The organism is Janthinobacterium sp. KBS0711 (genome assembly GCF_000988085.1).
Lineage (GTDB): Bacteria > Pseudomonadota > Gammaproteobacteria > Burkholderiales > Burkholderiaceae_D > Janthinobacterium > Janthinobacterium lividum_E.
The window spans coordinates 473522-531192 of the sequence record NZ_LBCO01000024.1 but is presented as its reverse complement, the minus strand read 5'-3'; the positions used below and the strand labels follow the sequence as shown (position 1 = coordinate 531192).

Here is a 57671-nt window from a genome sequence, read left to right as displayed (position 1 = left end):
GGCTCATCACGCGCAGCCTGCTCAAGGCGCTGGGCGCCGAACCGAAGCAGCTATGCGACGCCGTCAGCCTGCTTGCCGGTGGCGACCTGACGGGTAAACTCAGCGTCGCACCGAACGATAGCGTCAGCGTGCTGTCCGCGCTGCAGCGCATGCAGGAGTCGCTGACTTCGGTCGTGTCCTCCGTGCGCCAGGATTCCGACACGGTATCCCTCGCCGCCGAGGAAATTTCCACCGGCAATAGCGACCTGTCGCTGCGCACGGAACAACAAGCCAGTTCACTGGAAGAAACCGCTTCCTCGATGGAAGAACTCACCAGCACCGTGCGCAAGAATGCGGAAAATGCCCGCGAGGCCAATGTGCTTGCCACCACCGCTTCGGACGTCGCCAGCAAGGGCGGCGCCGTGGTGGGCCAGGTGATGGGCACCATGGAGCTGATCAGCGAATCGTCGCGCAAGATTGTCGACATCATCAGCGTCATCGACGGCATCGCCTTCCAGACCAACATCCTGGCCCTGAACGCGGCCGTGGAAGCGGCGCGTGCCGGCGAACAGGGCCGCGGCTTCGCCGTCGTCGCCACCGAAGTGCGCGGCCTGGCCCAGCGCAGCGCCAGCGCGGCCAAGGAAATCAAGGCGCTGATCGACGATTCCGTGAGCCGCGTCGATGCGGGCTCCAGGCTGGCGGCGCAGGCGGGCACGACGATGTCCGAGGTGGTCGCCAGCGTCGCCCGCGTCAGCAACATCATCGCTGAAATCACCGTGGCCAGCCAGGAACAGTCCACGGGGATCGAGCAGATCAATCAGGCGGTGACCCAGATGGACAGCGTCACGCAACAAAACGCATCGCTGGTGGAAGAAGCGGCGGCCGCGGCCGAATCCTTGCGCGACCAGGCCAGCCACCTGGTGCAAACCGTGAGCATCTTCAAGACGCACGACAGCCATGTGGCAGCATTCGCGCCAGCGCCAGCACGCGCCAGCCGCAAACCGCTGCGCCTGGTACCGGCGCCAGCCAGCAGCCCCGTCAAGCGCCAGGCCGCGCCGGTAAAACACCGTTCCGTACAAGCGGAAGCCGTGACGGCCGGCGATTGGGAAGAGTTTTAATTCAGCCAATATGGGCATGCGGCCTCGCACGCCCCGCGTCACACGCACAGGGGGATAGCCGCAGGGGGCGCCTCCCCTGTCGCGCAGCAACAACACGCCCCTCCCCAAAAAAATCCGCGGCAGCTGTTGTATTTCCAGTGTCCGCAAGCGGGTAGCACGGCAAAAAACATCGCTCTCTTTGCGTTCACGCAGGAAACCCCGTCGCCACGCCCCGCCGCTCTGCGCTCGTAGAAGCCTGCCGGCACTCCACTATGCACCCGCCAGATATTGACGACAAATACGATTTTATTCGTGTATTCAGTCGAAACGAATATGAATCGCCGTCACTGGAAAATGGCATGAATACCAAAACTTTCCGTGCTAGCATGACTTTTCGTCCAGCTGGCCAGCGCCAGCTTGCATGCCCCCAACAACCTTGACCGACAGGAGCCGTTTCATGATGACACCGCATGCCAGCACAGTACGCCACACCCTGATTGCCCTGGCAATCACTGCCGCCTTCCCCTTGCAGGCGATGGCGCAGGCACAGGACAGCATCCCGGCGCCAGCCGCCGACGCCCCTGCCGCTCCTGCGGCACAGGCCGGACCTGGCCAGCTGGAAACGGTGATCGTGACGGCACAACGGCGCGCGGAAAACATCAAGGACGTGCCCATGTCCATCGCCACCCTGAAGGGCGACAAGCTCGACACCCTGACGGCCGGCGGCGCCGACATCCGCTTTCTCAACAGCCGCTCGCCCAGCGTCTCCGTCGAATCGGACTACGGCCGCACCTTCCCCCGCTTCTACATTCGCGGCCTGGGCAATACCGACTTCGACCTGAACGCCTCGCAACCGGTGGGCCTGGTGATGGATGACGTGGTGCAGGAAAACGCCATGCTGAAAGGTTTTCCCGTGTTTGACGTCGACCAGGTCGAGGTGCTGCGCGGCCCGCAAGGCACCTTGTTCGGCCGCAACTCGCCGGCCGGCGTGATCAAGTTCGATTCTGCCAAACCCGTCTTCAAGACGGAAGGCTACCTGAGCGGCGGCTTCGGCAAGGATGGCATGAAAAACCTGGAAGGCGCCTTCAACGTGCCCGTCAGCGACACCGTGGCCCTGCGCTTTTCCGGCCAGACCCAACGCCGCGACGACCGCGTGCACAACCCGCGCCCCACCGGCACGCGTGACTTCGAAGGCTATGAAGACAGCGCCGCCCGCCTGCAGGTACTGGTCAAGCCCACGCGCGACTTCACGGCCCTGTTCAACGTGCACGCGCGCAACCTCGACGGCACGGCCACCTTGTTCCGCGCCAATATCCTCAAGCAGGGCACGAACGACCTGGTTGACGGCTTTGATTACGATAACTACCCGACCGACGGCATCAACCGCCAGCACCTGAAAACCAAGGGCGGCAGCATGCGCCTGAAATGGGACTTGCCCGGCGTCACCCTGCATTCGATCACCGGCTACGAAAAACTCGATTTCTTCAGCCGTGCCGACGTCGACGGCGGCTATGGCGCCGTGTACGCGCCGCCGATGGGCCCCGGCTTCATCCCCTTCGTCGTGGAAACGGCCGACGTGATTCCCAACCACAAGCAGATTTCGCAGGAGTTCCGCGCCGAATCGTCTGCCCGCGGCCCGCTGCAATGGATAGCCGGCCTGTTCTACTTCAAGGAAGATATCCAGATCGACAGCATCAGCTTTGACAGCCTGGCACCCGGCAATCCGCAAAACAGCGCCTACGCCACGCAAAACCAGAGCTCGAAGTCGTACGCGGCCTTCGGTTCGCTCAACTACACGGTCTCGGACGCCCTGAAACTGCGCGCCGGCCTGCGCTACACGACCGACAAGAAGGATTTTTCCGCCAAGCGCGTGGAAGCGACCACGGCCGGCCCCTTCAACCTGAACGACACCTCGCACAACGTCAGCTGGGACTTGAGCGGCACCTATGTGCTCACGCCGGAAACGAATGCCTACGCGCGCATCGCCACCGGCTACCGCGCGCCGTCGATGCAGGGGCGCCTGAACGGCCTGGCCGACCGCCCTTCGTTTGCGGGCGCCGAAAAAGCCCTGTCCGTCGAAGCAGGCATCAAGCAGGACCTGTTCGACAAACGCGCGCGCCTGAGCCTGGCCGTGTTCCAGTACCGGGTCAAGGACAAGCAGCTGACGGCCGGCAGCGGCGCCGTCAACATGAACCAGCTGATCAACGCCGACAAGGCCACTGGCCGTGGCGTGGAACTCGATTTCCAGGCTAACCTCAGCGATTCGCTCAGCATGACCCTGGGCGGCAGCTACAACCACACGGAAATCCAGGACAAGAAGCTGTTCGTGCAAAGCTGCGGCAACGCGCAAAACAACCCGGCCAGCGGCTGCACCGTCACCGACCCGCTGGGCCCGTTCAAGGGCACGGCCTACATCGACGGCAACCCGCTGCCGCGCGCGCCGGAATGGCAAACCAACTTCACCTTGAAATACAGCATTCCCTTGGCCAACGGCGAGTTCTACGCCTACACGGACTGGGCCTACCGCACCAGCTACAACTTCTTCCTGTATGAAGCGAAGGAATACAAGGCCAAGGAACTGCTCGAAGGCGGCTTGCGCGTCGGCTACAAATGGGACCGCTATGAACTCTCCGCATACGGGCGCAACATCACCAACCAGATCCAGTCGCTGGGCGCGATCGATTTCGACAACCTGACGGGCATCATCAACGAACCGCGCACATATGGGGTGCAGTTCAAGGCGACGTTCTGACGGCGCGCAGATAAAACCATGCTGTCCGGCGCAAACGGGACAGCATGGCTCAGGCACAAGATGGCGTGATGTACATCACCTGTGCTAGAATCTCGCCGCGCTGCCCGGATGGTGAAACTGGTAGACACTGGAGACTTAAAATCTCCCGCCTGTAAGGGCGTGCCGGTTCGATTCCGGCTCCGGGCACCAGCGCACATGCCATCTCCAGAGATAGTAATCACTATTTCTCTCCTCCCTGCCAGTTCCGCAAAACTGGTTTTGTTCCGCAAAAAGTCTCCAACGTACTGCAATATCGTCTCTCAGATTCTTCTGAATCGTCAGTTTCATGAGTCTGACTGCCAATTTTTTGGCTCAGCCTGAAATTGCGGAAGGCCTGCGCGGGCATTGGGAGCTCCCAATTGCCCAACTATGCGGGGTCGTCAATCATGCTCTCACATCATTCGTTCAGTTTATTCTGCATTGCGAAAGGAAGACAGTGGGATGGCAAAACGACCGATATCATCGGGATGCCTAGCTTCGCCGTCGCCGCCCGCTACGGGCTGCCTAAGTAACCCTCCATAAATTATTGTGATTTCTGACTTCCATACCCGGCTCTGCAAAGTGCAGCGACTAGCCTGCCCACTGCTAGCATTGGGCGCCTTGCATTGCATCCGGTTCTGTTTATCATAAATCTACAATACTTTTCCGAGGATTACTTAGGTGGAGTCCAGTAACAGCTACATCAGCGCCAGGAAAAATAGGCTTACAAATCACACCTGAACATACTGGATTAGCGTTTCGTCGACCAATTCGATCTCATTACCTCACAAAATTAGGCCCTTGCCCTTCAGTTATTGCCACTTCCGGCTCAAACAACGGACCACAACTACGGATTTGCATGTTGCCCTGGATCTTCCCAACAAGGATTGTGAACAGGCGATGCACAAGGCCCAAGCCTCCTTCTCAATAGTGAACAAGCCTTCGAGCGATACAAAATCGCCCATTGCCGCCTGATGATTTACGTCCCTGTATCGCTCTCGATTGGTAACCACAACCTGGCGAGTATTTGACCGCAAAAAAGTGGGGCATGGGGAAAGCCGTCTTCAAAAAATACAGGCAACGTGGCATAGTTGCCACCGGCGAAGTCGTTTTTGAATTGATTCCGCTCAATAGGATTATCCTACGCTCTGAAACGAGGAACACGCCTAGTCACTGTTGGCATGATGGCGAAGCGTGGTCGGAAGACAAGGGGCTGGTAAACATTATGGTTTTTCACAATAGCAAGCTGAGGAAAGTATGAATTTAGAAAAAGAAATGCCACCATCCGCCGATGGCAGCATTGCTCCTGCTGTAGATAGAGCATTTGTCAGAAACCTGGCTGTTAAAAACTTTGAGGCGCTACAAGCAGCCGCCATCGCGGGGAAGAATACTCATCAATTAGCCCTTGATCAAAGCGACGAAATAGAGACACTCATCAAAACTCTGCAGCCTGACGATAGACCAAAATTCTCCGCTCTCTACGAACAGGAGTTGAATGCAGCTACCCAAGCCTCGGTCGAAAAGACCATGGCGATGACTTCACAAACTGCCAATCAACTCTTAGATAACGTTACAAAAACCAATAACGTCTATAGATGGATCAGCCTTATTGCCTTTTTCATTGTCCTGATCGGCTTCATAAAGATGATGAAGAGCTAAATCGCTCCGCCACCGCGTGCATCCGCACGCGGATTTCGGCATCATGCATTGCACGAACGCCGGCCTGTCCGGCCAAGCCGTCACCCTGGCCGTGCCGGTACACAAGTAAGCGTCGCACGCACCCAGATCGACCTGGCTAGTTGCCGGCGCCCTGCGCGGTGGAAGTGCCGGACGTCAAAACCATCGCCACAGCGCGCAAGGAACATCTGGTCAGGCTGCGGGAAGCCCTGCACGCGGCCGTCGCAACCCAGCCGACTTTTATACAACACCGCCAATCGCACCACGTGCCTCGCGCTTACTCCAAGCCTTCCTGCTGATATAATACTTACAATCAAGTAACATTCCGAAATGTGCGCCTTCCGGCTCCCGCAACCGTCTGTGTACTGCTAAGCCCAGCCCATGCGCTCCCTTTTCGATCACGAGATCATCAAACAGCTGCATAGCGGTGCCCGCTCACGGGTTTATCGCGCCAAGGCCGCGGATGGCGCCGCGCTGATCGTCAAGAAACCCAATCAGCAGTTTCCCTCCTTTCAGCAACTGGCGCAATTCAAGCGCGAATATGCGATCGCGCGCCGCTGCCGTCATCCTGGCGTGGCGCATCCGCTGGCACTGCAGCTGCACGGCGGGTGCTGGACGATGGTCCTCGAAGATACTGGCGGCCAGGCGCTCGACCAGGTGTTGCGCGCGCAGGTGGCGGCGCGCAGGACGCCGTCGCTGCCTGCATTGGCGCTGGAGGACTTTTTCGACATCGCGCTGCAACTGTGCGTAGCGCTGGAAGAGGTCCATCATCAGGGCGTAATCCACAAGGACATCAATCCCTCCAACCTGGTATGGAATGGCGAGCGGCGCCTGTTGCAGCTGATCGATTTCGGCATCGCCTGTGAACTGCCGTACGAAAGCCACGGCATCGTCAATCTCCAGACACTGGAAGGCACGCTGCGCTACATGGCGCCGGAGCAGACCGGGCGCATGAACCGGAGGATCGATTGGCGCGCCGATTTCTATGCGCTCGGCGCCACCTTCTACGAACTGCTGGCCGGCCAGGCGCCGTTCGAGTCGCGCGACGAGATGGAACTCGTGCATTGCCACATTGCGCGCAGTCCCGACTGGTCGCACCCGGCGCTGGCAAACTTGCCTGGCCAACTGCTGCCGATCATCCAGCGGCTGCTGGAAAAAAATGCGGATCAACGCTACCAGAGCTTGCAGGGCTTGCGCAGCGACCTCGAAGCCTGCCGCGCGCAAAAGCCGGCGCAGGCGCTCAAGCTGTCCGACCACAACGGCCGCTTTCTCGTGCCGCAAACGCTGCACGGGCGCGAGGATGCCATCGCCGTACTGCTGGCGGCGTTTGAACGCAGCGCCGCGGGCACGTGCGAGATGCTGCTGGTGGCCGGCCATTCGGGCATCGGCAAGTCGGCCGTCGTCAACGAAGTGCAAAAGCCCATCACCGCCCGGCGCGGCTGCTTCCTGTCCGGCAAATTTGACCAGCACCAGCGCGACGTGCCGTATGCCTCGCTGATCCAGGCATTCCAGGGACTGGTGCGCCAGCTGCTCGGCCAGCCCGAGGAAACGCTGCGGCAGTGGTCCGCCAAACTGCACCAGGCCCTGGGCAGCGGCATCGGCATGCTGGTCGAGCTGATTCCCCAACTGGCGTTGATCGTCGGCCCCACGGACGCGGTGCCCGCGTCGGCGCCGGCACAGGCACAGGTGCGCCTGGACCGCCTCTTCCCCCGCTTCGTCGAAGTGTTCGCCTGCGCCGGGCATCCGCTGGTGCTGTTCCTCGACGACCTGCAATGGGCCGATGCGGCCACCTTGCGGATGATCGAACTGCTGATGGTCTCCTGCGACAAGAGCAGCTTGCTGTTCATCGGCGCATACCGCGACAACGAAGTGAGCGCCGCGCATCCGCTGATCGCGCTGCGCGACAAGCTGCTGGCCCGTGACGTACGCCTGTCGACGCTGTTACTGAGCGCATTGACCGAGCCGCAGGTGGCGCAGATGGTCTCGGCCACCGTGCGCGTGACGGCCCCCGACTGCGCGCCGCTGACCAGTATTTGCTACCGCAAGACGGCCGGCAATCCGTTTTTCCTCAACCAGTTCCTCGCTACGCTCAATGAGACGGGCCAGCTGCGCTACCGGGCCGCCGACGATTGCTGGGACTGGGACATGCCCGCGATAGAACAGGCCGGATATACCGACAACGTGGTCGAGGTACTGCTGGAAAAAATCCGCCGCCTGCCCACGGTGACGCAGCATCTGCTGCAAGTGGCCGCCTCCTGCGGCAACCGCTTCGCGCTCGACACGCTCGCGCTGGCAGTGGACCGCGCGCCCCGGAAGACGCAGCAAGATCTGTGGCCGGCGCTCAGGGCAGGCTTGATCCAGCCGCTCGACGAACGCTATAAATACGTCGACGGCGACACCGACGCAGCCAACAGCGGCGTCAGTTACCGCTTCCTGCACGACCGGGTGCAGCAGGCCGCCTACCTGATCGCCGACGACGATGCGCGCACGGCCAACCATCTTCTCATCGGCCGCTTGCTGCTGCGGCATACGGCGCCGGAGCGTCGGGACGAGACACTGTTCGAAATCGTCGAGCAGCTCAACGCCGGCCGCGCGCTGATCAACGATGCGGGCGAGCGCGTGCAACTGGCGATGCTCAATCTCCAGGCTGGCACCAAGGCACGGCGCTGCGCCGCGTTCCAGTCCACATTGGAGCACACGCGCATTGGTCTCAGCCTGCTGCCGGCGCAGGCATGGGACGCGCACGCTGACCTCTGGCTGGACCTGCAGCTGGGCGCGGCCGAAGCGGCCTACCTGTGCGGTCAGTTCGATGCCGCCGAGGCGATCTACCCGCTGGTGCGCGCCCGCACCTTGAGCCCCTTGCTGCAGGTTCGCTGCATTGCCATCCAGGCGCACCAGTATCAATTGCAGGGCCGCCTGCTCGACGCCATCGCCGTGCAACGCGATGGCCTGGCGCTGCTGCACATCGACATTCCGCACGACGTGGCGCAGATGAAGGCGCGCTTCGCCGACATCCTCGCCGACATCGGGAGGCAGCCTGGCGCGCAGGCGCCCGAGGCCTTGCTGGCGGCCGATGACATGTGCGAACCGGACGCGGTGGCCGCCATGCAGATGATGCAAGGCCTGTGGATGGCCAGCTACTACGCCGGCCAGCAGGATCTCAGCGCGCTGATGGTGGTGTCGATGACGCGGCTGTCCATACTGCGGGGGAACAGCGATTTCAGCGCCGTCGCCTATGTCGGCTACGCGATGATGGTCGCGCTGTACAGCGGCGACATCGCGCGCGGCTACGAATTCGGCGCGATGGCGATGGCGCTGGCCAGGCGCCGTGCCAACCTGCAGACGCGCACGCTCACGGGCCTGATGTTCGGCGCGCTCAGCAACCACTGGACGCAGCCGCTGCGCAGCTCCGACGCCCTGTACGAGGAGGCGTTTGGCTGGGCTCTGGAAATCGCCGATTTCGTGCAGGTCGGCGTGGTGGCGGCCGTGCGCGCCACCGACCGACTCATCCTCGGCGACTACCTGCCGCACCTGATGCACGACATCGAGCACGACCTGGCGCTGATGCGCGCCAACGGCCAGCAGGCGATGGCCGATTGCTGCGTCGCCGCCGCGGTCCAGCCCATCAAATGCCTGATGGGCCTCCTGCCCCGCCACGACAGCTACGATGATGGGGCCTTCAGCGAGGTGCGCTTCCTCGATCAATATGGCGACTCGCACCTGTACCGTGCCTACTTCTTGCAGGGGAAGATCCGCAACGCCTACCTGTTCGACGGCGCCGACGCCGAGCCGCTGGCCGGCCAGCTCGGCATCGTCACCCAGATCATGCGCGGCCAGGCCAAGGTTGCCGAGTGCAGTTTCTACGCCGCGCTGATCCTGATCCGCGCCTTGCGGCGCCATCCTGCGCGCCCCGATGCGGGCGATCTGCTGACCGTGATTGGCACACTGCAGGCGAGCCTCGCCAAGTGGGCCAAACAAGGCTCGGACAATAGCGGCGCCAAACACCTGCTGGTGCTGGCCGAGATGGCGCGCTACCGGGAAGACCTGCAACTGGCCACGCGCCATTACCAGCAGGCGATCGACGCGGCCGGCCTGGCCGGCTACGTCAACATGCAAGCGCTGGGCAATGAGCTGTGCGGCGAATGCTGGTTCGACCAGGGACATGCGCGCGTGGCCGGCGTCTTTATCCAGGACGCCATCGCGCATTACGGCCAGTGGGGTGCGCAGGGCAAGGTGGCGCAGCTGCAGGCACGCCACGGCGTACTGCTGTCAAGGATGGAAGGCCGCAACACGCAACGGCATTCTGTCTCCCACACGCACGGCAGTTCCGCGCTCGACCTGGTGTCGCTGCTGAAGGCGTCGCAGATCCTGTCGAACGAGGTGGGCCTGCGCAAGGTGCTGACGCGCCTCATTGCCATCGTGTGCGAAAACGCCGGCGCGCAGGTGGCGCGCCTGCTGCTGCTGTCAGAAGGCAGCTACCAGCTGGAGGCCAATATCGATGGCGATGGCGTCACTGTCCTGCAATCGCGCCAGCTCGACCTGAACGCCGCCAGCGACCCGCAGTTCCCGCTGTCGCTGCTGCGCTACGTCGTGCGCACCGGTGCCGAGGTGATCGAAGATTGCATCACGGGCGCCTCGCGCTTTGCCGCCGACCCGTACGTGCAGTTGCACCTGCCGCGCGCCGTCATGTGCCTGCCGATACGGCACGGCGGCCAGATCGGCGGCATCCTGTACTTCGAGAACCGGCTTGCAGAAGCCTCGTTTACGGAAGAACGCGTGGCGTTCCTGCGCATGCTCGGCGCACAGGCGATGATCTCGATCTCCAGCGCCAGGCTGCATGACAGCCTGGAACGGCGCGTTGCCGAACGCACGGAGCAGCTGGAAGACGCCAACCGCAAGCTGGCGACCTTGTCCATCACCGATGGCCTGACCGGCCTGGCGAACCGGCGCCATTTCGACGACGTGCTGCGCGCCGAATGTGCGCGTGCCACGCGCGTCGGCCAGCCGCTTGCTGTCATCATGCTCGATGTCGACTACTTCAAGCGCTTCAACGACCGGCATGGCCACCAGGCCGGCGACGCCTGCCTGACCCGGGTCGCGCAGGCGCTGGCGGCCGGCATGCGGCGCGCGGGAGACCTGACGGCGCGCTACGGCGGCGAAGAGTTTTCGATCGTGCTGCCGAACACCGGCGCGGATGAAGCGCGCCAGACCGGCGAAGCGCTGCGGCGCGCCATCGCAGATCTGGGCATCTTCCATGAAAGTGCGGATACGCAGCAGGTGACGATCAGCGTCGGCATCGCGGTCCAGTCGGCGCCGGGCGCAGCTGATCCGGACACCCTGCTGCGCCTGGCCGATGCCGCGCTGTACCTGGCCAAGGATGCAGGGCGCAATTGCGTGGTGCTGAGAATTCTGCCGCCTGGCTAATCAGCGTTCACGGCGCGGGGCGGGGCGGCTCCTCAATCGCTGCCATGACTGTTCTCGCGCGCCTGCTCCTGCGCCTTTTCCTGCGACGCCAATCCGTTGAAGAACAGATTGAGCAGCACGGCGACGATGGCGGCCAGCAGGATGCCGCTGTGCAGCAATGGCGACAAGGCTTTCGGCATGTGCTGCGCGTATTGCTCGGCCACCAGCGGCAGCATGCCGAAGCCGATAGCCAGGGCCACGATGAACAGGTTGTTGCGGTTGCTCTTGTAGTCGACCCCGGCCAGGATGCGGATGCCCGTGGCGGCGACCATGCCGAACATCACCAGCCCTGCCCCGCCCAGCACGAACGCCGGCACGGCTTCAGCCGTCTGCGCGATCTTCGGGATCACGCCCATGACGAGCAGGATAATGCCGGCCGCCACGCAGACCCAGCGGCTGCGTACGCCCGTCACGCCCACCAGGCCCACGTTCTGCGAGAACGAGGTGTATGGAAAAGTATTGAAAATGCCGCCGATCAGGGTACCGAGGCCATCGACACGCAAGCCGCGGCTGATGTCGGCCTGCGTGATGCGCTTGCCCGTCATTTCACCCAAGGCCAGGAACATGCCCAGTGATTCAATCATGACGACGATCATCACCAGACTCATGGTAACGATGGCAACCACGTCAAAAGTCGGCATGCCGAACTGGAATGGCGTGACGACGGCAAAAGCCTTGGCGCTGGCCACCTTGGCGAAATCGGCCTTGCCCAGCGCAAACGACAGGGCTGTGCCGGCGATGATGCCGATCAATACCGCGATATTCGACAGGAAACCGCGGCCATACTTGGCCACCAGCAAGATGACTGCCAGCACGAAGAAGGCGATGCCCATGTTGTCCAGCGCGCCATAGCCGGGGTTGGCGATCATGGGCACGGGACCGGCCGGCGCGGGCAGGCCGGCCGCCGTGGCGGCAGCGGCCATCTTGAGGAAAGCAGGATCGGCAATCTGCGCCATGGCCGGCGGCCCGCCCATGGCCCAGTTCACGCCCACGCGCATCAGCGACACGCCGATGACGGCAATGATGCTGCCCGTGACGACGGGCGGAAACAGCGCCAGCAGGCGGCTGATGAAGGGAGCGATCAGCATGGAAACGACGCCGGCGCCGATCACGGCGCCAAAGATGCCGGTGATGCCCAGGGCCGGGTTGTTCGCCATGGCCAGCATGGGACTGACGGCGGCAAAGGTGACGCCCATCATGACGGGCAGGCGGATGCCGAAATGCTTGCCTATCCCCAGGGACTGGATCAGGGTCACGAGGCCGCAGCAAAACAGGTCGGCACTGATCAGCGCCGCCACCTGCTCGGGCGGCAACTTGAGGGCGCGTCCGACGATCAACGGTACGGCGATGGCGCCCGCATACATGACGAGCACGTGCTGCAAGCCCAAGGTAAACAGTTTGCCAGCCGGCAGGATTTCATCGACAGGCGATGGCGCGGCAGGCGTCGTACCGGGCACGCTGCGATGGATGGATTTCAAACGGGGAGAGGCCATTTACGCTCCACTTCCTGGGTGACCGCGGCCAGGATGGGCGCAGGTGAAAGGGAAAAGCAAGACAGAAACGGGACAACAGGAACACACTAGCGGCCGATGATGCATGCGAAGCTCCTGGGATGGATGACCAAGGTAGCCATGCACGCATCGTGCCAGGTGGATGGTATACAGGAATTGTGCCGAAAATCGCTGGAGATCGGCCAATCTGGCGGTGGGTGCACCGTTTTCTTGCGTCCCGCCCCTGCGCATGCACCAGAAGGCGGCGTTGGCAGGCCGCTGGTGACTGCTGCTTAGCCGCCGGTGCAGGCATCGAGCAATATTTCCAGCTGGCGTACATGTGCGGCACGCAATTGCTCGCGCGCCAGCAAGGCTTGCACTTGCTCGAAGATGCCGTGGGCTGGCACGGCCGGCAAGACGGGCGCGGCAGGACGCTTGGCGATGCACGGCGCACTCACCGGCCAAGCTTCCACCTGCGATGCCGGCGCCCATGCCGCACAGCCGGTCAACAAGCTCGCCAGCAATAAGGTGGCTAAACTGCTGGCGAGGCCGCCTGCATGCCTTTCAGCACGTTCACGCGGCAGCCTCATGGCATTTCGCTGGCGATCAGCGCCTCGGCGGCACGGCAAGCATCACCTTCGGGCTGCAACGCCAGGATGCGCGCCGCAGCCGCTTGCGCATCTGCCTGTCCAGCCTGCGCGGTGGCCAGCGCCTGCCGTACCCGCGCCGACCGGCGCGCGTCCTCCTCTCGCATCGCATTCAGGGCCTGGTTCTGGCGCTGCAACACGGCTTGCAGCGCCAGCACTTGCGCCGCGCACGCGGCACGGCCCGTTTCGCGGCCCCAGCGCTGGGCGCAAAACACGGCTGCCCCCAGCAACAGCAGCATGGCCACCATGCTCAATGACGGCTTCATGCCAGCACCTTGCGCGCTGCCTGGTACAAGGCCAGGCGCTCGGCCAGGCCGTTCACGCCGCCGTTGATGCGGCGCGTCACCCGTTCCTGGTCGCCCGCGTCCGCCAGGCGATTCAAGCCGCGCGATTGCCAGAACCAGCCCGCCGAGCGGCACGCGCAAGTCGTTTGCTCCAGCAGTTGCGGCGCCGCCAGTAAATCCAGGCCTAGCCCCACGCCGCACGCCGCATAGTTGGTGCGCCCCGTCACCTGGAGCAAGCCGCGCCCCTTGAAGCGCACGCCATCGCCGGCGATGACATTGCCCAAGTCCGCGCGTCCTTCATAGGCCGCACCGCTGGCCAGCTCGCGCACATAGCGCAATTGTCCCGATTCGTGGCCCACCTGCGCCAGGAACGCCGCCTGGCGCAGCGGCGTATCGATGCTGAACTCGGCCATCGCCGCATTCAAGGGCGCCAGGAACAGCGTAGCGCGGCGGCCTGCCAGCGGCATGATCTGCATCAATTGGGCGCCTGTCACAGCATGCCCCGCACATCCTTGACGGCAGCGGCCGCATCGGCCGCCAGCTCGCCGATATCCTTGCCGCGCCGCTTGTCGAACCAGCGCACGCAAGCACCCAGCACCCACCAGGCGGGCAAACCGGCCGCCACCATTACCGGTGCGGCGATGAACAAAAACCCCGTGGACGGGTCGCTGCCATACAGGCCCGCCACCGTTTTCGCGCTGTCGAACAGGCTGGGCCACCACGACAGCACGGCGGCCACGAGCACGGGACCGAGAAAGGTGGAAATGATGATGCTGGAACAAAAACGAATAAATGCCTCCTTGGTGGACTGGGGCCACATGAACATGAAGCCCAGCGACGTGGCGGCGGCGCCGGCCAGCACGGGCACGCCAAACAGTTTGATCAATGCGCCGCCGGCGGCGGTGGTTTCGAGGGCCATGGTTGCCTTTCAGATGGTGGAAATGAAAAAACCCGCCGAAGCGGGTTTGGGTGTGGCAAGCACAATCTTTATGCCACCTTCACGATTACACGAGCACGGCCATCGTCTTCGACGGCGATGACCTTGCCGACTGCACGCGTGTATTGCTGGAACGTCATGTCCGTCTCATTGATGGCAATGCCCGCAATGCCTGCACCATCCTGCACCGGTACGATGAACTGGCCGGGAACTGCCCCCTGGATATTGCATGGCACCTGGCCGGCGAAGGCGATGCGGTCGACCGTCTGGCGCAGCGCTTCGAGTGCCGCATCGAAGGCAAGTCCGGGAGCCTGCCGAACAGCCCACTCTTCATCGGTATCGCCTGCCAGCGGCACCTCGCGGTACACGGCCGCCTTCGCAGGAATCGCTGGCGTGAGCAGGGTCAGGCCGTCGTAGATTGCTTCGACAGCCGGTTGCGCCTCGCTGGCAAGCATCGATTCGACGCGGTCAAGCGCACGCGTCACGGATGCCGGACGCTGACCAAGCTGCTGCGACCACTTGTCGCCGCCCACCATGCACGGATCGGTGGATTTCACGGCAAACGAGATGGCGTCAGCCCAGCGATCGGTGAGCTTGCCATCTGCGCCGATGCCGATCACCTGACCTGCCGCGACGACGCCACACGCCGGGGCCTTGAACATGTACTCGGCATAGTCGGCGCCACTGGCGTTGATCGTGCCGGCAGCATTAATGCTGCGGCCAGTCAAGGAGGTCTGTGTCACGCGCATGACGCATTCCGAACCGTTGCCGTAACCGGTAGCGCCCACGTTAAAAATTGCCGAGTTGACGATTTCCAGATTACGCGTTCCCTCGACCTGATTGGGATTCTGGATGACGCTGTAATACGTGTCATCATATTCTTCCGGCGTGCCGATGCGCACGTATTTCGGTATCGTCACATAGCCGTTTCCACGAACGATCAGCAAGCCTGGCGACAATTGTCCGCCTGGCGAGGTATCGAGCGCCCTTAAATAGAGGGAAAAGCCGTCCTTGACATAGCTACCTCCACGCCCAGCACGTGTAGCAAAAATGAATGCCCCTTCAAACGCCTTGCCCGCTATGCCCGTCACGCCAAGAGACATGGCTGGGTTAATTCTGTCCAGCGTGTTTCCTGTATTGTTTACAGGCGCATACAAACTGGTGTTCGTCAGACCGTCTACACTGCGCGCGTAGATGCTGTGGGTACTATAGATCTGGTATGTGTTGGCCAACGGGCCGCTCATCACGCCGCCTGTCAACGGTAAGGCGTTGTACGGTCCCGCCGCAAACGCCCGATCCATGTCATTCAACTTCTCGTTGACGTTGGGCATACCGTCATAAAATTTATCAGCCATTTAGATTCCTTCAATTTGTAGTGGTGCAGAATACGTTTCAAAGTACGGCGTGGTTACCGCGTCGCTATTGCTGGCCTTGCCATACAGCATGTAGTCCTGTTCCAGCAGCGGATCCGGGTTTTCCGGAAACAAACTGAACAGCATCGCCTTGCCCTTGCCGTTCTCGCGCAGGATGCGCATGAAGCGCGCACGGTCCATCGGTGTCAGGTGTGCCAGGTTAATGCTCAGCTTGTCGCTGGTCGTACCCAGCACGGTTTTCAGGTTGCCTGCACCCGTGCGGTAATTTTCACTGCTATCCTGCGTCTGCACCTGGGCGCCATACTCGGCGTTATATTGCGGTGACCAGTAGTTGCCGACCACCAGACGCGAGATCTCCAGGTAGCCTTCAGGGCTCTGCGGCGCAGACACGTCGATCACTATCTGGCGCACGCGCACAGGGGCGAACCATGTCACGCCGTCGGAGCCGCCGCCGCGCGGCCAGGTGTTCACGCCGCCCCACTGATAGGCGTTCCAGCCGAGCGGCAGCACGCCCCAGGGATAGGAACCATGCACAGCAGCCGGGCACGGGAAGATGCTGCCGGTGTCGAGTACCGGCACGGCGTCGCCCGGCTGGGCATAACCGCGCACACGCATGCGCGCGCTGCTGGTCATGTTGGTGAAGATCAGCGCCACGCAGGCGATGGGCTCCTGTGTCGGCCAGGTAGCGCTGATGGTCTGTGCAGTGCCGCTGGCGCGCAACACGGCATTCTTGCTATCGCGCTGCAGGTTGGCCGGACCCAGTTCGCCGGTTTGGCTCGATGCAGTCAGCACCGCGCGGTCAGCCGCGTTGTCATAGATGATGCGAAGATTGCTCATGGCAACAGTGCCCCTTTCAGGATGAGGTAAGTGGTTGGTGAAATAAACCCAGTGATAACGCCGATAGGCTCGGTACTGGATGTGCGGCGCCACATGCCCCAATAAACTCGGTGCGCCAGAGATTGGTGCCAGCGCTGGGCTCGTATGACGGGCCGGAGGTTGGGCAACCCATCACGACAGTCCGGATCAGCAGCTGGACCGTCATGACGGCCCTATTGGCTGCACCAGATGCGAGCGGGAACAGTGGGGCAGGATGGCTGAAGTCGCAGGCAAGAGCGCCATTGGCGTTGTAGAACGCAGCACGGATGCCACCGTCGTATAGCGTCGAAACGAAGACGTAGGCCCGCACTGCCAGGGACAACTGCACGGAATCGAACTGACTCGCGTCGCGCGACGAGCCGTAGTAGCAGATCACCTGCCACTACCCTGCTGCCACCTCGGCTGATGAAATGATGCCGATGTTGCTATCGAGTGGCATATTCAATGCCCATGTCACCGGACATCATGCGCAATCCGATACTTGAAATACCCCCAACGGCTAATTTGCTACACGGCCTTGACCATCACGTAGGCCCTGCCATCGGACTCGATCGATATCACGCGGCCGACGGCGTGCAGGTACTGCTTCATGCTGAGATCGTCCTCGTGCACGGCGATGCCCTTGATGCCAGCACCGTCCTGCACCGGCACGATGTAATCGCCCGGCTGGGCGCCCAGCACGTTGACCGGTACGCGGCCGGCGATGGCGATGCGGTCGACCTTTTGGCGCTCGGCTTCCAGGGCGGCGTCGAAGGCAGTCATGGCTTCGGCGTCCAGTTTTGTCGCCACCCTGTAAGCGGCCACGGCTGCGGCGTACTCCTCATGCTTGGCTGCCCATTCACTGTCCGTATCACCCGGCTGTGTCACTACGTCCGCGTATTGCATTGGCTGAGTGCCAGCGACTGGCTGCTGCGTGATCACATCCGCACGACGTTGCGGCTCTGACGGTTCCGCACCGGCAATGGGTTCAGGGCGCGCTCCCACTGCCAGCGCCCAAGTATCGCCGCCAACAAAGGACGGCGCAGTAGACTTGATCGCAAACAGAATGGCGGAGGTCCACTGGTCTGTAATTTCGTTGTTGTCGGTAATGCCAATTACCTGACCGGGTGCAATATCGCTACAGCCAGCACACTTGTGCACATACTCGGCATAGTCATTCCCCATGGTATTGACGGTGCCGGCGATATTGGCGCCCCGCGCAGTATTGCTATTTTTCCCAACGTATAAAACAGCGGGTGAGGCGGCCCATCCCCCTGTGCCATCAGAAGCGTTAACGCCGACGCACGGAGCAGAAAACCCCTCACGGCCAACATACAAAATCTCTGTGCCCATCGCGGTATAACGGCTAATGCTATGACGGAGGATTGATGTATCGGTACTGCCTGCTTTGAGAACCGGCATATATAACCGCCCATTGCCATAGGTAGCCATTAAATTTCCCGTCCAGGAATTGGAGTTATTGTCCCAAGCCCTGAGTGTTAATTTATAACCTTCCTTGTTGACGCTTCCATTGCCGCCGCCAACCATAAATCCAAACTGCCCGGGGTAAGCGAAACCGGGAATGCCGCCGAATCCCAAACGCAAACCCTCTTGCTCGTCCGTCTGGTTTTGCCTGGTTTGCCCTCTGGCTAAAAATGAATTCCCATAATCGAAGGTTGCCGCAGCGCCGACGCCGATGATATCGGTAAATAAGATACCGCGATTCGTGCCTTCATTACCGGTCATGGCCTGCCAGCGTGGGGCAATATAGCCCGGGCCACCTGGAATTTGCGCCGTATCAAAAACAATGATTCCTTCTGGCTGCGACGTAGTTTCGATGGGAGCTTGTATCGTCGCTGCGTCCATCCCCACTAAGTCAAAGGAGAGCGTGGAATAACAACCGGCCTGGAAATAGGCATAGACATCATATTTCCCGTCAGCACGTTTGTAGACAATGAAGCGTGACTGAGATGTACGCGCACCCTCCATATGCCAGTCGACATAAAATCCGCCTCGCACCCCTATCAGAATGGTCACCGGCGTAGTGGAAACAGCTCCCCAATTCTCATTGAGAATCCCCTTGATGAGCAAATTATCATGACCACCCAAGTTTTCCTCACGCAAGGTGGCAATCAAGAACCACTTTGGCGTTGGCGCCCCTTGTGCAAGGTAACTGTAGCCATATTTGGCAGTGGGGCCAGAGCAAAGCCTGGCGTTCATTTGGATTGGCATGTTCGGATCGATCCATGCCGGGTGCATATAGCCACTTGGGCCAGCAAGCGGCGACCGTCCCACGGCTGGCGCATACGACGCCACCACGGCGCCCCGTCCAGCCAGCTCATTCAAGCGCTGGATCGTATCCTTCTGGCCATAGTAAAAAAAGTCACCCATTACAATTCCTCGATTTCAATATTGGTGGCATACGCCTGAAAAGATGGTGTGGTGATGGCTGCCAGATTGGCAAGGCGCCCATACACCTGGTGCGTTTGCTCCAGCTCGACGTCGTCGCTGTCCGGATACAGGCTGATGAAAAGCGGGCGCGACAGGCCATTGCCGCGCACGATGCGCCACAACTCGGCCCGGTCCAACGGCGTCATGTGATCAAGCGCCAGCGACAGCTTGCGGTACATCACGCCCCGCTCGACCTTCTGTTCGCCAGCGCCATTGCGATACTGGCTGCTGGTATCGAGCGGCGTGATACCGGCGCCATATGAAGCGTTCTGCTCGGGGCTCCAATATGCCCCCGCCACCAGGCGCGCAGCCTCGATATAACCGGCAGGATTGTCAGGGTCGGCCAGGTCAATCACCAGTTTCCTGATGCTGCGCACCTGGAACCAGGCGCGGGCGTAGGTACCGCCGCCGTAACTGTAGGCATTCAAGCCCAGCGGCAATGCACCCCAATCCCACATGCCCAGCCGCGCATACTCGCAGGCTGGCATGACGCCAGTGTCGAATGCAGGCGCAGCACTGCCGGGCTCGATGTAGCCGCGTACGCGGATGGTTGCCCCTGGGGTCAGATTGCAAAACGGCAGGGCCACGCCGCCAACGATTTCCGGTGTCGGCCACGTTGCAGTGATGCTCAGCGCTGCGCCGATTGAGCGCAAGACAAGAGACTTTCCCTCGCGCTGCAGATTGGCAGGCCCCAACGTACCGGCCTGACTCGAAGCGCTCATGATCGCGCGATCGGCGGCGTTATCGTAAATGATGCGCAAGTTGCTCATGCGTCGCCCTGGACTGGCCAAACAATGGCATCAAGCGCTTCGAAGGATGTCGCAGCTGCGATCTGCTGGCGCAGGTGACTGCCGATAGCGAACGCTTCGGCTACATGCGCTCCCAGCGCGGCGCCGACGGCGATCATGCCGGACGCATCGAGCGTCAAATAGGTGTTATCCGACAAAGTCCAGTCGATGCTGTATGGCTGGCCGGCAGCCTGCGCCATCAAGGCCAGCTGCACGGCACCGATGATACGATCCTTGTCTGTCTGGTACATGACGCCACCGCATGCAAAATCCGCAGTCTCGGCAAGCGCACGCGCCTGCTTGATGCGCGCCCATGCCCGGGTCCGTGCCGTGTCGAGCGTGCCGCTGCGGTCCGCAACAATACTGCCGCCGACAAACGGACTGGCCGGGTCGGTGGTCAGCCAACGTTCAGCAAGGCTGCCCAGGTCGCCCTGTACTTGAAGCAATGGCATCTGTAGCGGCGTGTTCCAGGCCAAGCCGGAACCGGCCAGATAAGCTGCCTCGCAGGCATAGCTATGGACGGAAAGCTGGGCGGCATCAAACGGCGCATTGATTTCGATTCGTTTGAGCAAGTGAAAGCCGACCGCCACGCCGTTCGGCGTGGTGAAGTGTTTAAGAATCATCCGTTTTCCTAGTCGTAAAGAGATGCGTTCATGATGGGCATGCTCAGATCGGAGGCATTTCCGGAATGCGAGCTTGCATCCCGGTCATAGGCGGCACCGTTGAAATAGTAAGCGGCGACATTGGCCATGCAGGTGGAAAAAGTCGCCCCATTTCTACGCACTCCGCCCCGATCCTCGTAAAACTGGGTATTGCCCGACCCGGGATATTCCGGAGCATCGCCTACAGATACGTCGCTGATATGGTAGGTATCTGGAAGCAGGATGGCGGCATTGGATGCGGCAGGAATGACGTAATTACTTATTTGATAGCCGTAGGATATGGATAAAAATGACTCTATCTTCAGAGACAGATTGCCACTATCAAATATCAGCTTTCCCGTGCCATCCCATGAGCGCATGCCATAAGTATTGGCCGATGCAATGGCGCGGCCAATGGCAAAGCAATAGCCCACTGGCATGGTCGGCAGCACCCTGCCGTTGCGCCGGTAGATATTCATGCCCGGCACGCTTCCGTTGACCGGGGTGACCACGGACGACGTGGGATAAAACCAGATATCCTCTCCATTAGCATCCGGATAGCGCCAAAAAGTCATGATGTCCCGGCCGCCCGAATCAGGTAACCCGTTGACCTGATGAGAATTCGTATAGTAAGGAGTTATTCCTGTATTCCCGCTGTTAAACAGTCCGGAAATATAAGGTGAGGGATTCAAGGTCACCTTGCCAATAAACTCCGGCACCATGAATTCCTCATCAATGACCCGGCTTCCTTTTTCCGTATTAAAAAGTATTCCGCTCGTCATGATGCGAATACCAGCAAAATCAGATCGCCGCCATATGCATCCTTATATTCAAACGAAAAAGTAATCGTCGGGTTGCCATGCCCATCCTGGCCTACCACCCAGGCATATACGCCCCCCATTACCTGAAATACGCGCAAGGACATGCCGCGCAATCCGTAGTACACACGCATCGCAGGCTGATCGGGGCCTTGACGCCACGTCTCCACGTAGATGCCACCTGCGCCGTCGGGGGTAATCATGGCCGTACCATTGGATTTATAAGTCGTAATGCCGATGCTCATCGTGTCAGATCTCCTATCTGTACGCGCAACATGTTGTTGGCGTCGTACACCTTGATCACGTTGTCCCATATTTCCGTACGGGCACCTGAGGTGGCGGTGCGCAAGGTACCGATAACAGCCGACATGGCCGACAAAGAGGAAATGCTGGCTGTATTGATCAGCGCCAGGTCGATAGCCGCGCCTTGGATATACGTACCAATGCTGGCCCTGCTCATCTGCCCGCCAATATTGACGCCAAAGGTGGCGCCCGCTGTCGCATTCGAAGGGGGCTTGGCACCGATCACTTTGCTGTAATCAATGCCGCTGGCGCCTGTCGCAAGAATAACGCTATCATTCGCGCCATAGATCGTGACCGCCTTCATCACGGCCTGGCCTGCCGCATTGACGGACCAGTTTCCTGCCAAGTCACTGATGGTGCCAGTCACGAGCAACTTCCCTGTTTTAGTATTGACCGCTTCCAGGCTGTCGACACTCAAGGCCTTGGCCGCCACCGACCCATCCACGAGCAAGTTGCCGTTCAGCACCGTACCCAGCACCATCCAGGCGCCATCGACGTAATACTTCGTCACCGCATGCGTCGCGTCATACAAGGTCACCACGTCGCGGTTGATCGGCACGCCATAGCCGGCACGTTCCAGTTCGTACACAGCCGAGGCATCCGACCAGGCCGAATAGCCGGGCGCGGTCACCGTGACGGTGCCGCGCTGGCCGGTGGCGCCATCGGCGGCCAGGCGTGCTGCTGCCGCCCATTCGCCCGGGGCGATGTCGTCGGTCGCCGTGCGCGACGCGGCCGTGGCGCCGGATGTGAACAGATAGGCGCCGCCAGACGCCGGCACCTGGGTCGACCAGCCATTGTTCAGGCCCGTCAACGCACCCGTGGCAAAGGTGAATGTGCATGCCGCACTCGGTAATGCCGGCGCGATGTTGGTGGCGCCGCGCTGGTAGATGCGCACGGGCGCCACATTCACGCCGTCCAAGCCGTTCGTGCCGCTGGTGCCATCCTTGGCCAACTGCACCGCCCCCGCCCACTCATTGGCGGCAATATTGTCCGTCGCATTGCGCGAACTGGCGGCTGCCACGCGCACGTACAGCGGCGCCGTGCCGGCCGGGATGTTCTTCGACCAGCCATTGGCCAGGTCATTGCCGGCCGACGTCGTGATGGCGGCCGTGGAAAAGGTAAAAATCACATCGCCCGGCGAATCAGCTGGGACAGCGGCAGCGCGCTTGTAGGCAAAGGCCTGGCCCGTGTTCAAGCCGGCCAGGCCCGTCTCGCCGGCGACGCCGTCGAAGACCTTGCTGACCATGTAATTGGCAAGGTAATCGACGCCAAATTCACGGATGCTTGCCTGCACCAATGCCGTATCGGTAGTCATGCTGGCAAAATCGACCGTGGCCACGTTGCCGTTGACCCGCAAGGTCGTGCCGGCGGATACGGAAAACACAATATCGCCCACCACATTGACTGGCTTGGCGGTGATGACGATCGAGCCAGGCGCGCCGGCACCGGCACTGTTGACGCGAAAAACGGGCGTACTGGCGGACATCAGGATCGCCTTGCCATCGGCCGTCGTGCTGAAGCGCTCCGCCGTCGCCTGCAGCAGCGTATCGCGTGCCCCCATAATCGCGCTCATACCAGTACCCCCACCGTCACTCTGCCCGTCAGCCAGAAACGCGACAGCATCACCACCACGCCCGGCACGCCGTCCTGCAAGCCAAAGCGTTCAGCGCGCAGTCGTACGGGCTGCCCCAGTTCCAGCATCATCATCTCGGGTTCTCCGTCAAATTCGTAAATGGTGCGCGGCACCTTGTTCAAGGCCAGGCGCCGCAGCGCTTCCGCGCGGGCATCGGCCCGCGTCTTGAGGCATGTATCGATCTGCACCGGGTCGTCGGACAGGCGATAGCGTGCACGTACCTCCTCATCGACCACGGTTTCGGTCAGCCACTCGGTGGCATACAAATCCGCATGCGCGGGCGGGATGCTGGTCGTCAGGCCAGCCTGCAGCGTGTAGTTCCGGTCGAAGCCGATCTTCACGGCAGCCGCCACCGTCAGGCGCTGCGCCGGACGCAGCGAGCGTTCGCGCATCTGCTCCGGGCCGATCGCCAGCGGCACGCCGGCGGCAGGCAGCGCGATCTGCACCAGGCGCAATTGGCCGGTACGCGACATGATCGCCTGGGCGCCCACGCTGGCCGCCAGTTGCTGGATGGCCTGCGCCTGGTTCGTGCGGTCGGCAACATACAGCCCCACCGGCTGCGGGTGGGCCGCATCGAAGGCGGCCAGGTTGTCGAGGTCCATGTCAGCAAGGGTGAAACGGTCGGCTGCCTTGCCGTAGGCAGTAGCGATGCGCCGCACCAACGCGGCAATGCGCGGCGCATAACCGCCGCCTTTATCGCCCTGCACGCTGACCGTGATCGTGGTGGAAAATGGATCGGTGGTCAGGTTGAATCGGCCCGCCTGGTCATTCAAGGCGACCGCGATCGGCTTGCCATTGGTACGCACTTCGAACGTCGATTCGACAGCGCCGAGAAAACCATATTCCAAGGTGGCCGGATTGGTCAGCAAGGGCGCCACGTTATGGCACTCGCCGAACGGAATCGGCAGGATGGCGTCCTTGTTCGGCGTCGTGCCTCCCAGCTTGGCTTCGGAGATCGGCGTATTGAGGCGTTGCAGCTTGTCGCGCAGGACCAGGTTGACCGACTCGCGCCCGGCACTGGCTACGTCGGCGATTATGCCGTCGAAGACCAGCTGGAAGTCGGCACGCGGCCAGGAGGGATCGCCCGCCCAGGCCTTGATCGGCCGGTTCATCCACACGTCTCCCAGCCAGCCATCCAGAGCGCCATCGGCGTTATCGAGTTCGATATCGCCGCCCGACAGTCCCGCCTCGCCGGACAGGCTGACCTGTTCCGTGAAGGCCAGGCCGCCCTTGGCCAGCGGCTGGTATGCGGTATTCGCCGGTACCTCAAGCGGCCCGGTGACGTAGGGCCGCGAAGCGATATACCGCGTCACCTCGCTGCCGCCCACGTTCACCTGCGCCTCGATCAGCACCATGCGGATGGCCGAGGCGCTTTGCAGCCATTCCTGAAATTGCGCATCGGTCATGCGTATTCTCCTTTCACTGCATTGGCCCAGGCGGATGCCCGGGACGATTTGTCCACGCCATCGACCACCGTCCTGGCGGCGTTGGCGTTCGATTCAAAGGTGGCCTGGATGGTGGCACCCGTTTGCGCCCGCTGGTCGGCGCGCAAGCCTTCCAGCTCCACGCGCATGGCCTGGTTGTCTTCGCGCAGGCCGCGGATTTCGGCCACCAGCACCTCGGAGCCGACGTTCGCAGCCGACGAGTAGCGCACAGGGTCGAAGACGGCCGCTGTAACCGGGGAAGTCATCGCGGCCAGCGCGGCGACCACGGGAGGATTACCGAGCTGCACGCCCAGATCCGCCGCACCACCCATCGCAGCCCGCAGACCGGCAATGGCTTGCGTCACCGTCAGCACGCTGTCGTTGATTTTGATCAAGCCCGACACCTGGGCATTGAGCGCATCGAGGCTGGCCTGCTGCACGTCGACCTGCGCGGCCGCCCATTTCAACGCTTCCTTGTTCGCTTCCACCACGCGGGCATAGTCGGCCGCATAGCGGGCGTCGGAAGCGTTGACCACTTGCGAGGCCGTCAAAAATGCCTGTTCCGCGGCAGACAGCCCCGATTGCGCCGTCGTGTCGCCCGCATTCGCAGCCGCCAGGGTTTTCTCGAACTGTGCCCGCGCTTCGGCGTACTTCTGCTCCGGCGTCAGCGTCGATTGGGCGCCCAAAGCCATGCTGGAATTGAGCCCATTCAAGGTCGTCACCCACGATTTCGACTTCTCCAGCGCCGACTTGGCCGCCACGGATTCCGTCTCGTAGGCTTTGGCCAGCGCATCCTTCGCGCTGGTCACCGCCTTGACGGCCTGGATCTGGTCGAACAATCCGCGATTGACATCGGCGACGCCAGCGCGCTGGGCAGCCAGCAACTGCGCTTCGCTTTGCGTCAACTGGTTCAACTGTTGTTGCAGATCTTTGCGTTCGCTGGCGATGTCGCTGGCAGTCTTGTTCACTTCAGCCAGCTCGCCCGTGGTGCCGGCCAGGTCGGCCGCATAGTCGGCCGCCTTCTTGAACGGTTCGGCGATGGCAAGCAGCTGTACATACATGTTCTGGCCGGCGACCGTGTTCAAGTCCTGTGCCAGCACCAGCGCCTTGAATTGCTCGCTCGTCGTCACGCCGGACTGTCCCATCGCCGCCATGGCGCTGCGCACCGACTTGGTGACCGGGTCCATCTGCTCGGCCTCGTTCAGGAAATTCTGCACGAAGAAGCTGGTGCCACTGGTCAGGGTATCGAGGTCGCCCGCCGCCTGAATCAGGCTTTCGCTCAGCGCCACGGCGGAAAGGCCGGAGCTGTTGAAAGACTTGCCCAGCACGGCCAGCACGTCCGACACCTGCATGTAGTTGTTGGCCACACGCGCCAAGGTTTCCAGGTAGCCCTCACCCACGGCCTGGTATTTTTCCAGACCGCCCACGCCGAACTTCGCCATGTCGTCGCCCAGCTTGGAAAATGCCGCTTCCAGGGCCTTTTGCACTTCCTCGCCCTTCAAATCCTTCAGGCTGATCTTGCCAAGGCTGACGACAAAGGTATTCAAGCGCGCCGTGAAGGCGTCACCACCGACACCCAGCAAATCGGCCGCGGACACAATGCTCGTGCGCAGCCCCAGTACGATTTTTGTAAACTGATCGTTCGTCTCTGTCCCCAGAGCCGAAAGGTTCGTGGACTTCTTGTCGCTGGAAAACCAGCCGCCGGACTTCTTGATATCGACATAGGAATTCACGTTGAAACCGGATTTCTCCAGCGCGCCCAGGCTCGAAGAATTGGTCACGATGCCGATATCCTGCACCGTGGTCTTGCCGCCAAAGATGCTGCTGATGACATTGCCGATAACGCCGCCGCTGGAACTGCCTTTGGTGCCCAGCGCGGACGTCAGGATGCCCGAGCGCACAAGCAAACTGCCCAGGCCACCGATGCCCGAGACGATCTGCTTGAGCGAGACCACCATCGACGAGGAATACGCCAGGCCCAGGCCGGAGTTTTTCTCCATGATTTCCAGGCTGTTGGCGATCGACGCCGATTTCGCGGATGAATCACCGAGCACCGTGCCGGTGCCATTGGCGGCTTGGCGATCCTTGGCAGTCGTGTCGACGCCGCCACCGCCGCCGCTGAAGGCACCGCCCAGCACGGCGGCAATCGCCGCTGCTGCCGCCGCGTAGCCCCACGGTCCCATGGAACTCATGAAAGACATGAACACGCCGGGCACCTTGGCCGCATTCTGTGCGGTCTGGCCAGCCATCACCGCCCCCGTCTCTGTGGCCTGCCCGACGACCACGCCTGCGGCGGACGAGCCAGATACAAACAGGCTGGTGGCCAGTTTTTGCAATTGACCTGCCATTTCCACCGCACGAAACGCTTTTTCGGCCCCTTCCATCAACTTGTAACCCGTGCTGTTTTCCTTGAAGAAGCCCTTGGCCGCACCAGCCATGTCACGATAACCCTTGATCTGTGCCTTCGCGCCATCCTCGCGGGCCTTCGCTTCCGCAGCCTCTTTTTTGGGTTTGTCTTCTCCAGCGTCCGTGAGTCCTTCACTCAGGGTACGTTGAATGTCACGCTGGGCCTTCTGATAATCGGCAAAGGCCGTGCCCAACTTGCCGACCGCAGCTCCCGCCTTACCGAAAGCCTTTTCCAGCGCGTCACCCATGGCCTTGGCGCCATCGACAGTGTCTTTCCACGTTTTTTCATCCGCCGCCTTGGCATCGGCGCGGTTCTTGGTCTCCTTTGCCTTGGCCTCCTCGTCGCGCTTCTTCGCAGCCGCTTCCTTCTCCTGGCGCGCCGTTTCCTCCAGTTGCGCCAAGTCGGCATTGACTTGCTGTTGTACGCGCAGCTGTGCCGCGCCTGCTTCGGCGATCTTGTTGTCCCTTTCCTGCTGGCCTTGCGCCGTCTTCGCCTGAAAACCTTTTAATACGTCAGCTTGCTGCTGGTAAGCCGCCACCTCGGCAGCGCCACGCGCGCTAATGGCCATGCGACGGTTCGCAAAAAACTCATCCTCGCTCAAGGCGCCGCCTTTGCGGCGTGCTTCATCGAGCTTGGCCTGCTGGTCATAACCCTCGGTCTTGATGCGCAATGCGCTTTGAATCGCCTGCAACTCACCTGCCAGCACGGCATCGCGGGGGTCGGAACCTGCCGCTGGAGGGGCGGCAGTCCTGGCAGAAGCAGCGCCCTTGGCAGGCCCCGCAAACGAGGCTCGCACATTCTGCCGCAGCTCTTTCTCCTTTTCGGCAGAAAAGGGAACACCGCCGGCCCTGGCATTGGCCAGGGTTTCCTCAAATTTCTTGATTTCCGCTGTTTCGCGCTGCGCCTTGGTGACATAACGCTTCTGCATCTCGTCCAGGTCCTTGACCGCCTGCTTGCCATCGGCATTGCGTTTCGATTCGGCCTGGTCGGCCTTCGCCTTTGCCTCCAGCTGCGTCTGCTTGTTCATCGCCACTGCCAAGGCCTTGGCCTGCTCCTGCTCAAACTGTTCCATCTGGGCACCGGTCAGGCGCGCCGCCGGGTGCGTGCCGGGAACCAGCTGGCCAGTGCGGCGCACGTCGGCCGTGCGTTTTTTTATTTTTTCAATTTCATCCTCCGGTGTTTCTTCGCGTCCAATGGAACGCATGCCATCCATGAAGCTGGACCAGAGATTCTTGCTACCCTGCAGCAAGGTACCGATCATGCTGAGCTTTTCAGCCCGTTTTTGCAGGCCTGCATTGATCAAGTCACTCGCTATGACCATGGCCTCTTGCGTCTTGCCTTCCTTTTCCAGGGCGGAGATGTGCGCGTACTGGGCGCCCGTCAGGATGTTGTAACTTTTATCGTGCGTATCGACCCAGTTGGTGACGCCATCGGCCATCGTCGCAAAGTCGGCCGCCACAGCGCCAGCCGACTGGCCATTCATTTGCGCCATGGTGACGGCGGCCGCACCCACGGAATTAAGCGCTTCGCTGGTGAAGTGGCCAGTTTCCACCAGGGTCTGCAAGACCACGCGGGTATCGCCCAGGCCGCCCTGGCTGGCATCAGAAACCGACGCCACCATGGTGTTGAACTGGCCTTCCGTGATACCGGCGGCATTGCCGGTCAATTCCAGGGCACGGGAAAACTTGTCCGATTCCAGCTGGCCCTGCACGAAGGCATCGGCCACGAACGCCGCAACGTCGGCCGCCATCTTCAGCGCCAGTAACGGCCCCGCGCCCAGGCGCTTCATGGCCAGTTCCGTCAAGCCGGTGGCATTGGCCATCTCGCCCAGGCCGTCCTTGATTTGTCCGATGTCGGCGTTCAAGCTGCCTTCGCCAATCTTGGCCGAGGCTTTGGCAAAGCCATCAACCGCGGTCATACCCTTGAACATGGCGTCCGCAGCGGCGCTGCTTTCGTCGCCTAGTACTTTGGACGCGTCTGCCGCCGCGCGTGCCGCTTCGGCCTGCGCGCGTACCCGTGGTTCGAAGTTGCGAAACTTGCCGCTGGCTTCCTCGGCTTGATCGCCTGTCTGTTTACTGGCGGTAGCCAAGTCATTCACCGCCTGCGTCCCCGCCTTTATCTCTGCCGCATTAACGGCAATCTTTAACTCAGTTATCTCTGGCATGGTTGGCCCATAAAAAAGGCCGCGCATGGCGGCCGGGTTGGAAAATGCGGGTCAGCCCGCCGCGTTCTGGTGCGACAGGAACAGCGCGTCGAGCTGGTCGAGCAGCTGGTGCTCGAACGGCTCGATGACGATGGCGTGGCGCGCCTGCCAGGCGAGGATTTCCGTGCTGGCGATGGGGTTGACGGCCATGCCGTTCTGCCGCTTGCGGTTCAATTGCGCGAACCATTCCCACACGTGGGCCAGCTCAAACGGCATCGGCGGCGTCGCCTCTTCGGGCGGCGCGCGGTACAGCGGATGGCGCTGGGCGGCATCGATATGCTCGCCCTTGGCGTGGCCATCGGCCGCGCGCGCGCCGCGCTCGAACTGATGCCCGGCGTAGCGCAGCAGGCTGGCCGTCAGAGTTTCAAAAAATTCGACTCGTTTTCCAGCGCGGTGGTGACCTTTTCCTGCCAGGTCGGGTATTTTTCAAAGGCCGCTTCCAGCAGCGCCGGATCGAGCGGCACGGGTGCGCCGTTGCTGGTGAAGCCGTACCAGCCAGTGACCACGGCCAGCGCCAGGCGTTTCTGGTTGCCGTCGATGGCTTGCACCAGCAGTTCCGCACCTTCATCGGTGGAGGCGTCGATAGCCGTCTTGCGGCGTGCCGATTTTTTATAACCTTCGGCGCGCACGGCGTTGTTGGCGACGCGGTATTGCTCGCTGTTCTTGCCGACGATGGTCAGGCCAGCCACCGCTTCGCCATCCGCGTCGAAGATGACGGGCACGTCGAACGTGACGGAAGTGGCCGCCGCGTGGATATTGCCGATGTCGAAACCTGCCTGGATTTTTTGCGCGTTGTTCATGTGTGCTGCTTTCTGAATGAAGTAGAAAAATTAAAAAGGCCGCCATCACGGCGGCCCCGGTGCAGGCGCTAGCTTCTTACAGCGCGCTGTCCTGGATGGTCAGGGTGGTCGCTTCGTGCTGCGCATCGGCGCCCTTGTAGCGCAGGACGTCGAAGGCGCAGGTGACGATCTTGTTTTTCTCGCCGTCGTCGATCTTGGCCGAGGTGATCTTGATGCGGCCCATGGCCAGGGCCAGCACGTCGGCGGTCGGCGCCGTGCCCGACGCCATGGCGTAGGCCAGCGGGATTTCCGTCTCGGACTTGAAGTAGTCGAGGTAGGTGGCGTCCTGCAGCAGCACTGTGAACTGGCCCGAGCCCATCACCTTGCCGCGCGAGGCGGCCGTGGCGTACTTCGAGCCGATCACCGGGTCGACCTTGACCTGGCCGTCGAGCGAGACGGACATGCCGGTGCAGATCTGCGACGGGATGCCGTTTACGGACAGCATCGCCGTGGCGCCCGAAAACTTGCCGGTACCCGGCGCGGCCAGCGGCGTGGCGAAATGTGGCACGGCCGTGGTCGGGCCTTCCGACTTGCCCATCAGGGTGAAGTCCAGGCTGGTGATGCCGTTCGGCTGCACGGCGATATCCATCTTGCTGACCAGCTGGTCGACGAAACTGCGGTGTACGCCGATTTTCGGGTCCTGCACTTCGGCCGTGAACCAGTCGGTGGTATGGCCGCTCAACGGGGTGAAGCTGCGCTTGCCCACCGCCGCCACGCCGACCGAGTCGCCGGCCGCCTTGACGATCATGGCCGAACCGTCCATGAACTGGCCATTCAGGTTGGTGGCCGTCACCGACGTGACGAAGAAGTTCTTCGCGTTGTTGGCGGCGGCCGGCGCCGTCATGCCGGTGACGCGCACCACGCTGCCGGCGCGGAAGCCTTCACTCAGCCAGGAACCGGCGCTGCGCGTCAGGCCGGAGGCGGCAGCGGCGATGGTGGTTTGCGCGGCAGCCACGCCGCCTGCCGTGAAGTCGCGGCGCAGCAGCGCAGCCATCAGCGGCGCATACGTGCCGCACGCCGCTTCGGCCTTGATGGCGCCCGTGGTGCGGAAGTTGCCCAGGCGGGTATCGCCCTGCTGCTGGCTGGCGTCGATTTCGGCGCTTGCGTATTTGTCCGCTTCCGTGTCGAAGGTGGCCGTCACGCGGGGATAAATCTGGCCGCCGCCGGCGGCGGCCTTGCTGCCTTCGGCGCTTTGTTTGCTGATAACGATCAAGCTGTCGATGCCGTTTGCTGTCAGTGCCATAGTTGTAAAACCTTTCGTGGGATAAAAAAAGACCGCCAGGGGCGGTCTTGGGGAAGGAACTGCAAATAATCAGGAAGACAAATGAAAAAGCCCGCACGCGGTGAGGCGGCGGGCTGGCGTCCGGATGGCGCGGTGCCATGCCGGATGGAAGGTGGGCGAAGGGACCATGAAGGCCGTTCGCTGCGCTGATATCCCCTATCGGTGTCGCGCCGAAAGCGCGTCTATTACGAGTGGAGAAGCATGTGGTCTTGCTGTACTGCGGTATTGCCGGTGTTTCTGTTGCTGCGTGATCGAGACTCTATTGTAGGGGCGTTTTTTTCAGTGCCGGGCATATTGCAAAAAAAATTTCAGTGACCGAGGCGGCGCATGGCGCGGGCGCCGTGCGACTGGAAGATGCCTTCCAGTTCGCTGACCATGTCCTTGATGCGTTCGAGCTCGAAGCCGCCGGAGCAGCTGATGGCAGCTTCGCCTGCGCCGTGGCACGTCTTGCAAACGACAGGCGCGCCGGCTTGCATGGCAGCGACGACGCCCGTGCCGTGGCAGACCTTGCATTTGCTGTCGAGCCAATGCGCGAGTGACGCTTCGGCCACGCGGCGGTACAAGGTATTGGCCGCCTGCGCATCCCAGGCCGTCTGCGCCTTGACCCAGCGCCGCGCGCGGCCCTTCTGCGTCACGGCCGCCGTCCAGGCGCGCAGCAGCTGCGCCAGGTTGCCCGCATTGCCTTCGAACAGGCGGCTGACGGTGCCGTCCGCATACTTGACGCGGCACAGCAAGGCGCCCATGTCGCCCGCCAGCGCGGCGGCCGCGATCACGTCCAGGTCGTGGTGGACGGCATCGTCGCGCAGGTTCTGCGACGACAGCGATGCGATGAATTTTTCTGCAAATCCCATGATTTCTCCTCGTTCCTCGTTGATACTAATCGTTGTTACTTGCCGGGCCAAACAGCGCCGCCACCAGCGGATCGCGGCGCGCCGCACCGCGTGGCCAGCTGGCCGTGCGGCGCACCTGCGGCGGCAGTTCGGCCCAGCCGTCGACCTCGTCGTCCTGCTCGCCCAAGGCGTACAGGGCGGGCCGCTGGCGTCCCGGCTCCGTGCAATGGGGCTGCGCCAGGTGGATCTGCCCCATGCCGCACATGTGGCGCAAATAGCGGCTCATGGTGCCCGCATCGAGTCCCAGCAAGGCGGACAACTGCGCCGCGCTCGCCTGGCCCTGCTCGCGGATATACTGCCCGATGCGGGCGATATGCAGCTGCGACTTCTTGCTGCGTCCCTGTAACTGGCGCCCCTGCCGTGGCGCCGTCCTGCTTTCAACCAGTTGACTGCTGTTCAACATCTGCCTGACCTCCCGTGGTGTCGCCAACCGGCAGACGCTGTAGTGCGTTTGCGACAGGCAACAAGTGGACTTTATCAATCGCTAATGTTAAAGTCAAGCATTTGGTAATTTATCAAACGGTAAATTTCGGGTTTAATGTGGAGATGAATATGTATCAATACAGACGCGACCGCCTGCTGGCCCTGATCCGCGAGCACTACGACAACACGCGCAAGAAAATTTCCGACGTCAGCGGCTGGAGCGAGGCGCGCATCTCGCAAATCCTCTCGCCCACCTACCGCGAAGGGCGCGCCTTCAGCGAAAAGATCGCGCGCAAGCTGGAAGCGGACCTGCAGCTGGACAGCATGTATTTCGACCAGGGCGCGGCGCCCGACCAGGCGGCCATGGCCGCGCGCGCGCTGGCCGGCGCACAGCCCGTGGTCGTGGAAGATGGCGAGGATGAGCGCTTCTACCCGATCCGCAAGGTGAAACTGCGGCTGTCGGCCGGCATCACGGGCTTTGCCATCGAACCGGAAACCCACGACGGCAGCACCATCAGCGTGCCGCGCAGCTGGGTCGAGCGCAATGGCTACCACCCTGAAAAACTGGTGGCGATCAAGGTCAAGGGCGAGAGCATGGAGCCGGCGCTGTACGAGGACGACGTGGTGATCATCAATACGGCCGACAACCGGCCGGCTGACGGCATCGTGTTTGCCATCAATTACGAAGGCGAACCGGTGGTCAAGCGCATGGCGCGCGATATCGGCGAATGGTGGCTGACGTCGGACAACCCGGACCAGCGCAAATACCACCGCAAGCTGTGCCGCGGTAATGAATGCCTGATCGTGGGCAGGGTCGTGCGCAAGGAAAGCGACCGGATTTGAAAGCGAAGTTTATCGATCGATAAACTTCGCTCGCAGCATGGCGCTACGCCAGCGCCGCCTGAATCTGCTGCAGCGATGCCGGATCGTCCATCGACGTCAGGTCGCCCGGGCTGCGTCCTTCGCAGATGGCCTGGATGGAACGGCGCAGCAGCTTGCCCGAGCGCGTCTTCGGCAGCTGCGCCACGAACAGCACGCGTGCGGGCCGCGCCACGGCGCCCAGCTGGCGGTCGACGACGGCCATCACTTCGCGTTCCAGCACCGCTTTCGCTTCCACGCTGTCGAAGCCTTGCGGGTCCTTCAGGATCACGAAAGCCATCGCCACCTGGCCTTTGAGCTTGTCTTCCACGCCCACCACGGCCACTTCCGATACGTTCGGATGACTGGTGATGCTTTCCTCGATTTCTCGCGTGCCCAGGCGATGGCCGGCCACGTTGATCACGTCGTCCGTGCGGCCCAGGATGAAGTAATAACCGTCCGCATCGCGCACGCCCCAGTCGAACGTGGAATACACTTGCCGGTCGCTGAAGGTGGACCAGTAGGTATCGATGAAGCGCGCATCGTCGCCGTACACCGTCTGCATGCAGCCCGGTGGCAGCGGGCCTTCCAGCACCAGCACGCCCTTCTCGTTCGCGCCGCACTCCTCGCCCGTCGCTTCGTTGAGCAGCTTGACCTGGTAGCCGTACATGGCCAGGCCCGGGCTGCCCAGGCGCGTCGGCGTGTCGGCCACGCCTTTCGCCACCGAGAGGATAGGCCAGCCCGTCTCCGTCTGCCAGTAATTGTCGATGATGTCCACCTTCAGTTCATCGGCGATCCACTGCGACGTGGTTTCATCGAGCGGCTCGCCCGCCAGGTACAGCGCCTTCAGCGAGGACAGGTCGTATTTGCGCATCAGTTCCACCGGGTGCTTGCGCAGCACGCGGATGGCCGTCGGCGCCGAGAACATGCGCGTGACCTTGTATTTTTCGACGATGCTCCACCAGATGCCCGCATCGGGGCAGATGGGCAAACCCTCGTACAGGATGGTGGCCATGCCGGCGATCAGCGGGCCATACACGATGTAGGAATGGCCCACCACCCAGCCGATATCCGAGGTGGCAAAGAAGGTTTCGCCGGGCTTGCCGCAAAACGTGTACTGCATCGACGACGCCAGCGCCACCGCATAGCCGCCCACGTCGCGCTGCACGCCCTTCGGTTTCCCCGTCGTGCCCGAGGTGTACAGCACATACGACGGTTCGTTCGATTCGAGCCAGGCAACGGGCACCTGCGCGTCCATGTGCTGTTCGCGCAGAGCCGCGTAATCGACGTCGCGGCCCGCCGTCAGTTCCATCGGCACGAGATGGCGGTCGACCAGCAGCACCTGTTGCGGCTTGTGCGCGGCGATGCGGATGGCTTCGTCGAGCAGCGGCTTGTAGGCAACTGCCTTGCCATTGCGCGAACCGGCATCGGCGGAAAATACCAACTTGGGCCGTGCATCGTCGATGCGGCTGGCCAGGCTGTTGGCGGCAAAACCGCCGAAGACCACGGAATGCACGGCGCCGATGCGCGCGCAAGCGAGCATGGCAAACGCCGCCTCGGCGATCATCGGCATGTAGATCAATACGCGGTCGCCCTTGACCACGCCCAGCGCCAGCAAGATGGCGGCGCAGCGCTCCACTTCGCGCTGCAGCTCGCGAAAGCTGTAGCTGCGCTCCGTGTTCGTTTCCGTGGAAATGGCGATCAGCGCGGCGGCATCGCCCTGGCTGTCGACCCAGCGGTCGACGGCGTTGTGGCACAAATTGGTGGTGCCGCCGACGAACCATTTGGCAAACGGCGGGCGGGAATAATCGAGCACTTGCGAAAACGGCGTATGCCAATCGATCTTTTCCGCTTCTTCGCGCCAAAAAGCATCAGGCGTGTCAATCGAGCGTTGATAAAATGCTGCGAAATTCATGTCTCCTCCGGTATGCGTGCAATCCGTATCGGGCTTGGGCGAACTGGCCTGGCCGCTGCTTTATGTGCACCACCTGTGTGCCATCTTGCTGCGTATTTCTTATTAAAACGCGTCGCCGGGAACGCGCACCGTTCCTTCCATCAGCACGCGCGCGCTGCGGCTCATGATGGCCTTGGTGACGCTCCAGACGCCATCGGCCAGCACCGCTTCCGCGCCCACCGTCAGGGTGCCGGACGGGTGGCCGAAACGCACCGAGTTGCGGGGACCGCCGCCGGCCGCCAGGTTGACCCGGGTGCCGGAAATGGCCGCCGCCGTGCCGATGGCGACAGCGGCCGTGCCCATCATGGCGTGGTGCAGCTTGCCCATGGACAGGGCGCGCACCAGCAGGTCGATATCGCCCGCTTCCACCGTTTTCCCGCTGGACGAAACGTAGCTGGCCGGCCTGGCGACAAATGCCACCTTCGGCGTGTGCTGGCGCTTCGCCGCTTCATCGAGGTGGGAAATCAAACCCATGCGCAGCGCGCCATGCGCGCGGATGGTCTCGAAGCGGGCCAGCGCGGCCGGATCGCCATTGATGGCGTCCTGCAGCTCCGTGCCCGTGTAGCCGATGGCGTCCGCGTCGACAAAAATCGTCGGGATGCCGGCGTTGATCATCGTGACTTTCAACACGCCGATGCCGGGCACGTCGAGGTCATCGACGAGGTTACCGGTAGGGAACATCGCGCCACCGCCCCCCTCTTCCTCCGCGGCCGGGTCGAGAAATTCCAGCTTCACTTCGGCGGCCGGGAAGGTCACGCCATCGAGTTCGAAGTCGCCCGTTTCCTGTACTTCGCCATTTGTCATGGGGACGTGGGCGATGATGGTCTTGCCGATATTGGCTTGCCAGATGCGCACCGTGGCGATGCCGTTTGCCGGCACGCGGGCGGCGTCCACCAGCCCGCTGGCAATGGCGAACGAGCCGACGGCGGCCGACAGGTTGCCGCAGTTGCCGCTCCAGTCGACAAACGGCTTGTCGATGGAAACCTGGCCGAACAGGTAATCGACGTCGTGTTCCGGCTTCGTGCTTTTCGCCAGGATCACCGTCTTGCTGGTGCTCGACGTGGCGCCGCCCATGCCGTCGATCTGCTTGCCGTAGGGGTCGGGGCTGCCGATCACGCGCAGCAGCAGCGCATCGCGCGCCGCACCGGGCACTTGCGCGCTGGCGGGCAAATCCTGCAGACGGAAGAACACGCCCTTGCTGGTGCCGCCGCGCATGTAGGTGGCGGGGATTTTGATTTGGGGGGTGTGGGTCATGTCACTCCTGAAAAGTGGTAGGTCGGATTAGCGGGGCATCGCCACGCGTAATCCGACACATTGTTGGCGGGTTTTTCACACATAACGTCGGATTACGCTGCGCTAATCCGACCTACCCGTCAGGCTGCCTTGGACGACTCGAGGAAATCCTGCGCAAACCGTTGCAGCACGCCGCCGGCCTCATAGATCGACACCTCTTCCGCCGTATCGAGGCGGCAGGTGACGGACACTTCGACCGTTTCGCCGTTCTTGCGGTGGATGACGAGAGTCAGAGTGGAGCGCGGCGTGCGCTCGCCGACGACGTCATAGGTTTCGCTGCCGTCCAGGCCCAGGGTCTTGCGGTTCACGCCAGCCAGGAACTCCAGCGGCAAGACGCCCATGCCCACCAGGTTGGTGCGGTGGATGCGCTCGAAGCCTTCGGCCACGATGGCTTCCACGCCGGCCAGGCGCACGCCCTTGGCGGCCCAGTCGCGCGAGGAACCCTGGCCATAGTCGGCGCCGGCGATGATGATCAATGGCTGCTTGCGCTCCATGTACACCTCGATGGCTTCCCACATGCGCGAGATGGTGCCTTCCGGTTCAATGCGCGTGAGCGAACCCGCCTTCACTTTACCGTCCTCGATGACCATCTCGTTTTTCAGGGTCGGGTTGGCAAACGTGGCGCGCTGCGCCGTCAAATGGTCGCCCCGGTGCGTGGCGTAGGAATTGAAGTCTTCCTCGGGCAAGCCCATTTTTGCCAGGTATTCGCCTGCCGCGCTATCGAGCATGATGGCGTTCGATGGCGACAGATGGTCGGTCGTGATGTTGTCGCCCAGCACAGCCAGCGGACGCATGCCTTTCAATGGGCGCGCGCCAGCGAGCGCGCCTTCCCAGTATGGTGGACGGCGGATATACGTCGTCTGCGGACGCCAGTCGTACAGGGGGCTGACCTTGATGCCGTCGTCCGCCTGCGCGGCAAACATCGGAATGTACACCTTGCGGAACTGCTCCGGCTTGACGCTGGACGCGACGATGGCGTCGATTTCCTCGTCCGATGGCCAGATATCCTTGAGCAAAATCGGCTTGCCGTCCGCATCAATCCCCAGCACATCCTTCTCGATATCGAAGCGGATGGTGCCGGCAATCGCATACGCCACCACCAGCGGCGGCGAGGCGAGGAAAGCCTGTTTCGCGTACGGGTGGATGCGGCCATCGAAGTTGCGGTTGCCCGACAAAACGGCCGTGGCGTATAGGTCGCGCGACACCACTTCATCCTGGATCACGGGGTCGAGCGCGCCCGACATGCCATTGCACGAGGTGCAGGCGAACGCCACGACGCCAAAGCCCAATGTTTCGAGCTCCGGCATCAGGCCCGCCTCCTGCAGATACAGTTCCACGGTCTTCGAGCCTGGCGCCAGCGACGATTTCACCCAAGGTTTACGCGTGAGGCCCAGGCGGTTCGCATTGCGCGCGATCAGCCCGGCCGCGATCATGTTGCGCGGATTGTTCGTATTGGTGCAGCTGGTAATGGCCGCGATGATGACGGCGCCGTCCGGCATCTTGCCCGGCTCGTTTTCCACCACGCCGGAAATGCCGCGCGCGGCCAGTTCCGACGTCGGCACTCTGTTGTGCGGGTTCGACGGCCCGGCGATATTGCGCACGACGGACGACAGGTCGAAGCTCAGGACGCGCTCGTACTGGGCGTCGACCAGGCTGTCGGCCCACAGGCCGGTCTCTTTGGCGTACAGCTCCACCAGTTTTACCAGTTCGTCGTCGCGGCCCGTCAGTTTCAGATACTTGATGGTTTGCGCGTCGATGTAGAACATCGCGGCCGTGGCGCCAAATTCCGGCGCCATGTTGGAAATCGTGGCGCGGTCGCCCAGGGTCAGGTGCGAGGCGCCTTCACCAAAAAATTCCAGGTAGGACGAGACGACCTTCTGCTTGCGCAAAAACTCCGTCAGCGCCAGCACGGTGTCCGTGGCCGTGATGCCCGGCTGCGGTTTACCCGTCAGCTTGACGCCGATGATGTCGGGCAAACGCATCCACGAGGCACGGCCCAGCATCACGCTTTCCGCTTCCAGGCCGCCTACGCCGATGGCGATCACGCCCAGCGCGTCAACCATCGGCGTATGCGAATCCGTGCCGACCAGGGTGTCGGGATAGGCCACGCCGTCCTGCACCTGGATCACGGGCGACATGCGCTCGAGGTTGATCTGATGCAGGATGCCATTGCCCGGCGGGATCACGTCGACGTTTTTAAACGCCTTCTTGGTCCAGTCGATGAAGTCGAAACGGTCTTCGTTGCGGCGGTCTTCGATGGCGCGGTTCTTGGCGAAGGCGTCGGGATCGAAACCGCCGCATTCGACGGCCAGCGAATGGTCGACTACCAGCTGCGTGGGCACCACGGGGTTGACCAGGGCCGGGTCGCCGCCCTGGGCCGCGATGGCGTCGCGCAAGCCGGCCAGGTCGACCAGGGCCGTCTGGCCCAGGATGTCATGGCAGACGACGCGCGCGGGGAACCACGGGAAATCGAGGTCGCGGCGGCGTTCAATGAACTGGCTCAGCGAGGCGTTCAGGGTGGCCGGGTCGCAGCGGCGCACGAGGTTTTCGGCCAGCACGCGCGAGGTGTAGGGCAAGGTGGCGTAGGCGCCTGGCTGGATCGCATCGACGGCGGCACGCGTGTCGAAGTAGTCTAGCTGGGTGCCCGGCAAGCGCTTGCGGTGCAGGGTATTCATCGGCGTAGTCATTGCAGTGCTCATTATTTGCGGTCCTTGATCGGCACGAATTCCAGGTCTTCCGGGCCGACATAGTTGGCGCTCGGGCGGATGATCTTGTTGTCGATGCGCTGTTCGATGATGTGGGCGGCCCAGCCCGAGGTGCGCGAGATGACGAACAGCGGCGTAAACATCGCCGTCGGCACGCCCATCATGTGGTAGGACACGGCCGAGAACCAGTCCAGATTCGGGAACATGTTCTTGATTTCCCACATGACCGATTCCAGGCGCTCTGCGATGTCGAACATTTTCGTGGAACCGGCTTCCAGCGACAGATTGCGCGCCACTTCCTTGATGACCACGTTGCGCGGATCGGAAATCGTGTAGACGGGGTGGCCGAAGCCGATCACTACTTCCTTGTTGGCCACGCGCTCGCGGATGTCCGCTTCCGCTTCGTCGGGGTTGTCGTAGCGTTTCTGGATCTCCAGCGCCACTTCATTCGCGCCGCCGTGTTTCGGGCCGCGCAGCGCGCCGATGGCGCCCGTGATGGCCGAGTGGATGTCCGACCCCGTGCCGGCGATCACGCGGCTGGTGAAGGTCGAGGCATTGAATTCGTGTTCCGCGTACAGGATCAGCGACGTATGCATGGCTTTTTCCCACGACGCCGACGGTTTTTCGCCATGCAGCAGGTGCAGGAAGTGGCCGCCGATCGAGTCGTCGTCCGTTTCCACTTCGATGCGCTTGCCGTTATGGCTGTAGTGGTACCAGTACAGCAGCATGGAGCCGAACGACGCCATCAGGCGGTCGGCGATGTCGCGCGCGCCCGGCGCATTATGGTCGTCTTTTTCCGGCAGGGTGCAGCCCAGCACGGACACGCCCGTGCGCATCACGTCCATCGGGTGGGCGGCGGCCGGCAGCGCTTCCAGCGCCAGTTTCACGGCCGACGGCAAGCCGCGCAAGGATTTCAACTTGGCCTTGTAGCCTTTCAATTCCGCGGAAGTGGGCAGCTTGCCGTGCACCAGCAGGTAGGCGATTTCCTCGAACTCGCAGCTGTCGGCCACGTCCAGGATGTCATAGCCGCGGTAGTGCAAATCGTTGCCGGTCTTGCCGACCGAGCACAGCGCCGTGTTGCCGGCGGTGACGCCGGACAGGGCGACGGATTTTTTAGGCTTGAAAGTGGCGGCTTGCGGTGCGGTCATTGTGTTCTCCAAAAATTGACTAGTCTCGGTTGCATCACTGCGGGGCCGGCATGCGGCCCCTGCTTCTGTTTATTTCTTTTGCGCGGCGAACAGCGCGTCAAGTTTCTGTTCAAAGTCGTGGTAATTAATCGATTCATACAGCTCCATGCGCGTCTGCATGGTGTCGAGCACATTCTTTTGCGTGCCGTCGCGGCGCAGCGCCTGGTACACGTTTTCCGCCGCCTTGTTCATGGCGCGGAAGGCCGACAACGGGTACAGCGCCAGGCCCACGTGGGCGCTGCGCAATTCGTCCAGGGTGAACAGCGGCGTGGAACCGAATTCCGTGATGTTGGCCAAAATCGGCACATTGACGGCCTTGGCGAAGGTAGCGTACATATCCAGGTCCGTGATGGCTTCCGGGAAGATCATGTCGGCGCCCGCCTCGACGCAGGCGATGGCGCGCTCGAGCGCCGATTCCAGGCCATCGACGGCCAGCGCATCGGTGCGCGCCATGATGACGAAGTTCGGGTCCGTGCGCGCATCGACGGCCGCCTTGATGCGGTCGACCATCTCTTCCTTGCTCACGATTTCCTTGCCCGGACGGTGGCCGCAGCGCTTGGCGCCCACCTGGTCTTCGATGTGCAGGCCGGCCGCGCCGAACTTGATCATCGATTTCACCGTGCGCGCCACGTTGAAGGCGGATGCACCGAAGCCCGTGTCGGCGTCGACCAGCAGCGGCAGGTCGCACACGTCGGTGATGCGGCGGATGTCGGTCAGCACGTCGTCCAGGCTGGAAATGCCCAGGTCGGGCAAGCCCAGCGAGCCGGCCGCGACACCGCCGCCGGACAGGTAGATGGCCTTGTAACCGGCGCGCTTGGCCAGCAAGGCGTGGTTGGCGTTGATGGCGCCGACGACTTGCAATGGGGATTCTTCCTGGACGGCCTTGCGGAATGCGGCACCTGCGGAGTATTGAGTCATGTGTTCACCTTATGGGTTTCGGATGGTCCCGAATGTTTCACGGAGTGGCTATGAGCATCGGCATTGCAAATGCCGTGCCAGGACCCTTCAGGCTGTGCGAAAACCGTCAGATGCAGAGTGAAAAGGCAGGCAAACGGCCACGAGGCCACGCACCGTGCGCTGTGGTGCAGCGGAACAGCGATGTCACGTTTGACGTCAAAAACGTTTCACCATTGTTTCATATAATTCATTTTGAAACATTGAATGAAACATGCAACACACAGGAAGGCAGCCGAGATGAAAGCCAAGGTTGGCAAGACGCGCAATAAAAACAGCCGGCGGGCGCCGGCTGAGCTGAGTTATGCAACTGATACAACTGATGCTGCAAGGGCAAACTAGGCCAGCCGCACCAGCGGATTGGCGATGATGTTGTCGATCTGGCGCACGGCTTCTTCGCAGGCGGCGGCAATGGCGCCCTCCTCGTCGTCGCGCACGAACTGCATGGTCGAGCCTTCGAACACTTCCAGGCCTTCCGCCGTGGCGCGTTCGATGTCGCAGCTGGCCGACCATTTGCCGTCGGTGGTGGGCACGGCCAGGGGAACGATTTCCCAGCCTTTATAGTGAATTTTAGAACTGCTATTCATGGGGTGCCTCCTTGGTGACTGACTCAATACTGGAAATCGTAGCATGAAGCGAGACTGGCAGCGACGTGTTTCACGCGCCGGCCGCAGCCAGGCGCACTTTCGGGCTAAACGATTTACGCTGGCTCAAGGGCGCAACAGATTATCCACTTCCGTCCTGGCCACTTCCAGGCCCGCCGTGCAAGCCGTCTCGGGCGCCGCGTAGCCGCCCAGGGTGCGGCTGCGCGTGATCGCCTGTGCGTCCGGCTCGCCTTCGCGCTGCAGACGGTAGGTAAAATCCCATAAGTCGTCGTTATCCTTTTGCGGGGTCACGGAAATCGTAAAACCGCGGTACTGTTCGCTGCGTGCAGTGATATCGTTCATGAATTCCTCCTTGGAAGAATGAGGTTAGCACGCGGCAAGACACAGGGTGCGCACGGTAGTCGCGCGCCTGGCTCGTTCGCTTATCTGTTTTTCGCATGTTAAATGTTAATTTTCAACATTTTTTGAACGAACTCTGGCGATATAATGTTATTCCCTGCCCGTCCACTGCCGCCGTGATGACCCCACAAATCCAAGCTTTCTTCGACCCCGCCACCGCCACCGTCACCTATGTCGTGTATGAGGCCGATGGCCGCGACTGCGCCATCATCGATTCCGTACTCGACTACGATCCGAAGGCGGCCCGCACTTCGACCGCTTCGGCCGACAAGGTGATCGCCTTCGTGCGCGAACACGGCTTGCAATGCCGCTGGCTGCTGGAAACCCACGCGCACGCCGACCACCTGTCCGCCGCGCCCTATTTGCAGCAGCAGCTGGGCGGCGACGTGGCCATCGGCGCCGCCATCCAGACGGTGCAGCAGGCGTTCGCGGCCGTCTACCACCAGGATGGCGCCAGGGCCGACGGCTCGCAGTTCGACCAGCTGTTCGCGCCCGACCAGGTATTTCATATCGGCAAGCTGGAAGTGCGCGCCCTGCACGTGCCCGGCCACACGCCGGCCGACCTGGCGTACCAGATCGGCGACGCCGTATTTGTCGGCGACACCCTGTTCATGCCGGACGTGGGCTCGGCCCGCTGCGATTTTCCCGGCGGCTCCGCCGCCCTGCTGTACCGCTCCGCGCAGCGCTTGCTGTCGCTGCCGCCGCAGACGCGGCTGTTCATGTGCCACGACTACCCGCCCAACGGCCGCGAGGCGCGCTGGGAAGTGACGGTGGCAGAACAGCGCGCCAGAAATATCCACCTGCGCGACGGCATCACGGAAGCACAATTCGTGGCCATGCGCACCAGCCGCGACGCCACCCTCGACATGCCGACCCTGATCCTGCCCGCCATCCAGGTCAACATCAACGCGGGCAAGCTGCCCGAGCCGGAAGACAACGGCGTGCGCTACCTCAAAATACCGCTCAATGCGATCTAGCCTGGCGATGTAGTTTCTTTCAGTTCACATGGCGTCAGACGCAACAGCACAATGCACATGCGGCGTCTTCCGCCATGCCATATCCCTCAGTACCATGTGGTGACCCTATTCGAGGATCCGCCACGCCATGCATACACCGTCAACATCCGCACCACCCGAGCAGCAGGCCATCACGCGACCCGTGCGCGGCGCGCTTGCCAGCCTGTCGCTGGCCATGCTGCTGCCAGCGCTGGGCACCAGCATCGCCAACGCGGGCTTGCCCGACATGGCCAGGGCTCTGCATGCACCGTTCCAGGACGTGCAATGGATCGTGCTGGCCTACCTGCTGGCCATCACGGCCCTGATCGTCAGCGTGGGCCGCCTCGGCGACATGGTCGGCCGGCGCCGCCTGCTGCTGGCCGGCATCGCACTGTTTGCCGTCGCCTCCATCCTGTGCGCGCTGGCGCCCACCTTGTGGCTGCTGGTCGCCGCGCGCGCCCTGCAGGGCCTGGGCGCTTCCGTCATGATGGCGCTGACCATGGCCTTTGTCGGCAGCACCGTGCCCAAGGCCAGGACGGGCAGCGCCATGGGGCTGCTCGGCACCATGTCCGCCGTCGGCACCACGCTGGGCCCCGCGCTGGGCGGCCTGCTGATCGCGCGCTTCGGCTGGCAAGCCATTTTCCTCGTCAACGTGCCGCTGGCCGGCGTGGCACTGCTGCTGGCCTGGCGCTACCTGCCGGCGGACCAGCGCGGCGCCAATGCCAAACGGCCTGTGTTCGACCACCGCGGCACCGTGCTGCTGGCGCTGACCCTGGTCGCCTATGCGCTGGCCATGACGCTGGGCCGCGGCGATTTCGGCGCGCGCAACGTGGGGCTGCTGCTGGCCGCCTGCGTGGGCGCCATCCTGTTCGTCCGCGTTGAACTGAAGGCGCCGGCGCCGCTGATACGCTTGGCCATGCTGCGCGCGCCCGTGCTCGGCGCGGGCCTGGCGACCAGCATGCTGGTCTCGACGGTCATGATGTCCACCCTGGTGGTCGGTCCCTTCTATCTGGCGCGCGGCCTGGGCCTGGGCACGGCCGCCACCGGCATGGTGCTGGCGGCCGGGCCGCTGGTGGCGGCGTTCTGCGGCGTGCCATCCGGCTGGCTGGTGGACCGCTATGGCCCGCAGCGCATGGGCGGCGCGGGCCTGTGCGGCGCGGCCGTCGCCTGCCTGGCGCTGGCCCTCTTGCCCGCCAGCCTGGGCATTCCCGGCTACGTCGCCCCGATCATGCTGCTGACGGCCAGCTACGCGCTGTTCCAGGCAGCCAACAATACGGCCGTGATGGTCGATATCGCTCCCGAGCAGCGCGGCGTCATCTCCGGCATGCTCAATCTGTCGCGCAATCTGGGGCTCGTCACGGGCGCCTCCGTGATGGGCGCCGTCTTCGCTGCCGGCGCCAGCGATATCGCCAGCGCCCGGCCAGCCGCCATGATCGTCGGCATGCACGCCACCTTTGGCGTGGCCAGCGCACTGATACTCGCCGCGCTGGCGATTTTCGTGCTCGGCCGCGCCATGAACAAGGCTGGAAAGCCCGCATGATGCCGCGGCGGCATCAACCCCCGTTGATCTGGCCCGCGCAGGCGTCGACCACGCAGCCGCGCAGCCAGCGGTGGGCGGGGTCGGCATCCATGCGCGGATGCCACATCAGCGAGACAGTCAGCTCGGGCATGCGCAGCGGCAGCGCAAAGGTGAACATGCCGGCGCGCAGATTGCCCGTATGCCGTTCCGGCACGGTGGCGATCAGGTCGGAGCCGGCGGCCAGCGCCAACGCAGCCGTAAAGCCGCCGACGATGCTGGCGATCGTGCGCTGCAATCCCAGCGCGGCCAGCGCGTCGTCCATCAGCCCCGTATCCTGGTCGCGCCGCGCCACCAGCACGTGCTGACCGGCCGCATAGCGCTCGGCGCTGATCTCGCCTTGCGCCAGCGGATGGCCGCTGCGCACGACGCCCACGAAACGGTCGCCGAACAGCCTGCGCGTGCGCACTTCCGGGCTGGTGAGACTGCCGATGACGCCCGTTTCCAGGTCGATGCTGCCCTCGCGCAGCTGCACGCTTTCGCGGTCGGGCTTTTGCACGAAACGCAGACGCACGCCAGGCGCCTGCGCGCCGATATGCGCGAGCAGCGCAGGACCGAAATTTTCCACGAAGCCGTCGCTCGAACGCAGCGTGAACGTTTGCGCCAGCTGGCGCGGGTCCAATGCCTGCGCCGGTCCCAGCACGGCCAGCACCTCGCCCAACAGGGGCCCCACTCGTTCGCGCAACTCCAGCGCGCGCGGCGTGGGCACCAGCTCACGCCCGGCGCGCACCAGCAGCGGATCGCCCGTCGTCTCGCGCAGCCGCGCCAGGGCGCGGCTCATGGCCGATGGACTCAAACGCAAGCGCCGCGCCGCGCGCGTGACGCTGCCTTCGGCCAGCAGGACATCGAGCGTGATCAACAGGTTCAGGTCGGGTAGCGACATTGGCGCTTACTCGCCCTGCTCCGGCGCGCGGCCGATCTCGCCGTCGATATTGGCCAGGAACCAGGCCAGCGACGACATCAGCGCCACGTTGCGCTTGAGGTTTTCCGGGTCGACCTTGTCCAGGGTGTCGGCCGGCGTATGGTGGTAGTGGAAGTAGCTGTGGCTGTCGACCAGCGGCTCGAAGCTGGGCACACCGCCCGTTTCCAGGCGGTGCAAATCGCCCGTGCCCAGCGCGTCGCGGCGCGTGAACGCGTGCGCGCCCATCGGCTGCAGGGCGGCCAGCAAAGGCGTAAACAGTTTTTCCGCCTTCGCTCCCACGCTGGCCTTGATGCCGAACGGGCGGCCCGCGCCGCTATCCATCTCGATGGCCGCATATTGCTTGCCGAGCGCCTGCTTGTGGGCTTCGAAATAGGCCTGGCCGCCACGCCCGCCGTTTTCCTCGTTCATCCAGGCGATCACGCGGATGGTGCGGCGCGGGCGGTAATCAAGCTTTTTCAGGGTTTCCACCACGCCCATGGCCGCCACCACGCCGGCGCCGTCGTCGTGCGCGCCCGTCGCCAGGTCCCAGGAATCGAGGTGGCCCGAGACCACCACCACTTCGTCGGCCTTGTCCGTGCCCGGCCAGTCGGCGATCACATTGTAGCTGTCCGCTTCCGGCAGGGTTTGCGGCGTCAGGGTCAGGTGCATTTTCAAGGGGCCGCGCGCGGCCAGGCGAGCGATCAGCAAGGCGTCTTCCACGGTGACGGCGGCGGCCGGTATGCGTTTATTCTCATCGAGACCCGTGGCGCCCGCATGCGGGATGCGGAAGTTCGCGCCGCCAACCGAGCGCACCAGCGCGGCGGCGGCGCCCAGGTCGGCCGCCGCCTTCGGCCCGAGGAAACGCGAGCGCGAACCCTGGCCATAGGTGACGCCCGCCAAGCCACGCTCGGCCATCTCCTGGTCGAACGGTGTGTCGATCAGCACGATGGCTCCCTTCACTTCCGGCGCGCGCGCCTTGAGTTCTTCCAGACTCTTGACGATGATCACGGGCGCCGTCAGGCCGGCGGCCGGCGTCGCGCCCGAGCCGCCCAGGGCTGTGAGCACCACACGCTGCGACACGCCCTGCGGACGGCCGGCATAGTCGACGATTTCCGCCGTTTCCACGCCGCGCACCCAATGCGGCACTTTCACGGGCTGCAGGGTGACCTTGGCGCCCAGCTGGCGCATGGTGTCGGCCACCTGCTGCACGGCGGCGGCCGCGCCAGCGGAACCGGACAGGCGCGGGCCGATCAGATCCGTCATGTCGGCCAGGCGGGCGTAGGCCCAGTCGCTTTGCAGCGCCGTGTCGCGCACCTGCGCCAGCGCTTGCGGCGTATTGCCCGGCGCGGCAGCAAAGGCGCCGGCGCTGACGATGCAGCCAAGGGCAAGGGATAAAGCGGAACGGCGCAGTGGCGCGCCAGCCAGGATGCTATGCATGTATTCAAATCCAGTCAACGAGGTCGAAGCGGGTACGCCGTGGCCATGGGCAAGGCGCGACTTTTTCTACGATAGCGTATTTATTCTGTCATTGCAGCAACTTTTACGGGATCGATTGCCTGTTTCCCCCGGAGTCGATTACCATCAAGATCGTGATCGCTACCGGAAACCGACATGCTCAAGGGAACCCTCTGTACCGTCCGGCATTTGCAGGCCGCCGACCTGAATACCTATATCTCCCTCGTCAACGACCTGCCATCGCGCGGCGAGTTTTTCTCGATGCAATTCAAGTCGCCCGAAGCCATGCGGCGCGACTTCCTGCAATCGGGCTTCGTCACCGAGGACAGCGAATTGTTCCTCATCGAAGATCACTCACAGCACATCATCGGCACGATCACGCACTTCAAGAGCCGCACGCCAGCCTCGCGCGAAATCGGCTACCGCCTGTTCGACCGGCAGCGGGACGGGCGCGGCTACATCAGCGAAGCGACGCGCCTGGTGGTCGACTACCTGTTCAGCGCCTATCCGTATCACCGGCTGGAGCTGCTGATGGACCCGCTGAACATCGGCTCCGAGCGCATCGCGCAAAAGAACGGCTTTACCCAGGAAGGCTTGATACGCCAGGCCTTTTTTATCAATGGCGTGATGCGCGATGCCAAAATGTACAGCTTGCTACGCCCCGAATGGCAGGCGCGCCGGCGCTGACTTGTTACGGCCGGGGCAGGATTGTAATAAGTTGTATTAGACGTGGAACAAGCTTGCGGCAGCAGATATAGTCCATTTCATGCAGATCATTGTGATCTCGCCGGAATGGAAGGAAATGCCATGTTGAACAAGAAACTCCTGGGTGCGGTAATGGTAGCGGCAGTGGCTGTGTCTTCGGCCGCAGTTGCCGGTGACCGCGACTTCAATACCGTTGCAGGCGCCGTTGTCGGAGCGGCCATTGGCAACAGCACCGGCGGGCGCAATGGCGCGATCGTCGGTGGCGTGCTGGGCGCCGCCGTCGGCAACAGCATCAGCACGAATGACCGCTATTACGACCGTGGCGGCTATCGCGGCGGCTACCGCGAAACTTATTACGCGCCTGCGCCGCAACCGGTGTACTACGCCCCGGCGCCGCAGCCCGTGTATTACGCGCCGCCACCGCGCTACTACGGCCCGCCGGCTGTCGTCTACGTGCAACCGGGCCGCGGCTACTACCGTGATTATGACCGTCGCGACTACTATGACCGTGGCCACGGTCATGGCCACGGTCACGGCTGGGGCCATCGCCGTTAAGCACCGCCCTGCACTGCACCATGAAAAACCTGCGCCAGCCTGCTGCCGCAGGTTTTTTTGCGAAATAGGCAAGGTATCGCTCCCGCATGATTTCGGCTAAGCTGTGTCCTATGATCAACATTGCTGGCCGCCTGGACCGCAACAACCGATGCATTTAATCAAAGACGGGCTCGACTTCGGCCCCTGGCTCGACGCCGCCGCCGGCACCAGCGTGGGCGCCGGCCCCATGCCGCGCCGCGAGAACCAGGACAATTTCCTGCTGATCGATGCCAGCGGCCACGCCGTCTGCCTGTCGCAGCAGGCGCCATTCCACTGCCAGGTGCCTGGCTGGCCGCGCGGCCATGTGCGCGCCGCCGTGCTCGACGGCATGGGCGGCCACGGCCATGGACGCGAAGCGGCGGAAGCAGCCGTGCAAGGCTTGCTGGCCATGCCCGCCTGCCTCGACACGGCCAGCCTGGCAGCCAGGCTCGACCAGTTGCACACGCGCTTGCAAGACAGTTTCGCGGGGGCCGAGCCAGCCCAGGCGCGACCGCCCGGCACCACCCTGACCTTGCTGGAAGTGCCGCCCGGCGAAGCGCCGCTGCTGTATCACGTGGGCGATTCGCGCCTGTATGAAATTGCCAACGGGGTGGCCAGCATCCTCACCGTCGACCACGTGCCGGCCACCGTGTACGCCATGCGCGGCGCGCTCGACGAGACGCGCTGGCGGGCCGCCGTGCATGGCGAACATCATCCGCAAATCTCGCAGGCCTTTATTTTAGGCAACGCCATCAGCGACAGCTTGCAGCTCGACAAGCCCCTGCGCGGCCTCGATGCGGCCACCTTGCCGCCCTTCCTCGCGCACCTGGGCGACCGCCGCGTGCTGCGCGTGCGGCCCGGCGCCCACTATCTGCTGGCCAGCGACGGCTTCTGGGCGTGCGACGATCCGCTCGCCCTCACGGCCCGCTGGCCCGCCCTGTGCGCCGGCAAGACTGCGGCGCAGGCCGTCAGCGCCGTGTTCGACGACTTCCTCTACCAGCCGCCAAAAGGCTTGCATAGCGACAACATTACCATGCTGGCGCTGCGCTTCGATGCGGAGTTCACCGTCCCAGGCGGCTAGCGGCCAGGTAGCCGGCCGTTGCCGACATGGCCGACAGCACGGCGCCCCAGGCCATGTCGATCGCCGTCAAGGCCAGCGGCCAGTCGCGCAAGGTCGCATAGTTACTCAAATCATAAGTGCCATAGGCGAGCAGCCCGAGCAGCGCACCCAGCGCCGCCGCCGTGCGCCCGCGGCGCGCCCGCAAGCCGGGCAAGATGGCGAACACCACCAGCCCCGCCACGTACAGCAGGTAAAACAGCACGGCCGGCGCCCAGCGTGGCGTGTCCGCCAGCAACGGCCCCAGCGCCGCGGCGTACACGGGTTTCATCAGCACAGCCAGCCACAGGGCGTCGATGACGAGAAATACGCACAGGGTGGCGCCATAGGCAATGGCAAGCTGGAGCGGGCGTTGCACGGGCATGGTCATCTTTCGGCGTCAGGCGGCATGTGGGGGATAACAGTTGCGCCAGCATAATGCAAAACCCCGCCACGCTCACGACGGCCGGTATAAATCGAACCATGCCCACTCGCTGGTGGTGCCGGGCGAATACCTGGAAGTCATCGTCAGCAAACGGCGCGGCTGAACGCAGCCGCATATCGATAGCAAAATAACATATCCAGAAAGATATAAAATGTTTTTTTGAGCAATAGTTTCCGTAACATGTATGGCAAGATGTGACCAAGGGCATGAATTTGGGCAAAAAGAGCGCATTCCGGTGTCGCGAAAGTTGCCAAGCAGGCGCAAAAGCGCGTAAGCTCTCATGTATAACAGAGGGCAGAATGTCCCCGCTCGATTCGAGTCAGAATGTCATGAAAAAATGCAGCAACCCGGAGCACCCGCACTGTACGTTCTGGGTCTTGCCTGGGGAAACAGTCTGCGCGGGCAACCACCCGCAAGCAACGACTGCCTCCAGCAGCTACGACCTGTTGACCGCACTGCGCAGCGCCCGTTCCGAGCCATCGGCAACGGCGCTTCCGCACGCCCCTGCACATGATTCTGATATGCGCGATGCTGTTATTCGTGATGCCGTTATTCGCGATGCCGCCATTCAAACGGTAAGCCGCTCTGTACCCGCCTCCGCCGCCACCCCGGCCTTCACGCCAGCGCCCGTTGCGCCGCCAACGGTACCGCCCGCTTACCAGCCCGTGCAAGCCCACCTGCACATCAGCGGCTTCGATCCGCGCGCGGCAGGCGGACGGCAAACCCTGAAGATGGAGTTGCGCGGCATGAGCGCCGCCTGCGCGCCGCAGCTGACCTTGCGCCTGCGCTCGGACCTGATCCCCCGCGGGCACGTGCAGCATGATTTCGTGCGCACCACGCGCGGCGACTGGCGTCCCGTGTTTGTCGAGTTTTCCTCGCGCAACAAGGAACACGGGCAATACCAGATCGAAGTGGAAGTGCACAGCCACGTCGATGGCGCCGTGGCGCAGAAATGGGTGTGCACGTTTGTCATCCTCGTGCCGCGCCGCGACGCCACCCTGACGGAAATCCACCAGATCTTCCTCAGCACGCACAAGAACGTGCGCGTGATGGCCGACGACGCTTCGATCGCCCGCGTGACGGGCGGCGACGGCTGCAACCTCGACGTCACGGCGCGCAATGCCGGCATCGCCCACGTGGATCTGTCTGCGCCGCAAGGCAAGATCGACATGGGATTTACCACGATTGCCTGGGACGAGGAGTTGATCGAAGTCGACCTGCCCGCCGCCAGCCACTGCCATCCGCACCCAAGCCAGGCCGCCTGTCTCGTCAATGCGGCGCCGGAAGCGGGCGAACAGCGCCAGATCCGCCTGTTCGCGCTGGAGGAATGCATGCTGGGCCGCTTCGAACTGGTGGACCCGGAAGCCGATGTCTTGCTCAGCCATTTCAGCCCCGACGGCCAGGACAACAATGGCTTGACGCGCCGCCTGTCGGGCCGCCACGCCATCATCCGGCGCAGCCAGCAAGGTTTTGAAATCGAGGACGTGTCGCGCTATGGCCTGCTGCTCGACGGCGTGTGGCCAGGCAAGCACAAGCCCGTGCCCCTGCGCCTGGGCATGCGCATCGAATTGTCTGCCAGCATCAAGGGCATCGTCGTGCTCAGCGTCACGGCCCTGCTCGCGCATGGCGTGATCCTGCACCGCATCGATCACGGCGCCCGCGCCGAATGCTTTTATTTACTGCTGCCCGACACCCAGCCCACGCCGGCAAGCCACCTTGCCACGCCGCAAGCCAGCTGCCTTCCCGTACTCTTCCACCGCAACGGCGGTTTCTGGCACCTGGACACGGCCAGCGGCAAGGAAACCGCACTGGCCCCCGCCACCGCGCTCGACAAGCTCAGCGGCTTCGCGCGGCACAACCGCTTCGCCAGCGAACCGTATCCGGAATGCTGGATCATCCGCACCGAAGGCGCGGCGCTGTGCGACAGCACAACCATGCAAACTGCCTGATACAGCACCTCCTGACACCTGACCGCTAGCGCGGTACCAGCACCAGGAAAATCAGCGACAAGCCAATAATGAACACCGCTTCAAGCGAAAACACGAGGGCGGGAATCTGCAATTCGCGCGGGATTTTCATGATGACACCTCTTCAAAACGTCAAACTGCTTTCAGCATAGCGCGCCCTGCGCCAATTACATTATCAGTCGCACAACATAATTGACCCACCGGCATGCGTTGCCGAGTCCGCTGGCCACGCCCTCCCGACACACAATTTAACAAATTATCAGCAGATATTCTGCAAATAGCACCCCTCTACGCCCTTGCATACTGTATATTCATCCAGTTAATATCCCCTGCATTTCACACAACGCCACGCATGGCGTTTTACATTTTCTATGGCTTCCAACAAAGCGCATCATGCGACCGGTTGGGCTGCCGGCGTGATCGCCGCGGCCCTGGTCGCGCACGCTGGCGCCGGTGGTCCCTACCAAGTGCTGAGCCTGCTCGCCTTTGTCATGGGCGCGCTGGGCGGCACGGCGCCGGACTGGCTGGAAGTGGCCTGGTGGGCGCGCACGCACAAGCTGTGGATCACGCACCGCACATGGACGCACTGGGGCCTGGCCTGGATCGCCCTGCTCGTCTACACGTATCTGCAATTGCCGCACCACCTGTGGGCGCCGCCCCTGTTCGGCTTTGCCGCCGGCGGCATCATGCATCTGCTGGCGGACTGGCCCAATCCGCTGGGCGTGCCGTGGATTTTCCGCCGCCACTCGCTGCGCTGGTGGAAAAGCGGGCGCCACGACATCATTGTCATCATCGCGGCCTGGCTGGCCGCCACCATCGTGGCCGACCACGTGTTTTTTGACGGCATCCACTGGCAGCGAAGCGTGCTGGCGCTGGACAGCCTGCTGCACTGGTCCGCCACTGCCCTGCAGCAAGCCTGGGCGGATCTGCAACAGTGGCAGGAGCGCTGGCGCCTCGGTGGCTGACGCCGATTGACGGAGGCCGCATGGCAATGTGATAATGAGTATCATTCTCAAACAGCCCAGCCAGCCGGCACCCCCGCGTTCCGTCAGCCCAGCTCTTCCCTTGCCTGGAGAACGCAGTGATTACCGTCAGTCCCACCCATGCCAATCACCTGAGCACCCTGTACAGCGAGCATCACGGCTGGCTGTATGGCTGGCTGCGCGGCAAGCTGGGCAACCGCGCCGAGGCGGCCGACCTGGCACAGGACACGTTCCTGCGCCTGCTGGGCAAGCGCGAGGTGACGCCGCTGGCGCCCCTGCGCGAACCGCGCGGCTACCTGGCGACCATCGCGCGCGGCTTGCTGATCGACCGCTACCGCCGCCAGGCGCTGGAACACGCCTACCTGGAAGCGCTGGCGCAGCAAGCCGAACCGGCGTCAATCTGCGCCGAAACGCATGCCATCATCATCGAAACCCTGCTGGCCATCGATCGCCTGCTCGACCGCCTGGGCGCACGCACGCGGGCCATCTTCCTGCTGGCGCAGATCGAAGAGCTCAGCTATGTGGAGATCAGCCGGCGCCTGGGCGTATCCTTGCCCACCGTGAAAAAACACCTGGTGCGCGCCTACACGGAATGCCTGATGCTGGCGGCCGCATGATGTTCGGCACATCGTCGTCCAATCCTATCGCCCGCAGCATCCTGGCCGCCGCCGCCCACTGGCACGTGGAACTCCGGTGCGGCAGCGCCGATCCGGCCGCCCTGCAGGCATGGCGCGACGCCAGCGCCGAACATGAACGGGCCTGGGACCTGCTGCAACGCATGGACGGCCAGCTGGGCGCGATACCGGCAGCGCTGGCGATTCCTGCCCTGCGGGCGGCGCAGCAGCGCCGGCGCGCCGCCGCGAAAGTGCTGGCCCTGCTGGTGGCGGCCGGCGGCGGCATCGCGCTGGGCCAGGCGGGCCTGCAATCCGCCCCATGGCAAGCCCTGACGGCGTCCTTGCGCACGGCGCCGGGCCAGCGCCGCCACGTAACCCTGGCCGATGGCGGGCGCATGGAAATGAATACGGATAGCGCCGTGGATGTCGCTTACAGCGCCACGCACCGCCGCATCCGCCTGCACCATGGCGAAATCATGATCACGACGGCGTCCGATGCCCGCCCCTTCCTCGTCGACACGCCGCACGGCGTGATCCGCGCGCTCGGTACGCGCTTCGGCGTGCGCTGCGATGCCGACGGCAGCACGGTCAGCGTCTTCGAACACGCCGTGGAAGTGCGCTGCGCTGCGCGTCCGGACGCCGTGCGCCGCCTGGAAGCGGGACAGCAGCTGCGTTTCAGCGACACTGGCGCGGATGACGTGCTGGCCATGCCGGCGCACCAGGACAGCTGGCTGCGCGGCATGCTGGTGGCAGCCGACTGGCCCCTGCAAAAACTGGTCACGGAACTGGCGCGCTACCGGCGCGGGCGCCTCGCGTGCGACGCGTCCGTGGCGCGGCGCCCCGTCACGGGCACGTATCGGCTCGACGATATCGACGCCGTGCTGGAAAGCCTGTGCGCCTCGCACGGGCTGCAAGTGACGTACTTCACGCGCTACTGGGCCACGGTGTCGGCCCGGCCTGCATAATTATTTTCAGTTTTTTTGCGCCAGGGGTTGGTGTTTCGCTGCGCTGCTTCGGCTTCCTAGTTAAGTAGTCAATTAAGTAGCCAATCACGTAGCCGATTCATACGCCAATTCTTATCCCTTAGAGCAGAAAGACCGAGCATGCAGCTGACCACCCCCGTCCTCCATCCCGCCGCGCGCGCCATCCGCCTGGCCGTCATCGCCATGGCTTGCGCCGCCCCCGCCGCCTTTGTCGCCGCACCCGCGCTGGCGCAAGGCCAGGCCGCCACTGCCCCGCAAGCCTACGCCGTACCGGCCGGTCCGCTGGCCACCGCCTTGAATGACTTTGCCGTCGCCGCCGGCGTCAGCCTGTCGACCGACCCGGCACAGACGCGGGGATTACGCTCGCCCGGCGTGCGCGGCAGCTTTGGCGTAGCCCAGGGCTTTGCCCAGGTGCTGGCCGGCAGCGGCCTGGAAGCCGTGCAACTGCCGAACGGCGCCTACGTGCTGCGCCAGGCGGCGCCATCGTCCGCAGCGGCGGCCGGCGTGGAAAAGACCATGGCGCCCGTGACGGTCAGCGCCAGCATGGAGCGCGACCCCGTCAGTGAGCACAGCAACTCGTATGCGGCGCGCGCCGTCACCGTCGGCAAGGGCGTGCAAACCCTGCGCGAGATTCCGCTATCCGTCAGCGTCGTCACGCGCCAGAAAATGGACGACCAGAACCTCAACACCATCGACGCCGTGCTGGCCAATACCACCGGCATCACCATGTACGACAGCCCCATGGGCGGGCGTTATGTGTATTCGCGCGGCTTCATGGTCGACACTTACCAGTTCGACGGCGTGAACCGCGCCATGTACTACCCGCAGGCGAACAGCTTTACCAGCAATACGGCCGTGCTGGATCGGGTGGAAATCGTGCGCGGCGCCACGGGCCTGCTGCAGGGCACGGGTTCGCCGGGCGCCGCCATCAACATGGTGCGCAAGCGCCCGCTGGCGGAAAAGCAGGTACAGTTGGCGCTGAGCGCCGGCCGCTGGAACGACGTGCGCGGCGAAGTCGACGTCACCGGTCCGCTGAACGAGTCGGGCAGCATCCGCGGCCGCGCCGTCGCCGCGCACGAGCAGCGCGATTATTTCTATGACGTGGCCGACAGCCGCACCGACGTGCTGTATGGCGTGCTGGAATTCGACCTGGCGCCGGGCAGCAAGCTGACGACGGGCGCCAGCTACGAAAAGCTGCATTCGACGCCCTTCTTTTCCGGCATGGCCCGCTACCGCGATGGCAGTGATCCGAAGCTGCCGCGCGAAACCTTCCTCGGCGCCGACTGGAACCGCTGGAACAGCAAGCAGACGGCCGTCTTCGCCGAATTCGAGCACCGCTTCGACGCCGATTGGCTGTTCAAGGCCAGCGCCAACTACACGCGCGAGCGGCATGACGTGAAATACATGTTCAGTCAGGGCGCGATCAATCCCGCCACCATGGCCGGCATGATGATGTATGGCGGCGTGTTCGACTACGGCAGCACCAACAAGGGCCTCGACCTGTCGCTCGACGGCAAATTCAACGCCTTCGGCCGCCGCCACGGCTTCAGCGCCGGCATCAACACGAACCGCCTGGAAAGCGACAGCGATTTCAGCCTGGCCTTGCTGCAGCAGCCGAACAATCCGCTGCGACCGAATCACGGCGTGGCCGAACCGAGCGACGCCTGGTTCCGCGAAAACAGCTACCGGGGCGATCCCAGCTTGACGAAAATGACGCAGACGGGCGCCTATGGGGTGGCCCGCTTCAGCGTCAGCGATCCGCTCACCGTGGTGGCGGGCGCGCGCGTATCGAACTACAAATGGAGCAGCGTGTACCGCGACACGGGCGAGGTGTACATCGATCCCTACCGCGAAAACGGCGTCGTCACGCCGTATGGCGGCGTGATCTATGCGTTTGACAAGCGCTGGTCCGGCTACGCCAGCGTTTCCGACATCTTCCAGCCGCAAAACCAGCGCACGGCCGAAGGCGCCCTGCTCGACCCGCTCAAGGGCCGCAACCTGGAATTGGGCGTGAAAGGTGAACTCTTCGACGGCAAGGTGAACACCTCGCTGGCGCTGTTCCGCATCGAGCAGCGCAACCGCGCCGAACTCGACCTGGTCAATACCTGCTCCAGCGGCACGGAATGCTATTTCTCGGCGGGCAAGGTGCGCAGCGAAGGCGTCGATGCGGAAATCAGCGGCGAAGTGGCGCCGGGCTGGCAGCTGTTCGCCGGCTACACACTGAACAATTTTAAATATCTGGAGCAGACGTCGAATGCGGGCGTGATGTTCGCCAGCACCTACTCGCCGCGCCACATGCTGCGCGCGTGGAGCGACTACCGCCTGCCCGGCGCCCTGCAAAAGTGGAGCGTGGGCGGCGGCGTGAACTTCCAGACGGAGAGTTCGCGCGTGACGCAGAACATCACGGTGGCGCAAGGCGCGTATGCCTTGTGGAGCGCGCGCGGCGCCTACCAGATCGACCGCAACTGGACGGCGTCGCTGTCCGTGACGAACTTGCTCGACAAGCGCTACTACCAGACGGTGGGTGCGCCGGCCTGGGGCAATTTCTATGGCGAGCCGCGCAAGGCGCAACTGACCTTGCGCGCGCGGTTCTAATCCAGCTTATGCCGAAGGACGCAATGGCGCCTTCGGCAGCGGAATGAATTCCGTCTCGCCAGGCACGCTCCCCATGCGCTGGGCGGTCCAGTCGTCGGCCGCCTGCGACAATCGCTCCTTGCTCGACGAGACGAAGTTCCAGAACAGGAAACGG

At 63.0% G+C, this 57671-nt stretch carries 48 protein-coding genes and 1 tRNA gene (1 of these 49 cut by a window edge); 18 read left to right on the top strand and 31 right to left on the bottom strand.

Features of this window, described 5'->3' with window-relative positions:
- From VM94_RS14995 to VM94_RS14970, 5 genes are all read left to right on the top strand, one after another.
- Window positions 1-1097, top strand: the 3' portion of a protein-coding gene (locus VM94_RS14995; protein ID WP_046684148.1) for a methyl-accepting chemotaxis protein. 628 nt of this gene lie to the left of the window's left edge; 1097 of the gene's 1725 nt are visible here — the last part of the coding sequence; the start codon falls outside the window, past its left edge; the stop codon is at window positions 1095-1097.
- A 436-nt stretch (window positions 1098-1533) separates the two neighbouring features.
- Window positions 1534-3828, top strand: coding sequence for a TonB-dependent receptor (locus VM94_RS14990; RefSeq protein WP_409929583.1), 2295 nt, complete (start codon window positions 1534-1536; stop codon window positions 3826-3828).
- Window positions 3829-3930: 102 nt separating this feature from the next.
- Window positions 3931-4017 (top strand) — tRNA-Leu (locus VM94_RS14985).
- A gap of 1086 nt (window positions 4018-5103) precedes the next feature.
- A complete protein-coding gene (locus tag VM94_RS14975) occupies window positions 5104-5505 on the top strand; it encodes a hypothetical protein (RefSeq protein WP_138829129.1) in 402 nt (133 codons plus the stop codon).
- Window positions 5506-5904: 399 nt separating this feature from the next.
- Complete coding sequence (locus VM94_RS14970) at window positions 5905-10947, top strand: diguanylate cyclase domain-containing protein (protein WP_046684144.1); 5043 nt, start codon at window positions 5905-5907, stop codon at window positions 10945-10947.
- Between the two features lie 32 nt (window positions 10948-10979).
- Here the strand turns inward: VM94_RS14970 and VM94_RS14965 are convergent, their stop codons facing one another.
- The 20 genes from VM94_RS14965 to VM94_RS14870 all read right to left on the bottom strand — a co-directional run bounded on the left by VM94_RS14965 (window position 10980) and on the right by VM94_RS14870 (window position 32654).
- Entirely contained in the window at window positions 10980-12479 is a 1500-nt protein-coding gene (locus VM94_RS14965) for a nucleobase:cation symporter-2 family protein (protein ID WP_235432919.1), read from the bottom strand.
- Between the two features lie 290 nt (window positions 12480-12769).
- Entirely contained in the window at window positions 12770-12934 is a 165-nt protein-coding gene (locus VM94_RS14960; protein ID WP_160309297.1) for a hypothetical protein, read from the bottom strand.
- Between the two features lie 128 nt (window positions 12935-13062).
- The gene (locus VM94_RS14955) at window positions 13063-13389 is read right to left on the bottom strand and encodes a hypothetical protein (RefSeq protein WP_046684142.1); all 327 of its coding nucleotides are present in this window, start codon (window positions 13387-13389) and stop codon (window positions 13063-13065) included.
- A complete protein-coding gene (locus VM94_RS14950) occupies window positions 13386-13883 on the bottom strand; it encodes a glycoside hydrolase family 19 protein (protein WP_046684622.1) in 498 nt (165 codons plus the stop codon). Before VM94_RS14950 ends, VM94_RS14955 begins: the two co-directional genes overlap by 4 nt.
- A gap of 14 nt (window positions 13884-13897) precedes the next feature.
- The gene (locus VM94_RS14945; protein ID WP_046684141.1) at window positions 13898-14326 is read right to left on the bottom strand and encodes a hypothetical protein; all 429 of its coding nucleotides are present in this window, start codon (window positions 14324-14326) and stop codon (window positions 13898-13900) included.
- A 68-nt stretch (window positions 14327-14394) separates the two neighbouring features.
- Window positions 14395-15699, bottom strand: coding sequence for a hypothetical protein (locus VM94_RS14940; protein ID WP_138829130.1), 1305 nt, complete (start codon window positions 15697-15699; stop codon window positions 14395-14397).
- On the bottom strand, window positions 15700-16554 hold the full coding sequence (locus VM94_RS14935; RefSeq protein ID WP_046684139.1) for a hypothetical protein: 855 nt from the start codon (window positions 16552-16554) through the stop codon (window positions 15700-15702). It abuts the gene before it with no gap.
- A 546-nt stretch (window positions 16555-17100) separates the two neighbouring features.
- The gene (locus VM94_RS14930) at window positions 17101-18963 is read right to left on the bottom strand and encodes a hypothetical protein (protein ID WP_046684138.1); all 1863 of its coding nucleotides are present in this window, start codon (window positions 18961-18963) and stop codon (window positions 17101-17103) included.
- Window positions 18963-19676: a hypothetical protein gene (locus VM94_RS14925; protein WP_138829131.1), complete on the bottom strand. Its 714-nt coding sequence runs from the start codon at window positions 19674-19676 to the stop codon at window positions 18963-18965. Before VM94_RS14925 ends, VM94_RS14930 begins: the two co-directional genes overlap by 1 nt.
- Before the next feature lie 113 nt (window positions 19677-19789).
- Window positions 19790-20434 carry a DUF4376 domain-containing protein gene (locus VM94_RS14920; protein WP_046684136.1) on the bottom strand — a complete coding sequence of 215 codons (645 nt, stop codon included), beginning with the start codon at window positions 20432-20434 and terminating at the stop codon, window positions 19790-19792.
- A gap of 8 nt (window positions 20435-20442) precedes the next feature.
- Window positions 20443-21234 carry a hypothetical protein gene (locus VM94_RS14915; RefSeq protein WP_046684135.1) on the bottom strand — a complete coding sequence of 264 codons (792 nt, stop codon included), beginning with the start codon at window positions 21232-21234 and terminating at the stop codon, window positions 20443-20445.
- Window positions 21231-21515 (bottom strand): hypothetical protein, encoded by a 285-nt coding sequence (locus tag VM94_RS14910; RefSeq protein ID WP_046684134.1) that lies wholly within the window; start codon window positions 21513-21515, stop codon window positions 21231-21233. The genes VM94_RS14915 and VM94_RS14910 overlap by 4 nt, the downstream gene beginning before the upstream one ends.
- Entirely contained in the window at window positions 21512-23134 is a 1623-nt protein-coding gene (locus VM94_RS14905) for a hypothetical protein (RefSeq protein ID WP_046684133.1), read from the bottom strand. Before VM94_RS14905 ends, VM94_RS14910 begins: the two co-directional genes overlap by 4 nt.
- 8 nt (window positions 23135-23142) lie before the next feature.
- A complete protein-coding gene (locus tag VM94_RS14900) occupies window positions 23143-24612 on the bottom strand; it encodes a hypothetical protein (protein WP_046684132.1) in 1470 nt (489 codons plus the stop codon).
- Window positions 24609-29126 (bottom strand): phage tail length tape measure family protein, encoded by a 4518-nt coding sequence (locus VM94_RS14895; RefSeq protein WP_160309296.1) that lies wholly within the window; start codon window positions 29124-29126, stop codon window positions 24609-24611. Before VM94_RS14895 ends, VM94_RS14900 begins: the two co-directional genes overlap by 4 nt.
- Window positions 29127-29252: 126 nt before the next feature.
- Complete coding sequence (locus tag VM94_RS14890; RefSeq protein ID WP_442905227.1) at window positions 29253-29492, bottom strand: phage tail assembly chaperone; 240 nt, start codon at window positions 29490-29492, stop codon at window positions 29253-29255.
- A 104-nt stretch (window positions 29493-29596) separates the two neighbouring features.
- Window positions 29597-30040, bottom strand: coding sequence for a hypothetical protein (locus VM94_RS14885; protein ID WP_046684130.1), 444 nt, complete (start codon window positions 30038-30040; stop codon window positions 29597-29599).
- A gap of 76 nt (window positions 30041-30116) precedes the next feature.
- Window positions 30117-31322 carry a phage tail tube protein gene (locus VM94_RS14880; RefSeq protein ID WP_046684129.1) on the bottom strand — a complete coding sequence of 402 codons (1206 nt, stop codon included), beginning with the start codon at window positions 31320-31322 and terminating at the stop codon, window positions 30117-30119.
- Between the two features lie 347 nt (window positions 31323-31669).
- The gene (locus VM94_RS14875; protein ID WP_046684128.1) at window positions 31670-32212 is read right to left on the bottom strand and encodes a zinc finger-like domain-containing protein; all 543 of its coding nucleotides are present in this window, start codon (window positions 32210-32212) and stop codon (window positions 31670-31672) included.
- A 25-nt stretch (window positions 32213-32237) separates the two neighbouring features.
- Window positions 32238-32654 (bottom strand): FeoC-like transcriptional regulator, encoded by a 417-nt coding sequence (locus VM94_RS14870; protein WP_046684127.1) that lies wholly within the window; start codon window positions 32652-32654, stop codon window positions 32238-32240.
- A gap of 149 nt (window positions 32655-32803) precedes the next feature.
- On the opposite strand from VM94_RS14870, the gene VM94_RS14865 reads away from it, so the two are divergent.
- On the top strand, window positions 32804-33517 hold the full coding sequence (locus VM94_RS14865; RefSeq protein WP_046684126.1) for a S24 family peptidase: 714 nt from the start codon (window positions 32804-32806) through the stop codon (window positions 33515-33517).
- A gap of 43 nt (window positions 33518-33560) precedes the next feature.
- On the opposite strand, the gene VM94_RS14860 is transcribed toward VM94_RS14865, so the two are convergent.
- From VM94_RS14860 to prpB, 5 genes are all read right to left on the bottom strand, one after another.
- A complete protein-coding gene (locus VM94_RS14860) occupies window positions 33561-35447 on the bottom strand; it encodes a propionate--CoA ligase (RefSeq protein WP_046684125.1) in 1887 nt (628 codons plus the stop codon).
- Between the two features lie 102 nt (window positions 35448-35549).
- Window positions 35550-36740, bottom strand: coding sequence for a 2-methylaconitate cis-trans isomerase PrpF (gene prpF / locus VM94_RS14855; RefSeq protein ID WP_046684124.1), 1191 nt, complete (start codon window positions 36738-36740; stop codon window positions 35550-35552).
- Between the two features lie 119 nt (window positions 36741-36859).
- On the bottom strand, window positions 36860-39454 hold the full coding sequence (gene acnD / locus VM94_RS14850) for a Fe/S-dependent 2-methylisocitrate dehydratase AcnD (RefSeq protein ID WP_046684123.1): 2595 nt from the start codon (window positions 39452-39454) through the stop codon (window positions 36860-36862).
- A 23-nt stretch (window positions 39455-39477) separates the two neighbouring features.
- Complete coding sequence (gene prpC / locus VM94_RS14845) at window positions 39478-40632, bottom strand: bifunctional 2-methylcitrate synthase/citrate synthase (RefSeq protein WP_046684122.1); 1155 nt, start codon at window positions 40630-40632, stop codon at window positions 39478-39480.
- Window positions 40633-40701: 69 nt separating this feature from the next.
- Window positions 40702-41589, bottom strand: coding sequence for a methylisocitrate lyase (gene prpB / locus VM94_RS14840; RefSeq protein WP_046684121.1), 888 nt, complete (start codon window positions 41587-41589; stop codon window positions 40702-40704).
- Window positions 41590-41639: 50 nt separating this feature from the next.
- On the opposite strand from prpB, the gene VM94_RS28240 reads away from it, so the two are divergent.
- Complete coding sequence (locus VM94_RS28240; RefSeq protein ID WP_138829132.1) at window positions 41640-41897, top strand: hypothetical protein; 258 nt, start codon at window positions 41640-41642, stop codon at window positions 41895-41897.
- Window positions 41898-41963: 66 nt separating this feature from the next.
- Here VM94_RS28240 and VM94_RS14835 read toward each other — a convergent pair whose 3' ends face one another.
- Window positions 41964-42212 (bottom strand): hypothetical protein, encoded by a 249-nt coding sequence (locus VM94_RS14835; protein WP_034751890.1) that lies wholly within the window; start codon window positions 42210-42212, stop codon window positions 41964-41966.
- 123 nt (window positions 42213-42335) lie between these two features.
- Window positions 42336-42572, bottom strand: a complete 237-nt coding sequence (locus tag VM94_RS14830; protein ID WP_046684120.1) for a hypothetical protein — start codon at window positions 42570-42572, stop codon at window positions 42336-42338.
- Window positions 42573-42748: 176 nt separating this feature from the next.
- Between VM94_RS14830 and VM94_RS14825 the strand changes: the two genes are divergently transcribed.
- Both VM94_RS14825 and VM94_RS14820 read left to right on the top strand, forming a co-directional pair.
- The gene (locus VM94_RS14825) at window positions 42749-43606 is read left to right on the top strand and encodes an MBL fold metallo-hydrolase (protein ID WP_046684119.1); all 858 of its coding nucleotides are present in this window, start codon (window positions 42749-42751) and stop codon (window positions 43604-43606) included.
- 127 nt (window positions 43607-43733) lie between these two features.
- Window positions 43734-45164, top strand: a complete 1431-nt coding sequence (locus VM94_RS14820; RefSeq protein WP_046684118.1) for an MFS transporter — start codon at window positions 43734-43736, stop codon at window positions 45162-45164.
- A gap of 13 nt (window positions 45165-45177) precedes the next feature.
- Here the strand turns inward: VM94_RS14820 and VM94_RS14815 are convergent, their stop codons facing one another.
- Together VM94_RS14815 and VM94_RS14810 are read right to left on the bottom strand one after the other, a co-directional pair.
- Window positions 45178-46083, bottom strand: a complete 906-nt coding sequence (locus tag VM94_RS14815) for a LysR family transcriptional regulator (protein ID WP_046684117.1) — start codon at window positions 46081-46083, stop codon at window positions 45178-45180.
- A 6-nt stretch (window positions 46084-46089) separates the two neighbouring features.
- Window positions 46090-47538, bottom strand: a complete 1449-nt coding sequence (locus VM94_RS14810; protein WP_046684116.1) for a M20/M25/M40 family metallo-hydrolase — start codon at window positions 47536-47538, stop codon at window positions 46090-46092.
- Window positions 47539-47712: 174 nt separating this feature from the next.
- Between VM94_RS14810 and VM94_RS14805 the strand changes: the two genes are divergently transcribed.
- The 3 genes from VM94_RS14805 to VM94_RS14795 all read left to right on the top strand — a co-directional run bounded on the left by VM94_RS14805 (window position 47713) and on the right by VM94_RS14795 (window position 49915).
- Entirely contained in the window at window positions 47713-48243 is a 531-nt protein-coding gene (locus VM94_RS14805) for a GNAT family N-acetyltransferase (protein WP_046684115.1), read from the top strand.
- Window positions 48244-48363: 120 nt separating this feature from the next.
- Window positions 48364-48816 carry a glycine zipper 2TM domain-containing protein gene (locus VM94_RS14800; RefSeq protein WP_046684114.1) on the top strand — a complete coding sequence of 151 codons (453 nt, stop codon included), beginning with the start codon at window positions 48364-48366 and terminating at the stop codon, window positions 48814-48816.
- Window positions 48817-48964: 148 nt separating this feature from the next.
- Window positions 48965-49915 (top strand): PP2C family protein-serine/threonine phosphatase, encoded by a 951-nt coding sequence (locus tag VM94_RS14795; protein ID WP_046684113.1) that lies wholly within the window; start codon window positions 48965-48967, stop codon window positions 49913-49915.
- Here the strand turns inward: VM94_RS14795 and VM94_RS14790 are convergent.
- On the bottom strand, window positions 49896-50315 hold the full coding sequence (locus tag VM94_RS14790) for a DUF2177 family protein (RefSeq protein WP_046684620.1): 420 nt from the start codon (window positions 50313-50315) through the stop codon (window positions 49896-49898). The genes VM94_RS14795 and VM94_RS14790 overlap by 20 nt on opposite strands.
- 40 nt (window positions 50316-50355) lie before the next feature.
- Between VM94_RS14790 and VM94_RS29335 the strand changes: the two genes are divergently transcribed.
- The 6 genes from VM94_RS29335 to VM94_RS14765 all read left to right on the top strand — a co-directional run bounded on the left by VM94_RS29335 (window position 50356) and on the right by VM94_RS14765 (window position 57517).
- The gene (locus tag VM94_RS29335) at window positions 50356-50478 is read left to right on the top strand and encodes a hypothetical protein (RefSeq protein WP_260687187.1); all 123 of its coding nucleotides are present in this window, start codon (window positions 50356-50358) and stop codon (window positions 50476-50478) included.
- A 418-nt stretch (window positions 50479-50896) separates the two neighbouring features.
- Complete coding sequence (locus VM94_RS14785; RefSeq protein WP_235432918.1) at window positions 50897-52324, top strand: FHA domain-containing protein; 1428 nt, start codon at window positions 50897-50899, stop codon at window positions 52322-52324.
- Window positions 52325-52713: 389 nt separating this feature from the next.
- A complete protein-coding gene (locus tag VM94_RS14780) occupies window positions 52714-53307 on the top strand; it encodes a metal-dependent hydrolase (protein WP_046684111.1) in 594 nt (197 codons plus the stop codon).
- A gap of 116 nt (window positions 53308-53423) precedes the next feature.
- Window positions 53424-53942, top strand: a complete 519-nt coding sequence (locus VM94_RS14775) for a sigma-70 family RNA polymerase sigma factor (protein WP_200899222.1) — start codon at window positions 53424-53426, stop codon at window positions 53940-53942.
- Window positions 53939-54904: a FecR domain-containing protein gene (locus VM94_RS14770; RefSeq protein ID WP_052755773.1), complete on the top strand. Its 966-nt coding sequence runs from the start codon at window positions 53939-53941 to the stop codon at window positions 54902-54904. Before VM94_RS14775 ends, VM94_RS14770 begins: the two co-directional genes overlap by 4 nt.
- A 138-nt stretch (window positions 54905-55042) precedes the next feature.
- A complete protein-coding gene (locus tag VM94_RS14765) occupies window positions 55043-57517 on the top strand; it encodes a TonB-dependent siderophore receptor (protein ID WP_046684110.1) in 2475 nt (824 codons plus the stop codon).
- Window positions 57518-57523: 6 nt separating this feature from the next.
- Here the strand turns inward: VM94_RS14765 and VM94_RS29045 are convergent.
- A partial coding sequence (locus VM94_RS29045) for a pirin-like C-terminal cupin domain-containing protein (RefSeq protein WP_046684698.1) occupies window positions 57524-57671 on the bottom strand: 148 nt, incomplete at its 5' end.

Bases quoted from the DNA above. Each gene is read 5' to 3' on its own strand.
- VM94_RS14990 (WP_409929583.1), top strand. From the start codon at position 1,534: ATGATGACACCGCATGCCAGCACAGTACGCCACACCCTGATTGCCCTG.
- VM94_RS14975 (WP_138829129.1), top strand. From the start codon at position 5,104: ATGAATTTAGAAAAAGAAATGCCACCATCCGCCGATGGCAGCATTGCT.
- VM94_RS14970 (WP_046684144.1), top strand. From the start codon at position 5,905: ATGCGCTCCCTTTTCGATCACGAGATCATCAAACAGCTGCATAGCGGT.
- VM94_RS14965 (WP_235432919.1), bottom strand. From the start codon at position 12,479: ATGGCCTCTCCCCGTTTGAAATCCATCCATCGCAGCGTGCCCGGTACG.
- VM94_RS14955 (WP_046684142.1), bottom strand. From the start codon at position 13,389: ATGAAGCCGTCATTGAGCATGGTGGCCATGCTGCTGTTGCTGGGGGCA.
- VM94_RS14950 (WP_046684622.1), bottom strand. From the start codon at position 13,883: ATGCAGATCATGCCGCTGGCAGGCCGCCGCGCTACGCTGTTCCTGGCG.
- VM94_RS14945 (WP_046684141.1), bottom strand. From the start codon at position 14,326: ATGGCCCTCGAAACCACCGCCGCCGGCGGCGCATTGATCAAACTGTTT.
- VM94_RS14940 (WP_138829130.1), bottom strand. From the start codon at position 15,699: ATGGCTGATAAATTTTATGACGGTATGCCCAACGTCAACGAGAAGTTG.
- VM94_RS14935 (WP_046684139.1), bottom strand. From the start codon at position 16,554: ATGAGCAATCTTCGCATCATCTATGACAACGCGGCTGACCGCGCGGTG.
- VM94_RS14930 (WP_046684138.1), bottom strand. From the start codon at position 18,963: ATGGGTGACTTTTTTTACTATGGCCAGAAGGATACGATCCAGCGCTTG.
- VM94_RS14920 (WP_046684136.1), bottom strand. From the start codon at position 20,434: ATGATTCTTAAACACTTCACCACGCCGAACGGCGTGGCGGTCGGCTTT.
- VM94_RS14915 (WP_046684135.1), bottom strand. From the start codon at position 21,234: ATGACGAGCGGAATACTTTTTAATACGGAAAAAGGAAGCCGGGTCATT.
- VM94_RS14910 (WP_046684134.1), bottom strand. From the start codon at position 21,515: ATGAGCATCGGCATTACGACTTATAAATCCAATGGTACGGCCATGATT.
- VM94_RS14905 (WP_046684133.1), bottom strand. From the start codon at position 23,134: ATGGGGGCACGCGATACGCTGCTGCAGGCGACGGCGGAGCGCTTCAGC.
- VM94_RS14900 (WP_046684132.1), bottom strand. From the start codon at position 24,612: ATGACCGATGCGCAATTTCAGGAATGGCTGCAAAGCGCCTCGGCCATC.
- VM94_RS14885 (WP_046684130.1), bottom strand. From the start codon at position 30,040: ATGAACAACGCGCAAAAAATCCAGGCAGGTTTCGACATCGGCAATATC.
- VM94_RS14880 (WP_046684129.1), bottom strand. From the start codon at position 31,322: ATGGCACTGACAGCAAACGGCATCGACAGCTTGATCGTTATCAGCAAA.
- VM94_RS14875 (WP_046684128.1), bottom strand. From the start codon at position 32,212: ATGGGATTTGCAGAAAAATTCATCGCATCGCTGTCGTCGCAGAACCTG.
- VM94_RS14870 (WP_046684127.1), bottom strand. From the start codon at position 32,654: ATGTTGAACAGCAGTCAACTGGTTGAAAGCAGGACGGCGCCACGGCAG.
- VM94_RS14865 (WP_046684126.1), top strand. From the start codon at position 32,804: ATGTATCAATACAGACGCGACCGCCTGCTGGCCCTGATCCGCGAGCAC.
- VM94_RS14860 (WP_046684125.1), bottom strand. From the start codon at position 35,447: ATGAATTTCGCAGCATTTTATCAACGCTCGATTGACACGCCTGATGCT.
- prpF (WP_046684124.1), bottom strand. From the start codon at position 36,740: ATGACCCACACCCCCCAAATCAAAATCCCCGCCACCTACATGCGCGGC.
- acnD (WP_046684123.1), bottom strand. From the start codon at position 39,454: ATGAATACCCTGCACCGCAAGCGCTTGCCGGGCACCCAGCTAGACTAC.
- prpC (WP_046684122.1), bottom strand. From the start codon at position 40,632: ATGACCGCACCGCAAGCCGCCACTTTCAAGCCTAAAAAATCCGTCGCC.
- prpB (WP_046684121.1), bottom strand. From the start codon at position 41,589: ATGACTCAATACTCCGCAGGTGCCGCATTCCGCAAGGCCGTCCAGGAA.
- VM94_RS28240 (WP_138829132.1), top strand. From the start codon at position 41,640: ATGAGCATCGGCATTGCAAATGCCGTGCCAGGACCCTTCAGGCTGTGC.
- VM94_RS14835 (WP_034751890.1), bottom strand. From the start codon at position 42,212: ATGAATAGCAGTTCTAAAATTCACTATAAAGGCTGGGAAATCGTTCCC.
- VM94_RS14830 (WP_046684120.1), bottom strand. From the start codon at position 42,572: ATGAACGATATCACTGCACGCAGCGAACAGTACCGCGGTTTTACGATT.
- VM94_RS14825 (WP_046684119.1), top strand. From the start codon at position 42,749: ATGACCCCACAAATCCAAGCTTTCTTCGACCCCGCCACCGCCACCGTC.
- VM94_RS14820 (WP_046684118.1), top strand. From the start codon at position 43,734: ATGCATACACCGTCAACATCCGCACCACCCGAGCAGCAGGCCATCACG.
- VM94_RS14815 (WP_046684117.1), bottom strand. From the start codon at position 46,083: ATGTCGCTACCCGACCTGAACCTGTTGATCACGCTCGATGTCCTGCTG.
- VM94_RS14810 (WP_046684116.1), bottom strand. From the start codon at position 47,538: ATGCATAGCATCCTGGCTGGCGCGCCACTGCGCCGTTCCGCTTTATCC.
- VM94_RS14805 (WP_046684115.1), top strand. From the start codon at position 47,713: ATGCTCAAGGGAACCCTCTGTACCGTCCGGCATTTGCAGGCCGCCGAC.
- VM94_RS14800 (WP_046684114.1), top strand. From the start codon at position 48,364: ATGTTGAACAAGAAACTCCTGGGTGCGGTAATGGTAGCGGCAGTGGCT.
- VM94_RS14795 (WP_046684113.1), top strand. From the start codon at position 48,965: ATGCATTTAATCAAAGACGGGCTCGACTTCGGCCCCTGGCTCGACGCC.
- VM94_RS14790 (WP_046684620.1), bottom strand. From the start codon at position 50,315: ATGCCCGTGCAACGCCCGCTCCAGCTTGCCATTGCCTATGGCGCCACC.
- VM94_RS14785 (WP_235432918.1), top strand. From the start codon at position 50,897: ATGCGCGATGCTGTTATTCGTGATGCCGTTATTCGCGATGCCGCCATT.
- VM94_RS14780 (WP_046684111.1), top strand. From the start codon at position 52,714: ATGGCTTCCAACAAAGCGCATCATGCGACCGGTTGGGCTGCCGGCGTG.
- VM94_RS14770 (WP_052755773.1), top strand. From the start codon at position 53,939: ATGATGTTCGGCACATCGTCGTCCAATCCTATCGCCCGCAGCATCCTG.
- VM94_RS14765 (WP_046684110.1), top strand. From the start codon at position 55,043: ATGCAGCTGACCACCCCCGTCCTCCATCCCGCCGCGCGCGCCATCCGC.